This window comes from Trichocoleus desertorum ATA4-8-CV12, from assembly GCA_019358975.1.
GTDB lineage: Bacteria > Cyanobacteriota > Cyanobacteriia > FACHB-46 > FACHB-46 > Trichocoleus > Trichocoleus desertorum_A.
Window position 1 is genome coordinate 57,672 of the sequence record JAHHIL010000015.1, and the last position, 44,837, is coordinate 102,508.

The window sequence follows — 44,837 nt, forward strand, 5'->3', positions numbered from 1 at the left end:
TCTCTCAGTTTCATTGCGGCGATTTGGGCTTCTTCAGGTGCGCTGAGTGCGGCAATGACCGCCTTTGATCATATCCAGCAAATTCCCCCAGAGCAAACCCGCCCGTTTTGGAAAGCTAAATTAGTTTCCTTAGCGCTCACGATCGGCACAATTTTACTGTTACTAGTGGCGTCTTTCTTGATGTTTATTAGTGACTTAATTATCAAACATGTCGCGAGTCAAAGTGGCTTTTTAGGATCAGGGCTGTTGTCTACTTGGCGGTTACTCAGTTGGCCGTCAGCGCTAGGCATTGTCTCTGCGGCATTTGCCTTTATTTATCGCTATGGGCCGAGCAAATGGAAACTGGGAACGCCGATTATGCCTGGAGCAGTAATGGCGGCAGTATCTTGGGCCATGCTCTCCAGCTTATTTCGGTTTTATGTGTCCCAGTTTGGCGACTTCAACCGAGCCTATGGAGCAATTGGCGCAGTCATTGTCTTGTTGCTGTGGCTCTACTTAAGCTCGTTAGTCTTGCTAATTGGCAACCAGTTAAATGTCACCGTTGGCGCGGCCATGCAGCAACACCAGCAGAAAACCCTTCAAGCGACTCAATTAGCGCGCTCGTTGCAGCCCAGCGACAATTCCAGTCCCGATGGTCAAAAATAGCAAAAACCAGATAATGGCGCTAGAAAGAAAAGACAACAGGCCAAATCCCCTCAAAATCCAAACAACCCCAGTGATCCCCAAACAAATGAGAAAAATCTTGGTGGTGGGGTGAGAAAAGTACCGAGAAAAATTATTCACGGGAATAGTTGCCTCAACTTTGCAAGCGATCGCTTCGTTTTGGCTTCATTTTGACATGAGAAGCCTGAGCCTGCCCACAGCAGTTGAGTTGGTAAGGGTTCAAGTTTTAGGTATTTGAGTCAAATGAATAGTTGCCTAGCGTAGAGTTAGTTTACAGATTCTTACAAAATTTTGCTGAATCTTTATCCAGAACTCGTTTCTTTCTCTGGGGATCTCGGTAAGGTGGGAATATCAGACGATCCTGAGCCTACATGACTGTTGATTCATTTGACGGCAATTGTCTAGCATCTACCTCGAACCGCAACTGGCGTGACCAGGAAGCTCTAGTACGAGGTGAGATTTTGCTGAGTACCAGAGCCCATTCTGCATGGGGTGGGGCGGTTACGGCTTCAATGTATCTACCCTTGTCGCGATCGCTAGCTTGGCAGCAGCTAACCGACTATCCACGCTGGGTACAATACTTCCCCGATTTGGTTCGCAGTGAGGTGCTACACCGAGGCGATGGTGTCAATTCGGGCAGAAAACGGCTCTACCAAGTGGCGAGTAAAGCGTTTCTCTTTTTTACCGCTCAAGTTGAAGTTTATCTAGGGGTTGTAGAGACTGTCCACCAAAAAATTCAGTTTCGTCAGGAGCAAGGAAGTTTCACCGATTTTGCGGCTGATCTGACCTTGCAAGATTATTTGAGCGGAACTCTCCTATCCTATTCAGTGCAAGCAACCCCCGCGATTCCGGTGCCCTCTGTGTTTGTGCAACAAGCCATCCAGTTAGATTTGCCAACTAACATGCGGAAGATGCGCCAAGTGCTTTGTGTTGGTTAGATTGCTTTAGAGCGCCACTAGATTGTCCACCCTCATTGATGAGGTTTTTATGACTTCCTGCTTCCCACTGCAATCGCAAGCTCATCGTGACTCGTTCGCTACAAGACTCTCGACTCTGGCTCGTTGGGGCAGGGTGGCTTGGGGAGGGATGGCGATCGCCACACTGGGGACGATGGTATCGCTGAGTTTCGCGGGTACTGCCACCGCAGCGACTCCTGCCTCTCTAGCGGATTCTCCCGCCGCTCAGAAACTCAACAAAATGTTCTCCCCCAAAATTCAGCAGGTGCTCAATGCTTGTAGTCAGCAAGGGAGCGTCAATTTGAGTGCGGGGGCTGACCAAGATGGCTCGGTCATCTGCGCCGATGGAGCCCGGAACTCGGCAGTTCGATTTAATGATTACGTCAGCACTGTGTCCGATTTTCTTTCAGCGAGTTTCTTGGTGGGAGTTCGGGCGGCGCTCAATTCTTATCCGGGGGCGCAAATGGATATGGTGACTAGCTATTTGGCAACGGCAGATGGCAAAGCGTCTCTGCAAGAAGCGCTGACAAACGCCATTACTACCAGCGGTCTGGTACCCCCAAACTCTCAGAAGTCGGTAACTTTGTTAGTCGATCGGGTGATGCAGCGATCGCTACCTATTCTACAAAGCACAGGCAAATTCAATAACTTGTTTGGCAGCACCGAACAATATCGCCAAGTAGCAGATAAGTTCTGTAAACCCCCTGGCTTGACTATAGAACAAGCGAAAGGCTTAGTTCCGCAACTAGATACTGTGCAAATTTATGCGATTTGTGTGCAGGAATCTGGCTTGTCTGACGAAGTGCAAAAGGAGATCCAGCAGCCAGTTAAGTAGAAGCAAGATTCCAGATCAAGAGGACGATCGGACGGTGGGCTCCGGTGTCACTGGGGTTTCAGGTGCGATCGCCTCTAGATCAGCTTGGACAATTGGTTAAAGATCCGATCGCGGTGTGATCAAGTTGTTGCGATCGCGCCCATTGCTACTAACACCACAGCCTGATGAAACCGGACTCACTCGAAAAGCGATTACGCTGAAAAAGCGGCCTTATTGAGTTAGCCCTAGTGAGTCTAAAAGATCTAAAACTCCACCATCAATATCGTAGCGATCGCCATAATTTGCTGCAAGATTTCTACATCCCTTGTCTCCAGCAGGCGATTACTTACGATCGCGCGGTGGGCTTTTTCTCCAGCACTTCTTTAACTTTAGCGGCTCAAGGATTGACGGCTTTTATCAGCTCTAGCGGCAAAATGCGGCTAATTGCTTCGCCTCAGTTGTCAGTTGAAGATGTCGCAGCGATCGCCCAGGGCTTGAAGCAACGAGAAGAAGTGATTGTTGAGGTGGTGAATCGTGAGCTAGAGCAGGAATTTGATCAGATTGCTCAAGATCGGCTCGCCTGCCTAGCTTGGCTCCTCAGCCAAGAGATTTTAGAGATTAAATTGGCTGTTTATCGAGATCTACGCAATCAAGGGGTTTATCACGAAAAGCTGGGTATCTTTAGGGATACAGCAGGATACGTGGTAGCCTTCAGCGGTTCCGCCAACGAAAGTGAAAGCGCCTACCAGCGAAACTTTGAGTGCCTCGATGTATTTCACTCTTGGCGATCGGGAGATGAGGAACGAATTACCGAGAAGCTAGAAAACTTTGAGCAGCTTTGGCAGAACCAAACGCCAGAGTTGGATGTGATTGATTTCCCAGCAGCAGCCAAACGAGGGCTGTTGAAGCACTGTCCTAAGCAATTTCCCAGGGAGGGGTTAGAAAAGGAGACAGGAGCCAGAAGTCAGGAGTCAGCAGGGAGGGATGGGAAGTGCAGGGAGATCAGAGATAAGCGGCGAAAGGTAGAGGCACAAGGGATCTCGCCCAATAGAAGCCAAGAGCCAAAAGGAAAATATGAACCGTTGGGAGCTAAGCGACAAAAACGAGAGGACAATCCAACTTCTGAATCCTGGCTCCTGACTCCTCACTCCTTACTCCTATCTCCTACCTCAGTTCCAAGTCTCCCTCCCTGGCTCACATTACGCCCCTATCAACAACAAGCCATTGATAACTGGTTTGCCAATCAGGGACGAGGCACGCTGAAGATGGCAACTGGCAGCGGCAAAACCATTACCGCACTAGCGATCGCAGCCGCACTTTTCCAGAAGATTGGACTCCAAGGATTACTGATTGTTTGTCCCTACCGTCATCTAGTGACTCAATGGGCCAGAGAAGCCCAGAAGTTTGGCCTTGACCCTATTTTGGCGTTTGAAAATGTTCGGAGCTGGCAGGGACAATTATCCACCCAACTTTATAATGTCCGTTCTAGCCATCAACCGTTTCTGACAGTGATTACCACGAATGCCACCCTGATTAGTCAGAGTTTTCAATCTCAGTTGCTCTACTTTCCTGACAAGACCCTGATTATCGGAGACGAAGCCCATAATCTAGGATCTCCTCAGCTAGAAAAGCGCTTGCCACGAAACATTGGGCTACGGCTGGCTCTATCCGCCACCCCAGAGCGTTATTTCGATGACGAAGGCACGCGATCGCTGCTGAACTATTTTGGTCCTGTTTTGGAGCCAGAGTTTACCTTAGCCGATGCGATGCGGGTAGGAGCCTTGGTGCGGTACTACTACCATCCAATTTTGATTGAACTCACAGATGTAGAAACTAAGCGCTATGCCGAGTTGACTGCCAAAATTGCCAGAGTCTTGTCCTTAGAAGATGACGAAACGGATGCTGCGGTAGCGGCGTTATCCATGCAACGGGCCAAACTGATTGGCAATGCCGCGAATAAATTAGTAGCTTTGCGATCGCTGATGTCATCTCGTCTCCAGACCAGTCATACCCTGTTTTACTGCGGGGATGGTTCGGTGGAAGATGAGCGGACGGCTGATAGCAATCGCCAACTCAACGCCGTGGTCAAACTTCTTGGCTCAGAATTAGGCTATCGGGTCACTACTTACACTGCTGAAACTTCCCTCGACAAGCGCGAAGATCTACGGCAACAGTTTGAATTGGGAGAGTTACAAGGCTTGGTGGCGATTCGCTGCCTAGATGAGGGGGTGGACATTCCCGCCATAGAAACTGCTGTCATGCTGGCAAGTAGCAGCAATCCTCGACAATTTATTCAGCGCCGAGGCCGAGTACTGCGACCCCATCCGAACAAGCAACGCGCCACGTTATTCGACATGATTGTATTACCACCTGACTTGGGGCGAAACACGTTTGAGGTAGAGCGTAATCTGTTACGGAAGGAATTGAAGCGGTTTTTAGAATTTGCCGACCTAGCCGACAATGCCGCAGAGGCCAGAGTGAAGTTGTTAGCACTGCAAAGTCAATACGGGCTATTAGATGTTTAGTCTTACCCCCTACCAACACGAATGCCTGACGACTGAAGTCGCGGCTACAAGAACAAAGACCGCCTTCGCGGTCTCATTGTTGAAAAGGTGATTTTAGCCTGCGTAGGCAGGCTTGGTTCCAGTAGCCCCAAGCTTTAGCTTGCGGCATTTTAACGATTCATGCAGGAGGTTAAGGTAGCCACCGTAATGACGCTCAGGTATTCGCATTACAATGACTTAATAAAAAGGGTTGATTAGTGGGATCTGCCCTTACCAGTTCCCGCGATCGCTCACCCATGTCCCCAGCCTTCAGCATGAATGAAGTTCAGAAGCCCATCACCACTGCTCCTAAAGAAGTTCAGCAAATCATTCAAAAAGTTCTAGAACTGGAAAAAGACAGACTCGATAAAAACGATCGCGGTCATGTCAACGAAGATATTGTAAAAATCATCAAGGAAGCGGTGCAATGAAGCTGACGGCGCTGAGACTCTGCAACTTTCGCCAGTTTTATGGACAGACTCCAGAAATTTTGCTGGCTAGGGCAGACGATCGCAACGTCACGATGATTCATGGCAACAATGGCTCTGGAAAAACAGGATTGCTCAATGCTTTTACCTGGGTGCTGTTTGAACGATTTACCGCCGCCTTTGCCTCACCAGAGCAGTTGGTGAATCAGCGGGCGATCGCAGAGGCCAAATCGGGCGATCGCGTGGAATGCTGGGTAGAAATTGCCTTTGAGCATGATGGGAAACGCTATCGAGTTAAGCGGCAAATTAATGCTGACAAGCGCAAAGCTGGAGTGGAAACCAGCAAAAGTGAGCTGTTCTTATTGGTGGCTGGAGATGACGGGCGTTGGTCGTCACTGCCTGCATCGCAACAACCAGAGGATGTAATTAGCCGCATCTTGCCAAAGAGCCTGCACCAATATTTCTTCTTTGATGGCGAGCGGATTGAGCAAATTGTCCGCTCCAACAACCGAGCTGAAATTGCTGAGGCTACGAAAAAGCTGTTAGGCGTAGAAGTCCTCGATCGCGCTATTAAGCACCTGAATAATGCCCGAAAAACTCTGGAGCAAGAACTGGAGAGTATTGGCGATGCAGAAACAAAAAGCTTGCTAGGGCAAAAGCGGCAAAGATCACAAGAAATTGAGCAGCTAGAAACTCGGCAAGCGGAGATTGAGCAGGAGTTAATTTACCAGGCGCAACTGAAGCAGGAATACAGCCAACGCTTGCGAGAACTGAGTGAGGTCGCCCAACTCCAACGCCAGCGAGATACTTTAGCCGCTCAACAGCAGGAAATTCGCGATCGCCTGCAACAAAGCAAAGCCCAACTGAAGCGATCGCTTTCGACTCAAGGCTACACCGTGTTTCTCTCCGACGTAACCGCCCAGTTGCGATCGTTGGTGAAGGAACGAGAAGGCCGAGGCGAACTTCCGGCAGACATCAAGCAAAAATTTGTGCAGGACTTGCTAGACCGTCAGCGCTGTATCTGCGGTACTGAACTCCATGCAGGAACTGCTGCCTGTGCCGAGGTGAAGACTTGGTTAGACCGCGCCGGATTAGCTGATGTGGAAGCGGCAGTCTACCGAATTGAGGCGCAGGCGGATGAAATTGACAAGCAGGCCGTCCGATTCTGGGAGGAAACGGATCACGAGCAGGCCAACATCAACAAATTGAAGATAGCGCTCTCCAATATTGAGGAGCAACTAGAGGAAATTCGGGAACAGCTCAGCAAGAATCCCAGTGAGGACATCCGACAGCTGCAAGGCCAGCTAGATAAGACAGAGCGACGGACTGAAAGCCTGAATGTGGAAAAGGGCACGACCCAACAACAGATTAAAGACCGCAAAACCGAAGTCGATCGCCTTGCCAAACAAATCAAGGAGCGGAAGCTGAATGAGGGCAAGCAAAAACTCGCCCAACGCCGCATCACCACCACCCAAGATGCGAGCGATCGCCTAATGCAAGTGAAGCTGAACCAAGACACACTCTTTCGCCAACAGCTCCAGCAACGGCTAGAAGAGATTTTTGGCCAGATATCTTTTAAGGCGCAGGTGCCTCGGCTCAGCGATAAATACGAACTCAACCTAGTAGAAACGATTGCGGGTCAAGAGGTGCCTGTCGCGGCTTCTACCGGAGAAAACCAAATCCTCAGCTTGTCGTTTATTGGCAGCATTATCGATCGGGTACGGCAGTGGAGTAAGTCTGGTTTGGTGATGGGGCCAGACAGCAGCACCTTTCCACTAGTAATGGATTCACCGTTCGGCAGCTTGGATGAGATTTACCGCCGCCAAGTCGCCAAACTGATTCCAGAACTCGCGAATCAACTGGTGGTCTTGGTGACAAAAACTCAGTGGCGAGGAGAAGTGGCTGACGAGATGCAGCCCCGCATTGGTCGGGAGTATGTTCTGGTCTACAACTCACCCAAGCCAGACTGTGAGCTAGATGCGATCCGCTTGGGTAGTGAAACTTACCCACTGGTCAGACAAAGCCCCAATGAGTTTGAATACACTGAGATTTTGGAGGTCAATCACAGTGGTTAGCACATCACCCACCCCCAAAAATTTGATTACAGATGCTTGGGTAAAAGCGAGTTGGGAAGAATTCTTGGCGCTAGCAGACAGCCCAGAGTCCGAGAAAGCCAGATTCTATTTTGACAATGGTTTCATGAGGGTTGAAACGATGCCTGTTGGCTCTGGACATGGTCGGGATAATACCTTACTTTCCCAAGTCGTTAGCCTCTACGGAACGCTCAAAAATATTCGGATTGTCGGTTTTACCAATGGTAGCTTCCGCAAAACTGGGGTGAGAGAATGTCAACCCGATATAGCATTCTACATCGGTGCTGATTTCCAAATTCCGCCGAAAAGTTCTGAACCCGTTGATGTGGATCAGTTTGGTGCGCCTGCCTTAGTTGTAGAAGTTGCCTCAACCACGCTCAATGATGATTTGGGCCGCAAGCGATTGCTCTATGAGCGGTTGGGTGTGCAGGAATATTGGGTGGTAGATGTGAAGGCTGGAGAGGCGATCGCGTTTGCAGTTGCAGATGGCGGGAGTAAGCAAATTCAAGCATCACAGGTTTTACCTGGGTTGGCGATCGCAGTGGTTGAGGAAGCATTACAGCGCAGCCAAACGGCAGATGATGGCGAGATCAATCGCTGGTTGTTGCAGACATTTAGTTGAGTGATTTGTTGCTGGGAGAGGACGGTGGCTTTAGCTAGAGTTCAAATTTCTGAAGACAAGGCAGAACTGGTGAAAGCGCTGAGAGCGTCAGACGATACCACAGGCCCGTTTCAGACTTATGCGGATGTACTCACGTTTGCGGCAGCGCTAGGATTTAAGCGAAACAGGCGATCGCCGTTGGGTAAATTCTCCCGAAAAGATCCTGACGCAGTTCTGCAAGAGCAATTCAAAAACGGTTCAATCATTCATTTAATCGCCATTATTGAAACTCAAGACCCAAAAGTTCTCACCAATACTGATGAGTGCGACCTGGCAAGGGTGCAAATCTTTCAAGAATATGTGAATGGTGGTCTGGAGATTCTACAATCAGAATTAAATGGCGTTGTAGATTACTCAGAACAAATTTTATTGATGCTCAATCTTGCTAAGGAGCAACCAGAGACAAAAGAGTTTGATTTAACTAAGTTTCTTTAAGTAGCAATTGATCGGTATAGGACTGGCACAAGCTAGAAAAATTAGCAGAGCTTGATCTTTCAATCTATGGCTGATAGGCAAAATGGAAGGATAGGAATTGTGATACTTGATCTAACCAAAACAGATAGCAAAATCCATCGCTAAGTAGAATACAATTTGTTCAGTTTTAGCCAAGTCTCAAGTTCAGCGTGCATTTTTTCTGGCATCAGATAAGCTGTGCATACTTTGAAAACGTCATCTAAGTTAAACTTTTGCTGATTGCACCAAGCTCTCACACATAAGTTGCTAAAGCGTTCGATGCTGTCTATATCAATGATCTTATTGTCACTAACGATCGCAGAATCGCTGTTTGGTTCGCATTGTAGCCAAGCAAGTAATTGATTGCGGGATATCTTATGTAAAAATTTTGTTTGTGGTTCATAGATAGCCCAGTAAAACTCATTGTTGTACTTCAGAAGTACATAGATTAGAACTGTCTTTCCTGAATAGGTTTTAGCACTAACGATATCATCAGGAATTTTACGAGCGCGATTGCGATGTTCGTGCAGTTTAGATGTGTGCTGATAATAGGGGGAAACCTTTTCATCCAATAACGCCTCCAAATCAAGCTTGCCTGATCGAATCTTTACCCCGGATGAGCTTTTATATAAATTAATCACCTCTTCTTTTTCGTCAATTGAAAGAATAGGGAGTTCAAGGATTCTCTGTGACTGTTCATGCCGACTCATCAAAATCTTGATTCGCTTTGAACCACTTAAGATGTGCAAGAGTTTTTCTGGCAGAATTGGAACAAAAGTATATACGGTCACAGTGCGCGGTTTAATCCAGGGTCTCAAGACTCGACCTGCTCGCTGGATGGGATCAATAGGTGTATAAGCTAAGTCGTAGTTGATAACAATCGGGGCATCTTGAAGATTAACTCCAATTCCGTGAGCATCAGTTGAAATAAAAATGTCATATGTTTCATTGGATGGTTCTTTAACCTTATTTGCAACAGGAGCAAATATACGAATTGCTTGTAAGACTTTTGGCTGCTTTTTAGGCACATACTGCTCACCTATCTTCTCGATTGTGCCAAAGACCCTGAGCTTAGGAAACAGTTCAGCGATCGCTTCCACTAAATAGGCAACTGTCGCGTGACGTTCGCAAAAGATAATAACCTTAGTGCGACTAGGACGAAGCTTTTTTAGAAGAGTACATAAGGATAATAATTTTGGATCATCGGTGAACCTCATTCCTTTAACTTGCTCAAGAATAGGTGACAATTTCTCTCTTCGCTGGGCTTGAGGCATCTCAAACTCAAATTTATATGAGTTCTTTGAATTCCCAGGTGTATCAATTACCTTTTGAAGAGGACCACACAGCGCCCAAGGAGAGCTAGTCCAGCCTATTTCTGCCAACCTCTCTGCGTTTCTCCGAAGTAAAGGGGTTTGAACAGTAAAGCAACCAGTTTCAAATGCTTGAATAATTTCTGTATTTAGAATAAGGGAAAGTTAATACAGGACAAAATAACGTTCGGAATGTAGCGCGTGTCTTGACCAAAGTCTATAGATATTGCAGTTTTAGTGCGCTGTCCATACTCTTTAGCAACATAAGGAGTCGTTAATTGGGACACTACCTCTAGATTCACAAATTCATCAATATCTGTAACCTGCCAAGCAAAAGCTCTATTCTTCTTCCTTGGTGTTTCAATTTCTGCCCTGTGGGGTAAGAGACAGAGTTGGTCATTAAGATTTTGAATGTTTGTAGAGTAAGGTGATCCAGTCAACAATAGTACTTTGCAATCACTTACTCTAATTCGAGGTACCAATCTCCTAAAGGCAAATCGCCCAAACCCTTCTGAATCATCTTCATCATCATGACTATTTCTAAAAACATGGCATTCATCAATAATAATTAGCCATTTATTGTTGATCTGGTCTTGAATTTCAAAAAAATCATCAAGTTCTCGATCATACTTTGGGTCTTCCTTGTCCAAGGTATGATAACCAATGTACTCAGAATGAAGCCCTGCGCTGCGAAATTCATATTTCCATTGATGCTTAACTAATTTGGGAACAATGATCAGAATATTTTTGATTTCACCTTTTCTGTGCATCTGAAGCGCAACATGAGTGGCGACAATTGTTTTACCAAGACCAGTTGATGCTACTAACATGGCACCACCATACTCTCTAATCTTGCTCAAGGATTCAGCTATCATGTCTCGTTGATAAGCTGTAGGTGGAGTATAATCCTTATCAAAATCAATGGCTTCAAGAGCAAGCAGAGTTTTAAGATATACGTCCCAAGGTGAAGCAAGCCTTAACCAGCGTTCCAAAGCATCAAGTAATTCTTGGGTTAAATCGGTTGCCTCAGAAAAATACCTATCAAATTCCTCTACTAATTGTGTAACGTTACTTTCTTCAACGATAGATGACCCTGCTTCAATCTGCCGGGTTAAACCGTTAAGCGTTAGGTTCGCCGACGTTACAATTGCAGTCCTACAATCAACTAAGTAAATCTTGGCATGATGTCTTTTAGCACGGGCATCAACAATCCGAAATCGTCGTGCTCGAATTCGATCAACTAATGCTCTTACTGTTTGACGACGATTCAAATCTGTTCCTTGCGGCAAGGATTTCAATATTCCTGTTCTCAAGTCTTGCATTATTTCATCAACAATTACCCTTTGTGCATCTCTCATGTCACTTCTCTTGTTTTTATCATTAATCCCAACCAGTAAATCTATTTGAATATCCGTTGTCAGATTTCGGATTAGATTCCATCCTTCGATCGTGAAATATCCAGACGCGATGCGGATCTTCCTCTGCCCTAGCGGAAAGTAAGTTTGAATCTGTTGGTAGACAGTTTCAGGTGCAAACCAAACTTTTAGCAAAGACTCATCCATGACTTTGCTCCGGCTTTAATAAAGATGAGCAAGAGATTAATACATTTGAACTATTTTGTCAATTGTCTGAACTACACTATAACTAACGCTACAAATCTGGATTTCAGCACCCAGAAGGATGCCACGCCCTACCCAGGTGAAATGTCTGCACTGTAGCCAGCTTTCAGTCGCCCAGGCTCAACAACTTCACGGTGAGTCGGGTGATGATTGCTGGACCCCTCAACGCTGTCATCGAAGGTGATCGCACTATCACCATCGGATTGAAGGCGTTAGTTGAAACAGAACAGGCTGACACTAACGCCACTTAGGAGAAGATAAAGTCAACGACAAGAATTTGTTAAAAGTGGTCTCGCTTCCTCTGACGACATCAATCTGATAAAACCGACAGAGAACTCGTTATAACGACAACATTGTGTTAACGATGACAGATAAACTATTAATGTACATAAATGCCAGGAACCGGACTTGAACCGGTGACACGAGGATTTTCAGTCCTCTGCTCTACCAACTGAGCTATCCCGGCGAGGGGTGCTGCGTTTTCGGCGCTTTATTAAATTAACAAATCTATCTAACTCTGGCAAGAGGTAAAGCAAAAAAATTTTGTCTGAGCTTTCTTAGGGGTTTAAGGAGCGGCTAAGCGAGTCACTTGGAGCTGAAAGGAACCGCCCGTGGTTTGCCCAAAGTTTTGCACTCGGATTGTATAGCGATCGCTCTGCGGAATCGTCAGGGTAAGGGCAGCGTTAGTCGTGCCATCTTCGCCGTCATCATTCTCAGCGATCGTGGAGCCATCTGGGGCAATCACAGCCACCATTGGGTCAAAGGCTGTTGAAGTCACGGTGATTGTAATCTGGTCTCCAGCATTGCAGGTGACAACGTAATCCCTGGCAAAACCGCCTTGCCCTGTAGGAATATCCCGGTTAGAGAGCTGCTCGGAGATTGAGCGACCAAACTGTAAGAAAGGTGGTTTGTAGAGCTGACTACGAGCCTCAGCCGCAACAGGAACGAGATTGCAGGCAAGGAGTAGCGAGGCTAGGGACAGGATGAACTGAGGTAGGAATGTAGTGGGACGATTCAACACAGAGAAGTCTAGCGATCGCATGAGACGTATTGAGACATGGAAATTGAGACATGGAACCAGAGGGCAGAGAAGCAACAGCCATCGAATTAACCCAAGTAAGCTTGCTTGACTCGATCGTCTTGCAATAGGTCTTTAGCGGGTCCAGTCAGGGTGATTTGGCCTGCTTCTAATACATAACCGCGATCGGCAGCTTGGAGGGCGAGGTGGGCGTTTTGCTCCACCAGCAGAATCGTAACTCCGGTAGTGCGTAGATTCTCGATGATGGTGAAAATTTCCCGCACGATCGCCGGGGCTAAGCCTAAACTCGGCTCGTCTAATAGCAACAACTTGGGGCGACTCATCAAAGCCCGAGCGATCGCCAGCATTTGTTGCTCACCTCCGCTGAGAGTGCCTGCCAATTGATGCCGCCGTTCGGCCAAGCGCGGAAAGAGTTGAAACTGCTGCTCTATGTCTTGCTTGACTTGGGCCATATTGGAGCGCACATAAGCCCCCAGCTCTAAATTGTCGAGGACGGTTTGCTTGGCTAAAACTCGGCGACCTTCGGGACAGTGGGCCATTCCCAAAGCCACGACTTCATGAGCTTTGCGGCGGGTAATGTCGCGTCCAGCATAGACAATTTGGCCGTGGTGAGGATTCAAGATGCGAGAGATGGTGCGGAGTGTGGTAGTTTTGCCAGCCCCGTTAGCGCCAATCAGCGTCACCACTTCGCCGAGGTTCACAACCAGATTGACTTCTTGCAAAGCTTGAATACCGCCATAGTTGACGCTCAAACCGCGTATTTCTAGGAGCGGTAGGGCTGTGGAAGTCTTGCTGGCTTGAGGTTCCAGTAGCTCCTTCACTGGCTCATGGGTTGGCTCATGGGCTGTGCTCATGCTTCGACTCCTAGATAAGCTTCAATCACGGCTGGGTCAGACTTCACTGCGGCGGGCTGACCGAGCGCAATCAGTTTGCCAAAGTTCAGCACCGCAATGCGATCGCACAATCCCATCACCAGAGGCACATGATGCTCGATTAGCAGCACTGTTAAGTTAAATTGGGCGCGAATGTCTCGGATGAATTCACTCAATTGTTGTTTTTCGTTGTGGTTCATCCCTGCCGCAGGTTCATCGAGCAGGAGGACTTGGGGTTCTAGGGCCAAGGCCCGGGCAATTTCGAGGCGGCGTTGGTCTCCATAGGGGAAGTTACAAGCTTTTTCAGTGGCGCGATCGCTCAATCCTACCAGTTTGAGCAGTTCTAAGGCTTTTGCCTGACTTTGCCGTTCTTCTTGGGGAGCGGGAGCTAGGCCAAAGACCCCCGTAAACAGGCCGCTTTTGGTATGAATGTGTTGCGCGATCATCACGTTTTCTAGCGCTGACAACTCAGCAAACAGGCGGATATTCTGGAAGGTTCGAGCAATTCCCTTTGCTGCAATGCGATGCGGTCGCTGCCGAGAGATATCTGCACCTTGATACAGCAGTTGGCCGCTGGAGGGAGGAATGAGTCCGGTGATCAGGTTGAATAGGGTCGTTTTTCCCGCACCGTTAGGCCCAATTAAGCCAAAGATCTCCCCCGGATGGACGGTAAAAGAAACCGCATCCACTGCACAGAGCCCCCCAAAGCGACGAGTTAGTGCTTTAGCTTCCAAGAGAGGCTGGTGAGGAGCAGTAGAGCTACTTTCAAGGACAGGTGATTCGGTCATTGGTGCAGAGCCAACATTGAAAAAACTAGCCATAGACGCCACTGTAAATCATTTACGGTTGGCCTGAGAAGAGAGATTGATCATGGCTGCGATCGCCCTAGCACTTACACAAAATCACTTTCGCACCGCCGTTGGCACCATTTTTTTAGTGCGATCGCGCCGCTTAAACAGATCGGGAGTGACTAAACCCTGCGGGAAAAAGATCGTGCCGATGACGATCAGCAAACCGAAGATAATTAAGCGACCATCCCGCAGAAAACTAGCTAGCCAAAGCGGCAGATTCGGCGTATCCGCGATCGCCCGTAGCACTTCTGGTAGAGCGGTGAAAACCATGCCACCCAACACAGGCCCAGCAACGGTTCTAGAGCCACCAATCAACACAAACGTGAGATAGATAATACTGGCATCAAAGGTGCCCTGGCGAGCATTCCAAGTGTTAAGGAAGTGAGCACTCACTGCTCCAACCACTCCTGCCAAAATGGCTCCTAATGTAAAGGCCAAGACTTTGTAATAAGTGGGGTTAATCCCCATCGCGTCGGCTGCCAGTTCATCTTCGCGGATAGCAATCAGAGCGCGACCAATCCGAATATTTTCCAAGCGGTAGACAAAAAACATACTCAGGAGCAGCAAAGGCACCGCAATCCAGAGATATTCCAGCGGCGTCTGAAACGGCTGTGGGATGCCGAAAATACCCACTGCACCACCTGTGATTTCTAAGTTGAGAGCGAGGACACGCAGAATCTCTACAAAAGCAATGGTGGCGATCGCCAGGTAGATGCCTCGCAACCGCAAAGCTGGCACTCCGACCAAAACTCCCAGGACTCCAGACATCGCTCCTGCCACCACCATTTCTAGCAACAACAGCGGGATCGGAAAAGTCGCACCTGTAGAGGGAAACACTTTGGTAGAAAAAATTGCCGCGATGTATCCGCCTAAGGCATAGAACCCAGGACTGGCAAGGGATAGCTGTCCTGCCATCAGCGGTAAATAGAGAGACAGCCCCAACATCGCCCCCAACAGCATAGAGACCATCAGGAAACCGTAGGTCGTAAAGAAGTCAAAACCAGGATTAGACATGATTAAACCTTTTGCACAAAGGTACGCCCCAACAGACCTTGCGGTCGCACCAACAGCATCAGAAACAGAATGCCGAAAGCGGCAGCATCTTTATAAGCGGAGTAATCAGAGGGCACGAACGCTTCTACTAAGCCAATCACCAACCCCCCTAACACCGCCCCAGGGATGCTACCTAATCCACCCAGCACAATCACTGCCAATCCTTTGAGGCCAAAGCCAATGCCAAAGTAAGGCCCTGCGATGCCGACACTAGAGCCAACCAATGTGCCTGCCAGACCGCCTAAAAAACTACTGACGAAAAAGGTCAAGATGATAAAGCGATCGGGGTTGATGCCCAACAGACTCGCCGTGGTGGGGTCTTCTGCGACAGCTTTCATGGCTTTGCCGAACTTGGTGCGGTTAATCAAAAAAGTCAAGATCCCCAAAATCACCACAGAAACAGCAAAGATTATCACCTGTACGGTGCGAATCATGATCGGTTGGGCGGCAGTGCCAAAGTTAAGGGCTGCTGGCAAATCGCCATAGGTATTGTTGGGGAAGGTATAAATCTCTGCCCCAACTAGATACTGAATCAAGTTCACAATCACCACGGCCACGCCCAAGCTAGACACCACGGTGAGGAGTGGATCAGCCTGTCGTTGGCGGAGCGGTTGAAAAGCAATCCGCTCAACTGCGACACCCACCAAACCCGCCAAGCCACTGCCCAACAACAAGGCCAAAGCAAAGGGGAGTTGCACTGGGAGCGATGCATTTGCCAGCAGACCATTAAAGCCAAAGGCACCACCCATGAGGCTATAGGTGAAGTAAGCACCGAGGGTGAAAATAGCACCGTGGGCAAAGTTGATGATGCCTAAGATCGAAAAGATTAGGGTGTAGCCCAGAGCAAAAATGGCATAAACACTGCCGATCGATAGGCCATTCAAGAACTGCTGAAAGAACAGAGTAAAATTCATCGATTGCTCTGCTAGCTAAGCCTACTTGAGAAACACAAACTTGCCATTATTGCCATCCTCGTCCATTTTGATCTGGGCGACGTAGAACTCTTTCTGCACCACTTCTCCGTCCGGTGTGAAGGCAATCTCACCGAGCGGAGTTTCATATTTACCTGTCAAAACTTGCTGGTTCAAAGCAGTCCGCAATTCAGCGATCGCCCCTGGATTGGCTTTTGCCTGGTCTCCCATTTTCTCTAGAGCTTCGACAAAGACCTGCACCCCTGCAAACGCTTGAGCACTAAACTGAGGCGGCTCCTTCTTGTACTGATCTTGATAAGCCTTGCGGAACGCCGCATTCACCTCACCCGAATGCTCTGGGCTATAAGCTTGAGCAATCACAATGCCATCACAGAGAGCCTTGCAAACGGAAAAAAGGTTGGAGGTGTTGAGACCATTCCCCCCAACGATCACGCCTTTGTAACCCAGCTCGCGCAACTGCCGTACTAAGTTACCGCCATCCGCAGCCAAACCAGAAATAATCACCAAATCTGGTTTGAGATTCAGAGCATTGGTCACCTGGGTCTGAAAGTCGGTATCTGTAGTTTGGAACTTTTGCACCGTTACGAGATCCAGGTTTTGGTCTTTTACGGTCTGTTGAAACGTCTCCGTCTCCGATTTACTGAAGGCATCGTTTTGAGCGTAGAAAACCGCCACCTTCTTGATTTGAGGGTTCAACTTTAAGACCGCTTTGACTGCATTCGGAGCCACCACCGAGATCGGGGCCGAGACTCTAGCGATGTAATCCCCAATTTGCGGCACGCCTTTCGCAGTATTAGAAGGGCCAAGAACCGGAACTTTGGCCCGCTCTGCCACCGGATCGGCTCCAAAGGCTTGCTGCGACAGCGTGGGTCCGACAATGCCTACTACTTTGTCTCGGGTGATCAAGGTTTGGAAGGCATTAATTGCCCCTGCTTCATCTCCGGTTGTGTCTTGAAACACGAGTTTGATTGGGGTGCCGTTGATGCCACCTTGATCATTGAAATACTTCTCAGCAATCTTGGCTCCTGTGACTTGCTCTTGCCCTAACAAAGAAACAGGGCCAGTTTGGGCTACAGCAATGCCAATGGGAATCGGAGCCCCTGAGCCTGAGGTGGTTACGTTGGTGGTATTGTTGGCTGCTGTATTCGTGGAATTGGGGCTACAAGCTCCCAGAAATAAACTACCCGTGACTAATAAAGAAGATGTATAAGCAGCAAATTTTTTCATGGCTGAACAACAGGGGAATCTAACGCTTACTTAAGAGCCGAGTTGGTTTTTTTAGGGCAGGCTCAGGGGTAGACACAGAGAAGTTTACATTTTCTCTATCATCCCATGAGGGGGCAATCAAGCAGCATCGACTTGGACTGTTTAGCTGAGTACAATCTAGGTCAGGCACTTACCTACTCTGAGCATCATCGCTTGCTCCTATCTTTAAAGAGCCAGGGTCACTGCATTCAATTAATCTGAAAACAATTAGAATGATTTCTATAAATCAAACAGGGCTTGGTAAAATTTTTGAAATTAGCAATTACTCCTTAACCAAGCATTAATTTGAGAATGTGGTTTTAAGAGTGACCAAAGAGAGTTTCAGCGCTAAAGTCTAGCTGAGGTCTAGATGAATATTTCCGAACAACTCAGCCAACAGCGAGTTAAACATATCGTCAATAGTTATCACTTGGATGTCGAGCCAACCGACCCAATCGATGATTTTGATGATTACTTGGCAGATCTGCTACGCGTTTACCCAACTCCTCTAATTGAACTGGCTTTAGTGGAGACATTGGTAGATCACTGGGTAACAGTGCCTTTGGTGAGAGGATTTCGGTTTTTGCTGCAAGCGCACCAAAAGCTCAAGACCTGGGAGCAGCACCCGATTGTAAGTACCCTGACACCGGAACAGTTTCAGCAGATTGCGGGATTAGACCCCAGCCCGATCTTTGGCCCTGCCCAACCTAAGCGGATGCAGCCCCCTGTTTACCCCTCATAGCGCTGACTCGAAATAATCAGCTAAACCAGACTCTAGTACTGGGCTTGAGCGATCGCGACGACTCCACAAACCGTTATCCCATGCGCTCGCAGTACTTGGGCGGCTGACTGCACGGTTGCTCCAGTGGTATAGATGTCATCAAGTAACAACACCGATCGCTGGGGCTGACTTCGCCAAGCTGACGGGTTGAGGGCAAAGGCGGCTGCTAAGTTTTCGGCTCTGGCTACCTGGGATAACCCAAATTGAGCTTCTGTGGCTCGCAATCGTACCAAGCCCTGCCGCTGTAAGGGCAAGCCTGTCTGGTCACAAAAGCTCTGAGCTAAGAGTTCTGCTTGGTTGTAACCACGCTGTTTCAGCTTTTCGGCATGGAGGGGAATCGGCACGACCACAGGCCAAGAAGTTGCTGAAGCTGGGTGTGTGAAAGCCTTGGGCCCCTGATGCAGCCAAGCTTGCCCCAGCCATTGCCCTAGAGGGCGCGCCACCTTTGGTTGATGGTCGTACTTCAGGCAAGCCAGCGCTCGTTTCAGCGTCCCACCATACTTACCCCAAGCAAACAAGGGCAGTTGATCTAGCCGTTGATCTTGATGTTCATTTTGCCAATGGGCTGCTGGATCAGGCAGACAGCCGCGTTGCAATTGGCGATCGCAGTCGAGGCAGAAGGTGTTAGCCGTCGAGCGTTGGCATAACGGGCAAGGCGACTCCAGTAATAGGTCAAACCAATTTTTCAGCGAATCAGTCCAGTTGCGCATCTATTCAGTCCGCTGTGGCTTTATGTGCGTTCGTCTGAGTCAAAAAGCTTAAAAACCTTTCAATTTAGGCTACACAATTCTGCTTGAAGTCTATCCTTGGGCAGAGAAGAATTAGCAGCGAAAGGTTTCTTAGAGTCGTTGTTGAATTTTGCTGGATCAGAGTAGATAGAGAGGCTGCAACTTCAGAGCTGAGCTTTGGCTCTGGGTTCGTTGATCTGTTGATACTCAAGGGTTGGTTGAATGACGGCGAGGTACACGGTTTCACAACGTTATGGCATCGCTACATTTACAGTTGCGATCGCCTTGGTGCTTACCTGTTTGCTACAACCGTTACTCACTTACACGCCTGCATTAATGTTTTTTGTAGCTGTTGTGCTCAACACCTGGTACAGCGGTGCAGGCACTGGCTTTTGGGCTGCATTTTTGTCAGCTTTGGCCTTTGAGTTTTTTATTGCCCCACCCCGCTTCGAGCTGGTTGTGGACGAGATCGATCTACTCCGCTTGGGCGCTTGGATTGCTACGGTTGTAGGCACTAATTCTCTCCATCACACACTTTGGGTCGCTCGGCGGCAAGCTCATGTCAGAGGGTTGAGGTTATGGGAAAACCGCGAAAAACTGAGTCTCGCGATCGAAGCGGCCCAAATAGGTACCTGGGAGTGGGATATCTGGACAGGTAAAGTGAGTTGGTCGAGACAACATGAGCGGCTGTTTGGTCTGTCTGCCGATGCCTTTCCGGGGACAGTGAGCGCTTTTTTGGCTTGTGTGCATCCAGAAGATCGCGAACGAGTCGCCCAATCTCTGGAGTTGGTGCAAGCCTCTAGAACTGACTATAGTCAGGAGTTCCGTATTATCTGGCCTGATGGTACCGTGCATTGGATTGTCGGTCAGGGGCGGTTTCTGCAAGACGAAATTAGTCAACCGATTCGCATGTTGGGTACGGTCTTGGACGTGACGGAACGCAAACAAGCCGAGGAAGTGTTGCGGCAGTCGCACGACCAATTGGAACGCTTAGTAGAAGAACGGACCCTCGCTCTGACTCAAGCCAATGTGATTTTGCAACAAGAAATTGCCGAACGCCAGCAAGCACAGGAAGCTCTGTATCGGCGGGAGCAAGAATCTAAAGCGCTGCTAGACAACACCCCAGACGTGATTATTCGCTGCGATCGCGCGTTTCGGTATGTCTATGTCAATCCTGCGGTGGAGCGGATCACCGGATTGCCTGCCACTTTCTTCTTGGGTCGCACCAGTCACCAACAGGGATTGCCAGAGTCACTCTGTCAAACTTGGGATGCCACAATGCAGCGCATGTTTATCACTGGGCAGGAGCAAACGGTGGAATTTGAAGCTCCGAGCTGTCAAGGATGCCGCAGCTATCAATCACGGGTGGTGCCAGAGTTAGACGCTGAGGGTAATGTGCAATATGCCTTAATTGTGAGTCGGGATGTGACAGCTCTCAAGCAAGCGGAAGCAGAACGCTGGCAGTTGATCCAAGAGCAGGCCGCACGAGCAGAAGCAGAAGCCGCTCAACGACGAGATGCTTTTTTGGCGAAGATGAGTGCTCAATTGGCAGCATCTTTTGAATACGAAACCACTTTGCAGCAAGTAGCCGAGCTGATCGTCCCGGAGTTGGCAGACTACTGCATCATCTATAGCCATGAAGAAGGGACAGACCTGATTCAGCGAGTGGCAGCGGCGCATATTGATCCGGGGCAGGCCGAGCAGTTACTGGCTATGAATCAAGCTTACCCGCTGTATCTGCAATCTGAGATTCCGGTGGCTGAGGTGATCCGAACCGGACAAGCGACTTATCAAACCGACGTAGCTGACACCTTTTTTCGGCAATTACCCGCTAGTAGTGCTCATATCACAGCTATAGAAACGCTGGCGACTCAGTCTTATTTGATTCAGCCGCTTTTAGCTCGCGATCGCATTTTGGGCGCGATCTTGCTGGCTACGACGGTATCAGAGCGACGGTATGGCCTAGAAGATTTTGGCCTTGTGGCCGAAGCCGCCCATCGAGCCGCGATCGCGATTGATAATGTTCGCCTGTATCAGAAAGCCCAGCAAGCGAGAGCCGCCAGTGAAGCCGCCCGCCGCACCGCAGAAGCAGCCAATCGGATGAAGGATGAGTTTCTCGCCACCCTTTCTCACGAGTTACGCACCCCTCTCAATTCCATTTTGGGTTGGTCTCGGTTATTAACCAACCGTCAAATGGATGCGGCTACTACCACCCGCGCCCTAGAAACGATTGAGCGCAATGCCAAGCTACAGGCCCAACTGATCGAGGATATTTTGGATGTTTCGCGCATTATTTGCGGCAAATTACGCCTCAATCTCTGCCCAACTAAGTTGGAGACGGTGATTCAAGCCGCGATCGATGCAGTTCGCCCTGCTGCTGAGGCCAAATCGCTCCATCTCTCCTATTGCTGTACCCCTGCCTTGGAGCGCGTCTTGGTTGATCCAGATCGGATGCAGCAAGTGGTATGGAATTTGCTCTCCAATGCGGTCAAGTTCACGCCAGCAGGGGGGCGCGTGGAGGTACAGATGTTGCAGGTGGAGCAGCAGCCAATGCCAGGGAACCTCCCCCAGTCAGGCTTGGCGGAGGAGATGCTAGCTGCACCCGCTGGATCTTATGCCGAAATTCGAGTCAGTGATACAGGCGTCGGGATTGTTCCGGAGTTTCTCCCCCATGTATTTGATCGCTTTCGGCAAGCGGACAGCACCACCACGCGATCGCAAGGAGGGTTAGGGTTGGGCCTCGCAATCATGCGTCACTTGGTCGAGCTACATGGTGGCACCGTTCACGTCACGAGTCCGGGTGAAGGTCAAGGCGCTACCTTCATGGTTCGGCTCCCTCTGATGAAGCGGCCCGACACCACTCAGCCAGAGAGCGCTCAGCAGTTGGATGCGATCGCTACAGGCTCGGAGCCAGCCTTAGAGGGGATGCAGGTTTTATTGCTGGATGATGAAGTAGATATCAGAGAGTTATTCACTGTCGTCTTGGAAGCTCAAGGAGCCAAAGTGACAGCTGTGGCTGCTGTGGATGAGGCACTGAACGCATTGCAACATTGCCAGCCTGATGTTCTGGTGAGTGATATTGCCATGCCAGAGCGAGACGGCTATGAATTTATTCAGCAAGTGCGGGCTAACCCCCATATGGGTAATATTCCGGCGATCGCGCTCACTGCCTATGCCCGCGAAGAAGACCAACAACGCTCCTTGGCGGCTGGATTTCAGATGCATTTGTCTAAGCCCGTAGAACCAACCACGCTCACCCGTGCGATCGCCAGCTTAGTCAGATCGAGCCATAGGATCAGACCGCCGCTATAGCCTATGTCCAAGATTCTGCATCGTCGCATCACTCTCTACTTTGCCCTCGGTCTTGCCGTTTTGGGGATTAATGTGGCGGTCTCGTACTACCACATCATTCGACTAGTTCATAACAATGCCTTAGTGACTCATTCTCAGGAAGTGATCATCACTTTAGAGAGAATGCTTTCGACCTTGAAAGATGCCGAAACTGGACAGCGAGGCTATCTCCTCACCGGATCATCTAGCTACCTGCAACCCTATAACAGCGCGATCGCCCAAATTTATCAACGAGTTGAGCAGTTGCAAACCTTGACCAGCGACAACGCGAGTCAGCAACAGCGGCTAGCGATTCTGCAACCGTTGATTAACGAAAAACTGAGAGAACTAGATCAAACCATTCAATTGCGGCAAACTCGCGGGTTGGCAGCAGCGAAACAAGTCGTTCTGTCTGATCGAGGCAAACGAGTGATGGATCAGATTCGGGGCATTGTGGCCCAGATGCAGCAAGAAGAGGAGGTGTTGTTAGAGTTGCGATCGCAGCAATCGAGCACTAGCATTCAGCAGACCACGCTTGCCCTCTCCCTGATTGCCATTTTGACCTTGCTGCTGCTGCTGGGAGTCTATGCCCTGATTACCCGTGACCTGACTCGGCGCAAACGCGCTGAAGCCGCCCTGCAACGTTCTGCTCAGCGACTCGCAATCTTGCATGATATTGACCGAGCCATCTTAGAAGCGCACTCATCAATAGAAATTGCCCAATCGGCGGTGGCTCGCCTGTGCTACTTGGTGCCCTGCCGCCAAGCTTTGGTATTGTGCTACCACTTTGACGCGGGGGAAGCGCAGGTTTTAGGCAACAGCAGCAATGGTCAAGCTTCACTAGCGGTTGGCGCTCGCTTGCCTTTGTCATCTGGTTTCTCCGATCCCGTTTTGCCTAACTTAGTGCTGACCAGTGGCGATGTCTCTACCAACGGGAGCCAGTCGCTCCCCACCACGACGGTCATTAAGGACAATGCTAGGCCAGTCAGCTTGAGCAATGGAGTTGACCTGGGTGAAAATTGCGTGACATTGCCGCTCAGAAGTGAGAATACCGTGATTGGAGAGCTGAAACTGTTTGGTTCTCGCTTAGTCACCCTGACCCCAGAGCACCGAGAAATCACTCAAGAAGTGGCGAATCAATTAGCGATCGCCCTAGAGCAAGCCCAACTGCGCGAACGACTTCAGCAAAACGCCACCGAGCTAGAGTGCCGAGTTTTAGAACGCACCGCCCAACTCCAATCCGCCAACACCGAACTAGAAGCTTTTGGTTACTCGGTATCCCACGATTTACGGGCACCCCTGAGGGCCATGCAGGGCTTTACACAAGCTTTGATGGAAGATTACAACGACGTGTTAGATGGTGTCGGCCAGGACTACGCTCGGCGCATCAGTAAAGCAGCCCAGCGCATGGATGTTTTGATTGAAGATTTGCTGGCTTATAGTCGCTTAAGTCGAGCCGAGTTGGAACTAAAACCAATCGATCTTGACTCCCTGGTTAGTGAGGTGATCGCTCAGCTAGAACTCGAAATTCGCCAGCGCCAAGCCCAAATTATAGTAGTCAACCCGCTCCTGCCTGTGATCGCCCATCGTGTGACTTTAGTACAAGTGCTGACTAACCTGCTGATGAACGCGATCAAGTTTGTTGCTTCCGGGGTGCAACCCCAAATTAAGATTTGGGCCGAAGCACGACCAGAAGCACGACCAGAAGCGCCACCTCATCAGGTCAGGTTATGGGTTCAAGATAACGGCATCGGCATTGCTCCAGAGCATCAAGAACGTATTTTTCGGGTGTTTGAGCGTCTGCATGGTGTGGAGACTTACCCTGGGACTGGTATTGGTTTAGCTATTGTTCGCAAAGGGGTAGAACGGATGGGAGGGCAAGTAGGCGTTGAGTCTAACCCTAGTGTAGGCAGTCGGTTTTGGCTAGAGTTACCAAAGATAAACACAAGAGAACGACTATGATGCCAAGCATGCCAGGGGCTGTTTTGTTGGTCGAAGACGATCCAAATGATGTTTTGTTGATCCAACGGGCCTTTACTAAAGCCAATCTGCAAGTTCCCATGCAGGTGGTAGATAATGGTGAGGCTGCTGTGTTGTATTTAGCGGGAGCAGGAGATTATAGCGATCGCGATCAACATCCTCTGCCGATTCTAATCCTGCTTGACTTGAAGCTGCCCTGTCGTTCTGGACATGAAGTGCTAGCCTGGTTACGACAACAGCCGAGTCTCAGGCGCTTACCTGTTGTAGTGCTGACTTCCTCCCAAGAAATGGGCGACATCAATCGGGCCTATGATTTGGGAGCCAATTCTTATTTGGTGAAGCCAGTCGCGTTTAACGCTTTGACCGAGATTGTGAAAACGCTAGATCTCTATTGGATGAGCCTCAATCAAGCTCCAACGCTTTAACCCAGGCTTTAATCCAGCCTGAACTTTAGGAAGCACTACAGATGCTCTAAAGCGATCGCGGCGGTTAGGCTTGGTTCTTCTAATCCATTTAGAGTTTTTTTAGAATATTTTCCGGCAGAGCTTACGGTGGATTTTCAGCTAACAATTCCATGACCAGGATTCTGATTGTTGATGACAACCCTGACGATCGCCTCCTCGTGAAGCGAGAACTGAACCGTGAGTTTAGTGACTTCGAGCTTCAAGAAATTTCCACCCCTGTAGAATTGGCGCAAGCTTTAAATGCAGGTGATTTTGACCTAGTGATCACCGATTATCAATTGGGCTGGGACAATGGTGTGGCGATCGCCCAAGCCATCAAAGCTCGTTATCCCGACTGTCCGGTGATTATGTTCACCAACAGCGGCAACGAAGAAGTCGCAGTCGCGGCGATGAAAGCGGGTGTAGAAGACTATATCCTCAAGTCTCAGAAACACACCTTTCGGTTGGCGATCGCGGTGCATTCGGCCCTAGAACATGCGATCGAGCGTCGCAAATCAGCGCAACTCCAACAACAATTACAATCTTTGTTAGTGCGGCTCAATGTCGGCGTGTTTCGAGCCAACTTAGATGGGCATTTGCTCGAAAGTAACGCTGCTTTTCAAAAAATTCTCAAGTTACAGCATTCCATCGCCGACATCACGATTAATTGGCAAGAACTGTTTTGTCATAACGCCGATTATTTAGAATTTCAGGAATGGCTCCAAGCTAGCAACCCTTACTACGAGCGCCAAGTGCAGTTGTGCAGCAAAGATGGTAGCCGCATCTGGGCCTTGCTCAGCGCTACCTTAAGCCAAACTGGTGGCAGAACCTTTATCGATGGCCTCTTAGAAGACATTACGCCCTACAAACAAGCCGCGATCGTCCTAGAAGAAACGAATCAAACGCTGCAAGCTCTAATTCAAGCATCTCCCCTCGGTATTACCATGCTCGATCGCGAGGGGCGAGTGCAACTCTGGAACCCAGCGGCAGAGAAGATTTTTGGCTGGTCGGCAGCAGAAGTGTTAGGGCAACTGCTACCGAGCATTCCAGTTGATAAGCAAGAAGAGTTTCTACACAATCTACAAACCACCTTAGCAGGCAGTCTTCTAACCGGGTTTGAAACCTATCGCCGCCGCAAAGATGGTTCCTCGATTTTTATCGACTTATGGACTGCTGTTCTCAAAGACTCCCAGGGACAACCGCATAGTATTGTGTCGCTGATGTCGGATGTGTCCGATCGCAAACGGGCTGAGGTGGAACGGCTTAACCTGCTGGAGCGGGAGCAAATTGCTAGAGCATCGGCAGAGGCAGCGGAACAGCGCTTTCGGGATTTGGTGAATGGGCTGGATGCGATCGTCTGGGAAGCTGAGGCCCAAACCTGGCAATTTACTTTTGTGAGCCAACAAGCGGAAGCCATCGTCGGCTATCCGATTCAGCGTTGGCTGAGCGAGCCTGACTTCTGGCCGAGTTTGATCCACCCAGACGATCGCGATCGCGTCCTCCAGATTTGCCAAAGCGCGACTGCTACTAGCCAAAACCAAGATTTTGAATATCGGGCGATCGCGGCTGATGGTCGGGTGATGTGGTTGCGCGATATTGTCTACGTGGTCACCGATGCCTCCGGGCAAGCTCGACAACTTCGGGGCGTGATGGTAGACACCACCGAACGTAGACGTGCTGTCAGTGCTTTGCAGTTTTTAGCCGAAGCTAGCACCGTTTTGGTATCTTCCCTCGATTACGAAGCCACGCTCACCAGCATGGCCCAGCTCTGTGTTCCGACCCTAGCCGACTTTTGCACCATCGATATGGTGGAGGAGGGAGAAAACCTACACCGTCTAGCCACCGCTCATATAGACCCAGCCAAAGCTCAACTGATTCAAGAGCAGTTGCAGCAATATCCCCCCGATTTCACCAAACCCCATCCCGTTGTTACTGCCTTACGCAGCGGCAAATCGGTTTTAATTCCAGAACTGTCGCCCAAACTTTTGGCTGCTGTGGCTCATGATCCGAAACATCTGGCCCTGTTGCAAAGCTTAAATTGTCACTCTCTCATGTGTGTCCCTTTGGTAGCGCGCGACAGAGTCCTAGGGGTGATTTCCTTGGTTCGGGTTGACTCAAAGCGGGCTTATCAACCAGCCGATTTGGACTTAGCTGAAGATTTGGCTCGTCGAGCGACGGCAGCTGTAGACAATGCCCAGCTTTACCAAGCCGCCCAAACCGCTAATCGGATGAAGGATGAGTTCCTGGCGATCGTGTCTCATGAGTTGCGATCGCCCTTGAATGCCATTCTGGGTTGGTCTCGCCTTTTACGCAATCGCACCTTTGACACTACTACCACCGCTCGCGCTTTAGAAACCATTGAGCGCAATGCCAAGTTGCAAACTCAGTTAATTGAAGATTTGCTCGACGTGTCACGGGTGATGCGGGGCCAACTGAAGTTACACCTGCATCAATTGGATTTAGTCGCGGTCATCGAAGCCGCCTTTGATGCTGCTCGCCCTTCGCTCGAATCCAAATCTATTCAACTGCAACTCATCTTCGATCAGCCCAGCAGTCTCATTTTGGGAGATAGCGATCGCTTACAGCAGGTGATTTGGAATTTGCTCGCCAACGCCATTAAATTCACCCCAACAGGCGGGCAGATCACGGTTAGTCTCCGTCACGCCGAAAAATCTGTAGAGATTCAAGTCACAGACACGGGCCAAGGCATTAGCCCCACCTTTCTGCCGCATGTGTTTGATCACTTTCGTCAAGCCGACAGTACTACAACTCGCTCCTACGGAGGTTTGGGGTTAGGTCTGGCGATCGTGCGGCATCTGGTCGAGCTACATGGAGGCCAAGTCAGAGCGGCAAGCCCCGGTGTGGGCCAAGGAGCTACTTTTACGGTCACCTTACCGCGCAACCTCCCCGCTACTGCCGAGTCAGACCTCATTCTAAGGCAATCGGCTGAAACCGTTGGCTCCCTGACTTCTAGCCCCAGTCTGTCGGGTTTGCGAATCTTGCTGGTAGATGATGATGCTGATACGCGAGAAGTTCTCACCACTGCGCTCGTGCAACAAGGTGCTGATGTGCAAGCTGTAAGCTCTAGCCGCGAGGCTTTGGCTGCTCAGTCCCAGTGGCAACCTCAAGTTTTAGTCAGCGACATCGGCATGCCCGACGAAGATGGTTACATCCTGATGCGACAGTGGCGAGTGGCAGAAAGAGAAGGAGAAGGTCGCCCTATCCCAGCGATCGCCCTAACAGCTTATGCTCAAGTGGAAGATCGTCAACAAGCCCTCGCTGCTGGATTTCAGCACCACCTATCTAAACCTGTGAATTTAGCAGAATTAATTAACTTGATTGCTAGCCTAGAAACATAGACTCGCAACCCTACAACTTGGCTGAGTCTGTAATCATTCCAATGAAGAGATAGGGAAAGGCAATCACTAGACTAAGATCGAGAGATTATTTTCAGCCCAGCACCACCTGTGCCTAGCCTGTACTGGTTGAATCAAATTCAACATCCGAGTCGTTTGTCGGTCGGCAACCAAGCCTTTTATCTGAGTCATCTCCTCCAGACTGGCTATCCTGTGTTGCCCAGTTTAGTTGTTCCCGCCCCAAGTTTCCAGGAGTTTATTGAATCTATCCAATGGCGAGAACCCTTTGCGGATATCGCTAGTTCTTCGTTGCACTTAAATGTAGACAACCCACAGCAACTGCAAGCGATCGCCCAGCACATTCGCCAAGAGATTACTACCACCGAACTCCCAGAGCGATGGCTAGAAGATCTGACAGAGGCTTTATCCCAGCTCCAGGAACAGCTACAGGCGACCACACTCATTTTGCAACCCTCGTTGGCCCTGAAACCACCTGGTGACAACCTACTCGCCCTAGAAGCCGCCGAGATTTTTGAGTCACATATTTGTCCAGCCAAACCAGAAGCCTTAGCGACAGGGCTGAAAAAAGTGTGGGCGGAGCTGTTTCGCGCCAAGAGTTTGTTGTACTGGAAACGGCTAGAAATTCCTTTAGAGCAAATTTGTTTAGCAGTGCTGATCCATCCGGTTTTACCTGCGATCGCTGCCGGAACGGTGCAAATCACTGACCACAATTTTTTGATTCAGTCTGCTTGGGGCTTAGAAACCGCGATCGCTTGGGGAGAAGCGACCCCAGATGTCTATGAAATAGATGCTGCCCAAGGCACTGTGCAAACCCAAACGCTTGGTAGCAAGACTTGTGCTCATACACTGCCCCAGCCACCCAGCTTTTTACCTTTTTTAGCCGACGCTAGTCAGACTTCTTTTCAACATCCCGATAGTTGTTTACAGGTGCATCTACTAGCTGAAGCCCAACAAAATCAATATGCCCTGCCTTCCTCAACGCTGCAATCACTGATTCAGCTTGCCCAGCGACTCAAAGCCGAGTTTAGTGCCACCTGCACCTTTAAATGGATGTTGGTTCAAGAAGCGACGGATATCTCCCCTAAACTGTATCTCACCCAAATCCACTTGCCAGTCCTGGAGCTAGCTCCAGCTACAGACTTGCTATCTACCTCTATCCCCGAAAAGGATATCCCCGAAAAGGATATACCTCCGCGATCGCAGACAGACACATTGACCCAGGAACCCCAATTGATCTTAAAAGGATTGGCGGCAGCTAGTGGGCAAGCGATCGCAGAAGCGTTGGTGATTGCCGAGACAGCCTTGCCTGACCAAATTCCTCCTGGTCGGATTTTAGTTGCCTCCAGCATTACTCCAGATTGGTTACCATTTCTCCACCAAGCTGCTGGATTGATTGCTGAACAGGGAGGTATGACGAGCCATGCCGCAATTCTGGCGCGAGAATTAGGCTTGCCTGCTATCGTTGGGGCGATCGCTGCCACCCATGTCATTCACTCCGGAGACTCCCTGCTCTTAGATGGTAGCCAAGGTGAGATTTATCGCCTAGTTGATTTCAGCTCCAGTCGCCACCCCACTGCTTCCCCCCTTCCCTTTGATCGAGCGACTACTCGACATCTTGAGGATGGCTCAATGAATCGCTCAGCCCCCGCCTTCCTCCCTGCTTCTAGTTCCACCGTAAGCGATCGTTTCTGGCCTGCGATCGCCACGCAACTGCTGGTGAATCTGAGTCAACTATCTTCGATTGAGCCAGTAAAAGCTCTACCTGTTGATGGTGTAGGGCTGCTTCGCGCCGAACTGATGCTGGTAGACGTTTTGGAACGTCAGCATCCCCTTTTGTGGTTGCAACAGGGACGACAACAAGAACTCGTAATGCGGATTGCAGCTCGAATTAGCCAATTTGCTAAAGCCTTTGCGCCCCGCCCCGTGTTTTATCGCTCACTCGATCTGCGCTCCCATGAGTTCCAGTCGCTAGAAGGTGGCAAGTTGATGCCCCCAGAAACGAACCCCATGCTGGGATTACGAGGAACATTTAGTTATTTGCTAGACTCCGCTCTATTTGAGCTAGAACTCACAGCCTTAGCGGAAGTGCAGCAGTCTGGGTGCAGCAATGTGCATTTGATGCTGCCGTTTGTCCGCACTGTAGAAGAGTTTTACTTTTGTCAGCAGCGGGTAGAGCAGATAGGCTTGACCCAGCAGGCTGAGTTTCAGCTGTGGATCATGGCAGAGGTGCCTTCGGTACTGTTTTTGCTGCCCGATTATGTGAAAGCAGGCGTCCAAGGAATTTCAATTGGCACTAATGACCTCACGCAACTCCTCCTGGGAGTCGATCGCGATCAATCAGAAATGGCTGCGGTTTTTAATGAAATGCATCCGGCAGTTCTACAGGCGATCGCGCAACTGATTCGGATGGCGCAACAAGCAGGTATCCCTTGCTCTATTTGTGGTCAAGCCCCAGCCCAATATCCCGATTTGGTCGATCACCTAGTGCGTTGGGGTATTACCTCTATTTCGGTTGATCCAGAGGCGATTGAACGCACCTATCGAGCGATCGCCCGTGCAGAACAAAGACTCTTACTAGCAGCGGCACGGCGACAGCTCGACTCGACTTCCTAGAGCTTCTGACCCGATCTAATGCTCTAGTTTGATGACAGTATTCTAGGCTACAAGCCAGATTACTTTAAAGAGGATTTTACTAAACACAAAAAAGTCTCCCTACTCGGCAAATGCTACAGCTAGGGAGATATTTGTTCATCGCATCCAACATTTCTCAATATTGGGATTTCTCAATATTGGGAATGGGAAATTACTTTAGCGAACATCAGTTCCCTGATTTGGCCCACCAATTACTTCCACTGGAGCGCCTGGATCTTCAGGTTCAGCACCATCACTAGGATCAGAATCGGATCGCTGACTGGTCATGCGATACCGTTCATCCAGCGGTGTATCACCCTCATCTGTAGTGGGAACATGAGTTTGAGTTCCAGGATTATCTTCAGGATCGGGGCGACCGGTTTCGGATCTGTTGTCGCGAGGGTCGGAGGGCATACTTGTACTCTCTTCAATATATAGGTGATGCTACAAGATTAGTCCTCGATTTTTCTCACCGTTTATACCTGGAGATAGGAGTGTCTCTATGACTAATTCGAGAGGGGATTTGGCATCAAGATGAGCTGAGTTGGTATGGCAGAATACAGTTTGACTTGATGAATTTTCCTTAACGTGTCTTGCCTGAAATATAGCCAGTTTCTCGCAGAAAACGGCGCAGCTCGGTAAAGTATTTTTGGCGATCGGGGCCTTTGTAAGCTTGTTGGACTCTTTGCCAACCGTCTTGTCCTTGGCCTAGCAAGTACTTATCTGCTAGGTAAGCAGCGAGCGGCCCCTTGCCATACTCCACGCCATCATTTTTGTGCTCTTGGAAGGTTTGCCACCAGTAGTAGGCATCGTCATAGATCACCTTGGGATATTGGCGGGTGACATCAACCAGTTTGCCTTGCCGATATTGCCAAATCTGGATCGGGTAGCCAGAGGCGGCGTAGCTAGTAAAGGCGTAAGCGAAAGCATCATTGCGCCCTTTAAACTCTGGAACACCATTGTTGTCTAAATCTTGCAACTCGTAACTGCCATTGCCCCACTCATAGCGCTCGTAGTTGTACGTTTGAGTCTTGGGATTGTAACGGTAGATCAGGGAGTAGGTGCAACAGTGTGCCCCACCCGTAAATAAATCAACTAACACTTCTGGCTCTGGGTTGGCATCCAAGTTACGCACTCGAAAGGTGTCCTGGGCATTTTGCTTAGCCCAATCTGTCCCTAGAGCCACTAGCGGCCAATTTCCCTCGCTGTCTGGTAAAGGTTGGTCGAGCAGTGTTTTGCCAGCACGGGTAATCTTGAGGCGTAGATTGTTGAATTGGGTAAAGTCAGTGTTGGCTTTTTGGTAAGAAAGTTCTGCTTTGACATTGCCTGCTTGAGTCGTTTTGGTGGTGGCAGTGGCCGCAGAGGCTGGCGCTAAAGCTACACCCAGAATTCCTAACCAGACTAAACCTCGACGCAGGCCAGAATTGAGCAAATTTTTCATTGTTAGAGTGTTGCAGGCTGATTTGGATGGCTGCTTGGTTGGGGGACTGCTTTGAAGTAGGTAAACTTCTTTACCTTACAGAATGCCCACATTCGGATACTGCTAGAGCAAAAGAGCTTGGCTGGCAACCGAACCTGTGAGGAAATCCATAAACGGGGCGATCGCGGTTGGTATCCTAACTTTTAACGTCAACACCTGTTGCTACAACTGCGTATCTGAAAGTCATGCCATCCTCTGATCCCACTGCTCCCCCCTCTATCCTCTCTGAGACCCGATCTTCCCTCCCCGTCATTGGGCTATTACCCGCAGCTGGTCAGGCAACTCGGATCGCACCGCTGCCTCTGAGTAAAGAGTTATACCCGATTGGGTTTCAAGCGGTGGCATCTGGGCAAAGTTTGCGACCTAAAGTCGTGAGTCAATATCTGCTGGAGCGATTGCAGCGAGCGGGCATCACCCAAACTTATTTCATTCTGCGGCCTGGTAAGTGGGATATCCCTGCCTATTTTGGCGATGGTTCGGCGCTGCCCATGCACTTAGGCTACTTAATCATGGGGTTGCCCTATGGCGTGCCCTACACCCTTGACCAAGCTTACCCCTTTGTTCAACATGCGATCGTAGCTTTGGGCTTCCCAGATATCCTCTTTTGGCCTGAAGATGCGTTTACTCACTTGTTGCAGCGACAAGCCCAAACTCAAGCCGATGTAGTTTTGGGCTTATTCCCCACCGATCAGCCTCAAAAGGCGGGCATGGTAGATTTTGACTTGGCTGGCCGAGTGCATCTGATTATGGAGAAACCGAGCCAAACCGAGTTGAAATATATGTGGGCGATCGCAGTGTGGAACCCAACTTTTACCCAGTTTTTACATGAGCATTTGATTGCCATTGAAGCAGCCCACACCTCTACTCCAGAGCTAGCGCGACCATCCCGGGAACTCGCGATCGGAGATGTGATTCAAGCGGGAATTACAGCTGGGTTGCGGGTCGAAGCTGAGATATTTGAGACGGGGGTTTACCTCGACATCGGCACCCCCGAAAATTTAGTCAAAGCAGTGCAAGATTATGCCCGCCTAGAGCCTCAGGCTGAGCCATCCACTGAGCCATCCACTGAGCCGTCCCCTGATCCGTCTTAAGGTTTCACTCAATTAAAGCCTTGGTCGGCTTCCGAAACGGATCGAACCCTGGCAGAACGCCACCGCAAAATCAGGCCCAAGGTTACTTCTTTCATGAGCCAGTACAAGCCAGTAATAATCACGAATGTAGCGAACATCACGAGGGCGGGACGCTTGGCCGCTAAGTCATCAACCACTGTGCCTGCGATTGAATCGAGACGAGTTACCAAGTCCCAACTGTTAAAGCGCAGAAATCGCCCCAGATAGATGCCAATCGCACTCAGCGCATGCAGAAGTAGCTCAGCCCAAAGTATGTAGCGATGCCGTTGCCGTTGATTGAGGTAGTGGCCCAGGTTAATCAGCGACAGGACATAAGCACCGAAGCCCGCCAGGATGAACAAGATATACTGTGGCACCAAAACCAATGTAACCACCCACTCCGAGAATCCTTCCCGAATGTCGTAAATCAGGTGGATGATGTCAGTCAGAACGTAGGGAGCATTGGGCAGGAATGCGATAAATACTACTAACCCAACCCACCAAAGCAGTGAGGCTGAACGATTTCTGCGGAAGAGCCAAACGCTCAACGCTAAAGGGATCAAGGCTAGAAATAAGTTCCAAGCCATCCAATGACTGTTACGGTGTAAAACCTTAGCAGCAAAGAGAATCCAGTTGACGAGTTCTGCTCTCATAAGCATTTACTTTAAGGGCTAATCGGCAGCGATGACTTGCACTCAGACGCGCAATCAGGTGCGATCGCTCCTTTATACTAGCCGTAGGTTTTTGCCTTCGGTTTAATTTCGGAGATTCGGGAACTAAAAGGTTAAGATCTAAAGTCAATACTTAAAGCTCCTGATCACGCTACGAAATCGGTGGATAAACTAGTAAGCAAATCCTCCCCGTGGTATTGAGGAGCGGTTGATTTTTAACTCCTAAAAAAATCCCTCAAGAATTTCCCATGCATCGGGTTGAATTCTTGAGGGATTTTCTTAGGAGACTGAAGTAACTTTTGAGCAATAGTAGTCGGAACTGAGTTAACCGACGATCGAAAAGTTGAATGAGGCGATCGCGGGCTCTGCAATTTCTGCAATCAATTTTCAATTGCTAACCTGGTGAATCAAGCTTTAGCGGAGGTAGTTGGCTTCTGCTTCTAGCATCCGAACTAAGTTCTCGTCACCGTTGGCTCTAGCAACTTCTAGGCGGCGTTGCAGGTTTCTCCGCATGTTTTCGCGATGAGCTTGAGTGGTTTGCGTGATGGCTTCTTGGCGATTTCTGTTCATGACGGACTTTTTTTTCTGGGTACTTATGCATTTTACTAAATTCTAACCTAGCATTTCTGCTTCAGAGTCTGTAAAGTCTGTTACTAAAATTTCAAAATCGTTTCGGTGTTGTTTACATACCCTAAACAATCGGTGTTGGTGTTGGGACGGGAGCTGATTGGAATCCCGGTGGAGATTGCGGGTCTTTGTGATGCGGCGATCGCGATTCCGCAGTTTGGTATGGTGGAGTCTTTGAATGTGCAGACTGCGGCGGCGATCGCGATTTATGAGTATGGGCGGCAGTATCCTTTAACGGAGGTTGATTGACTCTAAAAATCCGAGCCTTGGGGGCACTCGCCCCCAAACCCCCGCTGAGGGACGGTTGCGTCCCCCAGACCCCCTCCAAACGAGTTTAACTGTGGGTGTTTCGAGTCCTGGATTAGCTGTTAGCTGACTCCTGGCTTCCGACTTCTAACTCCTTTTTCCTCATCCTTCATCCCTCATCCTTCATCCCTCATCCTTCATCCCTCATCCTTCATCCCTCATCCCTCCCCCTTACCTCTCCTCAACACTTCTATATGGCACAACATCTAGTGACTCTTTTAACTGATTTTGGGTTGAGTGATGTCTATGTGGGGGTGATGAAGGGGGTGATTGCTGGGATTAGTCCTGGGGTGCGGGTGATTGATTTGACTCATGAGGTTCCGCCTCAGGATGTGGTGGCGGCTCGGTTTTGTTTGCTGAATGCTTATCCTTATTTTCCGCTGGGGACGGTGCATGTGGCGGTGGTTGATCCGGGGGTGGGGAGTGTGCGTCGGGCGATCGCGGTTGGGCTGGAGGAGGGGTTTTTGGTGGGGCCAGATAATGGGTTGTTTGGTGGGGTGTTGAGTCGGCATACGGCGATCGCGGCGGTGGAGTTGACCAATGCTCAATTTTGGCGATCGGGGCAACCCAGTTCGACGTTTCATGGTCGCGATATTTTTGCGCCTGTGGCGGCGCATTTGGCATCGGGGGTGGCGTTGCAGGAGCTGGGGCCAGCCATTGATCTGCAAAGCTTGGTGCAGTTGCCGTTTCCGAGTTGTCGGTCAGTAGGAAACAGGATTTGGGGTTGTGTGCAATATTGCGATCGCTTTGGCAATTTGATTACCAATATTCCTGCGAGTGCAGTTATGGGAAAAGCTTGGACGGTGGTGGTAGGCGACCGAGAAATTGTGGCAGTGTCTAGCTACAGCGATCGCCCTTCTGGAGAGTTGTTAGCGTTGGTGGGGAGTCATGGCTGGGTGGAAGTGGCGGTGAATGGTGGCAGCGCTCAGGCGCGTTTGCAGTTGGGTTATGACGATGCGGTGGAGGTTGTATTCGATACAGATATTTCTGGAAGCCGCTAGGACAAAATTGCTTGCAGACCCTTTACTAATCGCTCAATCCCGGCGGCGGCTGTCTCCTTTTGCAAAGCGCCATAGCCCACGCGGAGATAACAGCCTGTTGTCATGCCAAAGGTATCCCCCGGAAGGACGGCTACTTGATGTTCGCGAATCAGCCGTTCGATGAGTTCCATCACTGGTATCTCAGTCTGAACTTTGAGGAAAAAGTAGAAGGCTCCGTCGGCAGGTGCAACGGTACATACATCGTTAAGCCGCTTGAGGGCGCTGAGAACAAGGTGGCGAACTTCTGCGATCGCTGGAAGATATGCTTGGCAATAGGAGAAACCTGTCTGTAAAGCTCCTAGAGCAGCGTATTGGGAGATCACAGGTGGACAGATCAGAATAGTATCCTGAATCTTTTTGATCGGCACCGAGAGATGGTCTGGAATGACCATGTAGCCAATGCGCCAACTAGCAAAACCATAGGCTTTTGAGAGGCTAAAGAGAGAAATGGTATGGCTGCTACTGCCTAAAAAGGAGCCAGGAGAGATATGCGGTACGCCGTTGTAGGTGAAGTACTCATAGGCTTCGTCGCTGATGTGATAGATACCGCGATCGCGACAGAGCTGATTCACTGCTCGTAAAGCTGCTTCTGGATAAACCACACCCGTGGGATTATTTGGAGAAATAGTAACCACCGCACGAGTCCGCTCTGTGATGGCTTGAGCGATCGCCTCTGGACGCAACTGGTAATTCTCATCTGTGGGTACAAACACAGGACGACAACCTGCGATCGTAATCGCCATCTCGTGGTTGAAGTAATAAGGTGTTTGCAAAATAATTTCATCACCTACCGAGGTAATGGCTAGAATGGCATGCATAAACGCCATGTTGCTGCCTGCGGTTACGAACACAGAACTTTGCTGATTCACCTCAATGCCATTAAAGCCCTGAAGCTTACCTGCGATCGCCTCTAGTAACGGCGGAATCCCTTCATTCGCTTTGTACAAGTGATTCGCCGGATCAGCCAAAAACTGAGGAATCTGCGCGATCGCCTCTGGTGGCGGCCCATAGTAAACCACGCCTTGCCCTAGAGAGATCGTGCCAGGATGTTGGCGAATCAGTTCCCCCACAATTGGAATGATGGGAGACTGCACCGTTTGCATACGAGAAATCAAATTTTCCATGCCAATATGAGCGGATATGATGCGATCGCTGGCTTCAATTGTCTCTTAAAGGAACGCTTTGATGCCGAATCTGCAAGAGAATGACGAAGCCATGCGGCAAGTTTTAACCCAAGCTAAAGTAATTGCTGTGGTTGACCGTTCCTCAGCGGGGGTTGGGGGCAAGCGCTCTCAAAGGCTCGGTTCCCATTCATAAAGTGCTAACCATAACAACTCGAAGATCTCTCTTCCGGTACTAGCACCAACCTTAGTTCTCCCATCACAATTCCTAAGAGCTAGTTTTTTGAATGTTTTCAACATCTGCGATCGCATGGCTTTAAGGAGTCATGCGCTACTTTTTTACGGTCTTCAGGGAGGACATTTAGCGTGAGACTTGGCGCTCAATATTTAGGAAATGGTCAGTGTGAATTTATCGTCTGGGCACCAACTGCCACTACTGTCTCCTTACAATTGCTCTCTCCCAAACAGCAACAGATGGCGATGGAGCAACAGGAAGGCGGATATTGGCGAATAGTGGCTTCTGACGTGCATCCAGGGACTCTTTATCAGTATCAGGTAGGTGATACAGAAGCTCGTCCCGATCCTGCTTCTAACTTGCAACCTCAAGGTGTACATGGCCCTTCTGAGGTGGTTGATCATCAATTTAACTGGAGCGATGGCAACTGGAATGGCATCCCTTTAGAGGCGATAATTCTGTATGAATTGCATGTCGGCACCTTTACTCAAGCAGGCACCTTTGAAGCTGCGATCGCTCGGTTAGCTGACCTAAAAGACTTGGGGATCAATGCGATCGAGATCATGCCAGTGGCGCAGTTTCCAGGCGATCGCAACTGGGGCTACGACGGCGTTTATCCCTATGCTGTCCAAGATTCCTATGGTGGCCCAAAAGGCTTGAAAAAACTCGTGGATGCTTGTCACCAACAAGGGCTAGCGGTAGTGCTAGATGTGGTTTACAACCACTTTGGCCCAGAAGGCAACTATTCAAGCTGCTTTGGCCCTTACTTTACAGATACCTACCAGACTCCTTGGGGCAGTGCCATTAACTTTGATGACACCTACAGTCCAGGCGTGCGCAATTACTTCATCGAGAACACCCTGTATTGGCTGCGAGACTACCATATCGATGCCCTCCGCCTAGATGCGGTTCATGCCATCTATGATCTTGGTGCCAAGCACTTCCTCCAAGAACTGAATGAGAATGTGGCTACCCTATCCGAGCAAGTAGGTCGCCAATTGTACCTAATTGCCGAAAGTGACCTCAACGATCCCCGGATGATTCGTCCGGCGGAGCAGGGAGGTTATGGCATGGATGCTCAATGGAGCGATGACTTTCACCATGCCCTTCATGCTTTAGTAAGTAGCGATCGCCAAGGCTACTACCAAGACTTCGGTGAATGTGAACAACTCGCTAAAGCGTACAGCGACACTTTTGTCTACGACTGGAAGTATTCTCCCCATCGGCACCGCTTTCATGGCAATGTCGCTACCGATCGCCCCTGTTCTCAGTTCGTGATTTGCAGCCAAAACCACGACCAAATTGGCAATCGCATGTTGGGTGAGCGTCTCTCCCACATGATCCCCTACGAAGCTGCCAAACTGACTGCGGCTGCGGTTCTCCTCTCTCCCTATATTCCTCTGTTGTTTATGGGTGAGGAGTACGACGAACCAGCGCCTTTTGTTTACTTCGTCAGCCACTCCGATCCCGACTTGATTAAAGCGGTGCGAGAAGGCCGTAAGCAGGAATTTGCCGCCTTCCACTGCGAAGGAGAACCGGACGATCCCGAAGGCGTGGAAACTTTTAACAAGTGCAAGCTGAATTGGGAAAAGCGCAACGCAGGCAAAAACAAAACCATGTTGGATTGGTACAAGCATTTAATCCAACTACGGAAAACGATCCCTGCTCTGGCTCAACTCAGCCGCGATCGCCTCAGCGCTACCAATATCGACAACTTGCTGGTGCTCAGGCGCTGGAGTGACACCGAGCAAATTGCCGTTTTAATGAACTTCAGCGACCAACCCATCACTTGCCAACCAGATGTTCCTGCGGCGGACTGGCATAAGATTTTGGACTCAGCCGACTCAAAATGGCAAGGCTCAAATCCCTCAGCCTCCGATACCCTATCCGCTGATCAACAAGTCACCTTCCAACCCTGGAATTGCATCGTCTACCAAGCGATCGCCTGATCACTCCCCTTCCCCTTTCATCCCTCCTATTTCATCCTTCCCTTTTCATCCCTCCTCCTTCATCCTTCCTATTTCATCCTTCATCCTTCCCCTCCCCTCTTTGACTCAGGAGCCCAGACCTTCCTATGCGGATTCCTAACGCAACTTATCGCATTCAATTCAACTCCGCTTTTGGATTTGAAGATGCTAGAAAAATCACAGCTTATCTGGCTAATCTTGGTATCTCCGATCTCTACGCCTCACCTATCTTTAAGGCTAGAGCAGGCAGCTCTCACGGGTATGATGTCGTTGATCCCAGCCAACTCAACCCAGAGTTAGGTCCAACTGAAGCTTTTGAAACGTTGGTGCAAGAACTGCAACAGCACAACATGGGGTGGCTGCAAGACATTGTGCCCAACCACATGGCTTACGACAGCGAAAACCATTACCTCATGGATGTGCTGGAGAATGGCCCCACATCGGAGTATGTAGAGTATTTCGATATCGCCTGGAACTTTCCTTTTGATGAGAATAAAGACCGAATTTTAACGCCCTTGTTAGGAGATTTTTATGGGCGCTGTCTAGAGAATGGGCAAATTCAGCTTGATTATGATGCAACTGGATTAAGCGTTAATTATTACAGCTTAAAAATACCCCTCAAGCTAGAATCCTACGCCCAGTTCATTACCCACAATCTGGGACGGCTTACTAGAGCTTTAGGTAGACAAAATCCCGATTTTGTGAAGCTGCTTGGCATTCTTTACCTACTTAAAAACGTCCCTTTGGAAGCCACGGGTAAACAGCGGCAAGATCAAATTGCTTTTGTGAAAGGTTTGCTGTGGGAGCTTTACAACAGTAATGAGGAAGTAAAAGCGTTCATTGAGCAAAACATCCAAGATTTCAATGGTGAAGCTGGTAATCCGGAAAGCTTTAATCTTTTAGACAGTTTGCTTTCTGATCAGTTCTTTAGGCTTTCGTTCTGGAAAGTGGGAGCGGAAGAGATTAACTATCGTCGATTTTTTACAGTCAATGAGTTGATTTCCATTCGAGTTGAAGAGTTAAAAGTATTCAATAACACTCATAATCTCATTTGTAAGCTCGTAGAAGAAGGTAAGTTTACTGGGTTGAGAATTGACCATATTGATGGTCTATATAATCCCCTCCAGTACTTAGAGCGTCTCCGAGAAAAAACAGGTGATACCTATATCACTGTAGAAAAGATTTTGGAGTCAGGGGAGGAATTGCCCCGTGATTGGCCGATTGAAGGGACATCGGGGTATGACTACTTGAATTATGTCAGCGGAATTTTCTGCAAGGCTGAAAACGAGTCAAGATTTGATGAAATCTACGCGAAGCTGACTCGTTTTAGGTCTACCTATGCTGATCTGGTCAATGAAAACAAGCGGCTGATTTTAGAGAAAAACTTAGCGGGAGATATCGAGAACTTAACACAGCTGCTGAAAAATATTTCAGGTAAATACCGTTATGGCAACGATTTCACGATTAACGGTCTCAAGCGAGCGTTGGCAGAAATCTTGACCATCTTCCCCATTTACCGTACCTATGTGACTCAGGAGGGCTTTTCTGAGCGCGATCGCCCCTATATTACGGAAGTGATTGACAGTGCCAAGGAGCGGGTGCCACTCCTGCAAAATGAGCTGAACTTCATTGAAAAACTGTTGCTCTTAGATTACGAAGACTCCCTAACCCAAGCGGAGAAAGATTATTGGCTGTACTTTGTCATGCGGATGCAGCAGTACACAGGCCCCTTGATGGCCAAAGGAGTTGAAGATACGACTCTGTATGTCTATAACCGCCTTGTCTCCCTAAATGAAGTCGGTGGAGACCCCAGCCACTTTGGGTTGTCTTTAGAGGCTTTCCACGAATTTAATCAAAAACGGCAAGCCAAATGGCCCCATGCCATGAATGCCACGGCTACCCATGACACCAAGCGTGGAGAAGATATGCGGGCGCGGCTAAACGTCCTCTCAGAAATCCCGGACGAGTGGGAGCAGCAAGTGACTCATTGGAGCCAGATGAACCGCTCCCAGAAAGTGCGCCGTCAGCGTGAGATCATGCCCGATGACAATGATGAGTACTTCTTCTACCAAACTGTGGTGGGAGCTTTTCCTTTTCAAACAGATGAGTTTGAGCAGTTTGTAGGGCGGGTAAAAGACTATGTGATTAAAGCGGTACGGGAAGCCAAAGTTCATACCGCTTGGCTGCGACCAGATGCCGAATATGAAAATGCCTTTTCTCAGTTTGTAGACTCGGTTTTGCAACCTGCGGAGGACAATCCTTTTCTTAAAGAGTTGCGTCCCTTCCAGCAGCGAGTGGCTTACTATGGCATGTTCAATTCCTTATCCCAAACCTTGCTCAAACTGGCTTCTCCAGGTATCCCTGACTTGTACCAAGGAACGGAGTTCTGGGAGTTGAGTTTGGTGGACCCGGATAACCGCCGTCCAGTGAACTTTGAGCAGCGCCAAGCTTATTTGGAAGATCTTAAGCAGAAAATTGCCACTAATGTTCCGGATCTAATTTCCGAGTTGTTAGACTCTAAAGAAGATGGCCGTATTAAGCTGTTTCTGACTTTTCAAGGGTTACAGGCTAGAAACCAAGCGGTTGAACTATTCCGCGATGGAGATTATCTACCGCTGAAGGTAACGGGGCAGTGGCAGAATCATGTAGTGGCGTTTGCTCGACGGTATCAAGACCAAATGGCGATCGCGATCGCGCCTCGGTTTTTAACAGAGATGATTCAACCCGGTGAGTATCCGCTGACGCAACAGGTTTGGCAAGATACAGCGATCGAGTTGCCGTCTGGTGCCCCGACTAGATGGCGAAATGCCCTGACGGCTCAATCTCTAGAGGCGAATAGCACGTTACTAGTTGGGGAAGTGCTGCAACATTTCCCTGTGGCATTATTGCTGAGCTAGAAAAAATGGGGGCACTTGCCCCCAATGACTTAGATTGACTTAGATTGATGAACTCACGATTTTAAGAACTCGCGATCGCACTCAGATAAAAATCAGAACCAAACGTCAGTGGTAGATCCGCTTCTGGATCAATAATCACCAACTGATTTTGAGTGTTGGTTGTCGTGGTGGTACCCGGTACTCTCCCCGTCAAAATCGTCGTGAGGATATCTGCTGGTTTCACAGATCTCCCTAAGACTGTATCAGCGATCGTCCGGGCAGCTGCGGTAATAGCGGCATCTTCTAGGCTCTGGCGCTTCGCCTCCTCAGGGGCTTTGGCAGTCACTAAAGGAGAGGTGACATTGAGGTTGCTGTAGGTTTGGCTGCCCACCAATAAGCGCTGGGCGACGAATTGTGTGCCCAGGAATGTAGAGCCGTTATAACGAGGAATTAGCTGACCTTCCAGACGGCTGTTGGCTGGCACTAACACCTTACCCTGAGAGTTTTTAATGTCACTCGCAGTCACCAGTGTCATATTGACGCTTTCGCCTGGAGCCACTACCACTTTATCCGAAGCTTCATACTTGACGTTTACTTTGGTGCCTTGAGCAATGCGTAATTCTGGGTTTTGAGCGGCTGGTGTGTTACTGACTGGAGTTTGACCCGTGGGTGTAGTACCAGTGGTATTGCTCTTAGCAATGTACCGATTCACGTCTAGCTGAGTCGCTAACGGTTGGAGTCTGCCCGATTTGACTAAAGCCTGATACACAAAGGCGGCAACTTCGGCTCTGGTTGTGACATCATTTGGGTTTAGGTAACTAACATTGGGATAGTTGACCACAATGTTATCTTCGGTGGCGGCTGCGACTCCTTCGGTAGCGTAGGTAGGGATTTGTCTTGCATCTGCATAGATGCCCAGAGTACTGGCAGTGGCTTGGTCTGCTTTCAGGGTGAGGCCACTGGATAAGGAAACTAACACTTGTACGCGAGGAATCTGCTCGTCGGGACGGAATTGATTGTTGGGATATCCAGAAAGGAAACCTGTTTCGTAAGCCGCATCGATCGCGCTAGCCGCCCAATAGTTACTGGAGACATCTGCAAAGCCACGGGAGCTACGAATCCGATCTTTGTTAAAGGCTTTCCGCACGATCGCGGCGAATTGAGCCCTTGTTACTGGCTGGTTTGGCTTGTAGGTGCCATCGGGGAAACCAGTAATGATGCTTTCGTCAGCCAGTTTTTCAATAAACGGACGAGCCCAATGGTCGCGGACATCAGAGAGTTCAGCCGCACTCGCTGGGGCTGTCATGACGAAGGGTGCAACCACAGGCGCAGCTACGACAGTTGTCAAGCCCAAAGCCAAGAGTGCTGTACTTTTTGCAGTCCAGCGTGAGAAACCAGTCATCACCAAGCACCTCATGAAATCTTTTTTGCTATGTCTGCTTGCAGGCTACCCTTTTTCTCTCTTCGGACGTTACCATCCAACGACATAATCATAGGTTCCCTCCGCAAGAATGCTCATCCGATCGCCCTTTACGAGGTAGCGATCGCAACTCATCTACTTACTTAGAACCATAATTAGCGTTTGAGTTCCCAGTCCAAACTGCGATCGCTCTTTAGATCTAGCAAGAGGAGCACTCCTATTATTTGACTTAATAGAGATGTGCCCATCTAATAATAAATTTGGCTCGTTCGAATAAATTTACATCAATTTCACATTCTCAAGAAAAGCCGAGTAGTATGTCTAAGCCTGATAGTAGGGTGGCAAATCCTAAAAAGACTACAGCCCATTTCAGTAGTCTAGACTTGGATTTTCTAATGGATAGAAAGTCATTGTATGTTTCTTGTGATTCCACGAAAAGAGCTTGATAGTATGCTTCCTTAGAAACATGAAGGCACTTCTCAATTAACTCATCGGGTTTCACAAGCGTACCTCCACTTTTAGGAGAAAAACCCCAAAATCCTAACATTATAGAAATGAGCAAAAATACACAACTAAATGTTCTCAGTGACGAACAAAGATATTCATTTATGCAGTTATTGAAAATAAACCATTTCGTTGTCGAACACTGTTTAGGCAAGTCTGATGAAAAACGTATTAAAAGAGCATCAAAGCCGATTAATGCACTCAGCTTTGTATTTAGTGAGTCTATTCCTTTTCTGAGGATATCTATAGAGCTAACGATATAATCATAAATTAGCTCTGCATTTGAGTTAGACTCTAAAGGGATTTCATTCTTTAAGTTTTTATCCATGTCTAACAGCCAACAAAATCAAAACCAGCCATCCGAAAAACAAAATTCGAACTCTCAAAAAAAAGATACGCAAAAACAACCCGAAATTATAAAGTTTGACAAGAAAGATAAGAATATGGATTATAACGAAAATAGGGATGGAACTGCAAATTTCTAGCGGCTTGATTAGGGTGATTTCTCTAAGTGAAGTGTCAATCCGATACCTCTACCTTAACCAATAAAGGCTGCTTGACTGACAAAACTAAAAAGCTGGAAAGTGTTTCAGGACAATAAATTCACGATTAAAGCACTGATCCTGTTGTCGTTGAGAAGCGATCGCAGGCTGCGGGTCTGGGGCACTCGATAGAAACT

General features: G+C 49.1%; 35 protein-coding genes, 1 tRNA gene and 1 pseudogene (1 of these 37 only partly in view). 20 read left to right on the forward strand and 17 right to left on the reverse strand.

From position 1 onward, the window contains the following. The 9 genes and pseudogenes from KME12_13230 to KME12_13270 all read left to right on the forward strand — a co-directional run. A protein-coding gene (locus KME12_13230; GenBank protein MBW4488744.1) for a YihY/virulence factor BrkB family protein crosses the window boundary here: on the forward strand, positions 1-645 show its 3' portion. 303 nt of this gene lie to the left of the window's left edge; only the last 645 of its 948 coding nucleotides appear in the window; its start codon lies off the left edge, out of view; the stop codon is at positions 643-645. A gap of 389 nt (positions 646-1,034) precedes the next feature. Then, on the forward strand, positions 1,035-1,601 hold the full coding sequence (locus KME12_13235) for a cyclase (protein ID MBW4488745.1): 567 nt from the start codon (positions 1,035-1,037) through the stop codon (positions 1,599-1,601). Positions 1,602-1,650: 49 nt separating this feature from the next. Next, positions 1,651-2,454: a hypothetical protein gene (locus KME12_13240; GenBank protein ID MBW4488746.1), complete on the forward strand. Its 804-nt coding sequence runs from the start codon at positions 1,651-1,653 to the stop codon at positions 2,452-2,454. A gap of 227 nt (positions 2,455-2,681) precedes the next feature. Continuing rightward, a pseudogene (locus KME12_13245) lies at positions 2,682-3,341 on the forward strand (DNA phosphorothioation system restriction enzyme). Positions 3,342-3,515: 174 nt separating this feature from the next. Further along, complete coding sequence (locus tag KME12_13250; GenBank protein ID MBW4488747.1) at positions 3,516-4,958, forward strand: DNA phosphorothioation system restriction enzyme; 1,443 nt, start codon at positions 3,516-3,518, stop codon at positions 4,956-4,958. A gap of 236 nt (positions 4,959-5,194) precedes the next feature. Next, the gene (locus KME12_13255; GenBank protein MBW4488748.1) at positions 5,195-5,407 is read left to right on the forward strand and encodes a hypothetical protein; all 213 of its coding nucleotides are present in this window, start codon (positions 5,195-5,197) and stop codon (positions 5,405-5,407) included. Beyond that, entirely contained in the window at positions 5,404-7,479 is a 2,076-nt protein-coding gene (locus tag KME12_13260) for an AAA family ATPase (GenBank protein MBW4488749.1), read from the forward strand. The genes KME12_13255 and KME12_13260 overlap by 4 nt, the downstream gene beginning before the upstream one ends. Further along, positions 7,472-8,119, forward strand: a complete 648-nt coding sequence (locus KME12_13265) for a Uma2 family endonuclease (GenBank protein MBW4488750.1) — start codon at positions 7,472-7,474, stop codon at positions 8,117-8,119. Before KME12_13260 ends, KME12_13265 begins: the two co-directional genes overlap by 8 nt. 24 nt (positions 8,120-8,143) lie before the next feature. Then, entirely contained in the window at positions 8,144-8,593 is a 450-nt protein-coding gene (locus KME12_13270) for a DNA phosphorothioation-associated protein 4 (protein ID MBW4488751.1), read from the forward strand. A 140-nt stretch (positions 8,594-8,733) separates the two neighbouring features. On the opposite strand, the gene KME12_13275 is transcribed toward KME12_13270, so the two are convergent. The 9 genes from KME12_13275 to KME12_13315 form a co-directional block, all read right to left on the reverse strand. Next, positions 8,734-9,993, reverse strand: coding sequence for an SWF/SNF helicase family protein (locus KME12_13275; protein MBW4488752.1), 1,260 nt, complete (start codon positions 9,991-9,993; stop codon positions 8,734-8,736). 77 nt (positions 9,994-10,070) lie between these two features. Beyond that, the gene (locus tag KME12_13280) at positions 10,071-11,483 is read right to left on the reverse strand and encodes a DEAD/DEAH box helicase family protein (protein ID MBW4488753.1); all 1,413 of its coding nucleotides are present in this window, start codon (positions 11,481-11,483) and stop codon (positions 10,071-10,073) included. Between the two features lie 450 nt (positions 11,484-11,933). Next, a tRNA-Phe gene (locus KME12_13285) sits at positions 11,934-12,006 on the reverse strand. A gap of 99 nt (positions 12,007-12,105) precedes the next feature. After that, the gene (locus tag KME12_13290; GenBank protein ID MBW4488754.1) at positions 12,106-12,582 is read right to left on the reverse strand and encodes a PPC domain-containing protein; all 477 of its coding nucleotides are present in this window, start codon (positions 12,580-12,582) and stop codon (positions 12,106-12,108) included. A 65-nt stretch (positions 12,583-12,647) separates the two neighbouring features. After that, positions 12,648-13,433: an ABC transporter ATP-binding protein gene (locus tag KME12_13295; protein ID MBW4488755.1), complete on the reverse strand. Its 786-nt coding sequence runs from the start codon at positions 13,431-13,433 to the stop codon at positions 12,648-12,650. Next, a complete protein-coding gene (locus tag KME12_13300; protein ID MBW4488756.1) occupies positions 13,430-14,239 on the reverse strand; it encodes an ABC transporter ATP-binding protein in 810 nt (269 codons plus the stop codon). Before KME12_13300 ends, KME12_13295 begins: the two co-directional genes overlap by 4 nt. Positions 14,240-14,353: 114 nt before the next feature. Then, positions 14,354-15,316, reverse strand: a complete 963-nt coding sequence (locus tag KME12_13305) for a branched-chain amino acid ABC transporter permease (protein ID MBW4488757.1) — start codon at positions 15,314-15,316, stop codon at positions 14,354-14,356. 2 nt (positions 15,317-15,318) lie between these two features. Further along, positions 15,319-16,269, reverse strand: a complete 951-nt coding sequence (locus tag KME12_13310; GenBank protein MBW4488758.1) for a branched-chain amino acid ABC transporter permease — start codon at positions 16,267-16,269, stop codon at positions 15,319-15,321. A gap of 21 nt (positions 16,270-16,290) precedes the next feature. Beyond that, positions 16,291-17,514, reverse strand: coding sequence for an ABC transporter substrate-binding protein (locus tag KME12_13315; protein ID MBW4488759.1), 1,224 nt, complete (start codon positions 17,512-17,514; stop codon positions 16,291-16,293). A gap of 388 nt (positions 17,515-17,902) precedes the next feature. On the opposite strand from KME12_13315, the gene KME12_13320 reads away from it, so the two are divergent. Then, positions 17,903-18,274, forward strand: a complete 372-nt coding sequence (locus KME12_13320; GenBank protein ID MBW4488760.1) for a hypothetical protein — start codon at positions 17,903-17,905, stop codon at positions 18,272-18,274. Positions 18,275-18,306: 32 nt separating this feature from the next. On the opposite strand, the gene KME12_13325 is transcribed toward KME12_13320, so the two are convergent. Further along, positions 18,307-19,023, reverse strand: coding sequence for a ComF family protein (locus tag KME12_13325; GenBank protein MBW4488761.1), 717 nt, complete (start codon positions 19,021-19,023; stop codon positions 18,307-18,309). A gap of 240 nt (positions 19,024-19,263) precedes the next feature. Here KME12_13325 and KME12_13330 point away from each other — a divergent pair, with 240 nt between their 5' ends. The 5 genes from KME12_13330 to KME12_13350 all read left to right on the forward strand — a co-directional run bounded on the left by KME12_13330 (position 19,264) and on the right by KME12_13350 (position 30,784). Further along, positions 19,264-22,353 carry a PAS domain S-box protein gene (locus KME12_13330; protein MBW4488762.1) on the forward strand — a complete coding sequence of 1,030 codons (3,090 nt, stop codon included), beginning with the start codon at positions 19,264-19,266 and terminating at the stop codon, positions 22,351-22,353. A gap of 3 nt (positions 22,354-22,356) precedes the next feature. Continuing rightward, positions 22,357-24,333, forward strand: a complete 1,977-nt coding sequence (locus tag KME12_13335; protein ID MBW4488763.1) for a CHASE3 domain-containing protein — start codon at positions 22,357-22,359, stop codon at positions 24,331-24,333. Then, on the forward strand, positions 24,333-24,776 hold the full coding sequence (locus KME12_13340) for a response regulator (protein ID MBW4488764.1): 444 nt from the start codon (positions 24,333-24,335) through the stop codon (positions 24,774-24,776). The genes KME12_13335 and KME12_13340 overlap by 1 nt, the downstream gene beginning before the upstream one ends. Before the next feature lie 149 nt (positions 24,777-24,925). Continuing rightward, positions 24,926-28,153, forward strand: a complete 3,228-nt coding sequence (locus KME12_13345) for a response regulator (protein ID MBW4488765.1) — start codon at positions 24,926-24,928, stop codon at positions 28,151-28,153. Positions 28,154-28,261: 108 nt separating this feature from the next. Next, on the forward strand, positions 28,262-30,784 hold the full coding sequence (locus KME12_13350) for a hypothetical protein (protein ID MBW4488766.1): 2,523 nt from the start codon (positions 28,262-28,264) through the stop codon (positions 30,782-30,784). 195 nt (positions 30,785-30,979) lie between these two features. Here the strand turns inward: KME12_13350 and KME12_13355 are convergent, their stop codons facing one another. Beyond that, positions 30,980-31,216 (reverse strand): hypothetical protein, encoded by a 237-nt coding sequence (locus KME12_13355; protein MBW4488767.1) that lies wholly within the window; start codon positions 31,214-31,216, stop codon positions 30,980-30,982. A gap of 169 nt (positions 31,217-31,385) precedes the next feature. Next, complete coding sequence (locus tag KME12_13360) at positions 31,386-32,243, reverse strand: hypothetical protein (GenBank protein ID MBW4488768.1); 858 nt, start codon at positions 32,241-32,243, stop codon at positions 31,386-31,388. A gap of 224 nt (positions 32,244-32,467) precedes the next feature. Here KME12_13360 and KME12_13365 point away from each other — a divergent pair, with 224 nt between their 5' ends. Continuing rightward, a complete protein-coding gene (locus KME12_13365) occupies positions 32,468-33,373 on the forward strand; it encodes a dTDP-glucose pyrophosphorylase (protein ID MBW4488769.1) in 906 nt (301 codons plus the stop codon). 8 nt (positions 33,374-33,381) lie between these two features. Here KME12_13365 and KME12_13370 read toward each other — a convergent pair whose 3' ends face one another. Both KME12_13370 and KME12_13375 read right to left on the reverse strand, forming a co-directional pair. Then, complete coding sequence (locus tag KME12_13370; GenBank protein ID MBW4488770.1) at positions 33,382-34,044, reverse strand: DUF1361 domain-containing protein; 663 nt, start codon at positions 34,042-34,044, stop codon at positions 33,382-33,384. 432 nt (positions 34,045-34,476) lie between these two features. Further along, on the reverse strand, positions 34,477-34,632 hold the full coding sequence (locus KME12_13375; protein ID MBW4488771.1) for a hypothetical protein: 156 nt from the start codon (positions 34,630-34,632) through the stop codon (positions 34,477-34,479). Positions 34,633-34,737: 105 nt separating this feature from the next. Here KME12_13375 and KME12_13380 point away from each other — a divergent pair, with 105 nt between their 5' ends. Then, entirely contained in the window at positions 34,738-34,938 is a 201-nt protein-coding gene (locus KME12_13380) for a hypothetical protein (GenBank protein MBW4488772.1), read from the forward strand. Positions 34,939-35,189: 251 nt separating this feature from the next. Continuing rightward, positions 35,190-35,996 carry an SAM-dependent chlorinase/fluorinase gene (locus KME12_13385; protein MBW4488773.1) on the forward strand — a complete coding sequence of 269 codons (807 nt, stop codon included), beginning with the start codon at positions 35,190-35,192 and terminating at the stop codon, positions 35,994-35,996. Here the strand turns inward: KME12_13385 and KME12_13390 are convergent. Beyond that, positions 35,993-37,159, reverse strand: a complete 1,167-nt coding sequence (locus KME12_13390; protein ID MBW4488774.1) for a pyridoxal phosphate-dependent aminotransferase — start codon at positions 37,157-37,159, stop codon at positions 35,993-35,995. The genes KME12_13385 and KME12_13390 overlap by 4 nt on opposite strands. Positions 37,160-37,522: 363 nt before the next feature. On the opposite strand from KME12_13390, the gene treZ reads away from it, so the two are divergent. Then, the gene (gene treZ, locus KME12_13395; protein ID MBW4488775.1) at positions 37,523-39,340 is read left to right on the forward strand and encodes a malto-oligosyltrehalose trehalohydrolase; all 1,818 of its coding nucleotides are present in this window, start codon (positions 37,523-37,525) and stop codon (positions 39,338-39,340) included. Between the two features lie 125 nt (positions 39,341-39,465). Beyond that, on the forward strand, positions 39,466-42,255 hold the full coding sequence (treY, locus tag KME12_13400) for a malto-oligosyltrehalose synthase (GenBank protein ID MBW4488776.1): 2,790 nt from the start codon (positions 39,466-39,468) through the stop codon (positions 42,253-42,255). A gap of 61 nt (positions 42,256-42,316) precedes the next feature. Here the strand turns inward: treY and KME12_13405 are convergent, their stop codons facing one another. Both KME12_13405 and KME12_13410 read right to left on the reverse strand, forming a co-directional pair. Then, on the reverse strand, positions 42,317-43,636 hold the full coding sequence (locus KME12_13405; GenBank protein ID MBW4488777.1) for an S-layer homology domain-containing protein: 1,320 nt from the start codon (positions 43,634-43,636) through the stop codon (positions 42,317-42,319). 316 nt (positions 43,637-43,952) lie between these two features. After that, positions 43,953-44,486 (reverse strand): hypothetical protein, encoded by a 534-nt coding sequence (locus KME12_13410; protein MBW4488778.1) that lies wholly within the window; start codon positions 44,484-44,486, stop codon positions 43,953-43,955. Positions 44,487-44,837: the final 351 nt, after the last annotated feature.

Bases quoted from the DNA above. Each gene is read 5' to 3' on its own strand.
- KME12_13295 (MBW4488755.1), bottom strand. From the start codon at position 13,433: ATGAGCACAGCCCATGAGCCAACCCATGAGCCAGTGAAGGAGCTACTG.
- KME12_13365 (MBW4488769.1), top strand. From the start codon at position 32,468: ATGCCATCCTCTGATCCCACTGCTCCCCCCTCTATCCTCTCTGAGACC.
- KME12_13385 (MBW4488773.1), top strand. From the start codon at position 35,190: ATGGCACAACATCTAGTGACTCTTTTAACTGATTTTGGGTTGAGTGAT.
- KME12_13345 (MBW4488765.1), top strand. From the start codon at position 24,926: ATGACCAGGATTCTGATTGTTGATGACAACCCTGACGATCGCCTCCTC.
- KME12_13405 (MBW4488777.1), bottom strand. From the start codon at position 43,636: ATGACTGGTTTCTCACGCTGGACTGCAAAAAGTACAGCACTCTTGGCT.
- KME12_13310 (MBW4488758.1), bottom strand. From the start codon at position 16,269: ATGAATTTTACTCTGTTCTTTCAGCAGTTCTTGAATGGCCTATCGATC.
- KME12_13370 (MBW4488770.1), bottom strand. From the start codon at position 34,044: ATGAGAGCAGAACTCGTCAACTGGATTCTCTTTGCTGCTAAGGTTTTA.
- KME12_13340 (MBW4488764.1), top strand. From the start codon at position 24,333: ATGCCAAGCATGCCAGGGGCTGTTTTGTTGGTCGAAGACGATCCAAAT.
- KME12_13390 (MBW4488774.1), bottom strand. From the start codon at position 37,159: ATGGAAAATTTGATTTCTCGTATGCAAACGGTGCAGTCTCCCATCATT.
- treY (MBW4488776.1), top strand. From the start codon at position 39,466: ATGCGGATTCCTAACGCAACTTATCGCATTCAATTCAACTCCGCTTTT.
- KME12_13300 (MBW4488756.1), bottom strand. From the start codon at position 14,239: ATGACCGAATCACCTGTCCTTGAAAGTAGCTCTACTGCTCCTCACCAG.
- KME12_13355 (MBW4488767.1), bottom strand. From the start codon at position 31,216: ATGCCCTCCGACCCTCGCGACAACAGATCCGAAACCGGTCGCCCCGAT.
- KME12_13330 (MBW4488762.1), top strand. From the start codon at position 19,264: ATGACGGCGAGGTACACGGTTTCACAACGTTATGGCATCGCTACATTT.
- KME12_13235 (MBW4488745.1), top strand. From the start codon at position 1,035: ATGACTGTTGATTCATTTGACGGCAATTGTCTAGCATCTACCTCGAAC.
- KME12_13360 (MBW4488768.1), bottom strand. From the start codon at position 32,243: ATGAAAAATTTGCTCAATTCTGGCCTGCGTCGAGGTTTAGTCTGGTTA.
- KME12_13375 (MBW4488771.1), bottom strand. From the start codon at position 34,632: ATGAACAGAAATCGCCAAGAAGCCATCACGCAAACCACTCAAGCTCAT.
- KME12_13335 (MBW4488763.1), top strand. From the start codon at position 22,357: ATGTCCAAGATTCTGCATCGTCGCATCACTCTCTACTTTGCCCTCGGT.
- KME12_13280 (MBW4488753.1), bottom strand. From the start codon at position 11,483: ATGGATGAGTCTTTGCTAAAAGTTTGGTTTGCACCTGAAACTGTCTAC.
- KME12_13320 (MBW4488760.1), top strand. From the start codon at position 17,903: ATGAATATTTCCGAACAACTCAGCCAACAGCGAGTTAAACATATCGTC.
- KME12_13290 (MBW4488754.1), bottom strand. From the start codon at position 12,582: ATGCGATCGCTAGACTTCTCTGTGTTGAATCGTCCCACTACATTCCTA.
- KME12_13325 (MBW4488761.1), bottom strand. From the start codon at position 19,023: ATGCGCAACTGGACTGATTCGCTGAAAAATTGGTTTGACCTATTACTG.
- KME12_13410 (MBW4488778.1), bottom strand. From the start codon at position 44,486: ATGGATAAAAACTTAAAGAATGAAATCCCTTTAGAGTCTAACTCAAAT.
- KME12_13240 (MBW4488746.1), top strand. From the start codon at position 1,651: ATGACTTCCTGCTTCCCACTGCAATCGCAAGCTCATCGTGACTCGTTC.
- KME12_13315 (MBW4488759.1), bottom strand. From the start codon at position 17,514: ATGAAAAAATTTGCTGCTTATACATCTTCTTTATTAGTCACGGGTAGT.
- KME12_13260 (MBW4488749.1), top strand. From the start codon at position 5,404: ATGAAGCTGACGGCGCTGAGACTCTGCAACTTTCGCCAGTTTTATGGA.
- KME12_13305 (MBW4488757.1), bottom strand. From the start codon at position 15,316: ATGTCTAATCCTGGTTTTGACTTCTTTACGACCTACGGTTTCCTGATG.